The organism is Herminiimonas sp. NPDC097707 (assembly GCF_044761395.1).
Lineage (GTDB): Bacteria > Pseudomonadota > Gammaproteobacteria > Burkholderiales > Burkholderiaceae_D > Oxalicibacterium.
This window is the reverse complement of the sequence record NZ_JBIWCI010000001.1, coordinates 229,581-287,251: the sequence shown is the minus strand read 5'-3', so window position 1 is coordinate 287,251 and position 57,671 is coordinate 229,581. Positions and strand designations below refer to the sequence as shown.

Here is a 57,671-nt window from a genome sequence, read left to right as displayed (position 1 = left end):
GAAAACTTGAATCCCGAAAATTCATGCAGCGTACGTCCGTTGGCCAGCGTCATCGCCGGCACCACCGGAATTTCCAGTTCGACCAGCTTGGCGACAAACGCGTGCTCTTCCAATATCGCCGCATCGCTCCAGCGCGCCGGACGATAAAATTTTGTAACCAGCGGCGGGCCGTCTTCCATACCGATCTGGTAGACGCGATTTTCGTAACTGTTGAGCGCCAGCAGGCGGCCATCGCTATACAGACCGACGCTTTCCAGCGCATCAAGCACACAGTCTGGCGTGAGTGTGGAAAAAGACAAGAGTGTGGATTCATTCATCTGCACATTGTACGTGCCACAGCACTATTTCTCCGGCGAATGATGGTCGGCTTTCCATTTGGCAAATCGCATGGTTTCCGCAATCTGCTCGCCTGGTTCAAAACCGTACTGATACACTGTCGCCTCTGCACATCAACAAAGAAACTCATCATGCATCTCGACCAGCCCCTTTCCGATAAAGAATTCGACGAACTCGATAAATTCCTGCTTTCCGATCGCACTGCCGACGACTGCATGGCAATGGACTCCCTGCACGGCTACCTGACCGCGCTGGTAGTCGGTCCGGAAGAAGTGCCACTGGCCGAGTGGCTGCCACATGTATGGGGCGAAAACGCAGAAGCGGTGCCGAAGTTCAAGAACGACAAGGAATACGAACGCATTGTCGGCCTGATCGCGCGTTTCATGAACGAGATCGCCATTACGCTGGAAGTCGCACCCAAGGAATACGAGCCGCTGTTTTGCGAACACGAGTGGGAAGGCAAACCGGTACTGGATGGCGAAGCCTGGGCCTGGGGTTTCAATTTAGGCATGAGCCTGCGCGCCGAAGCGTGGGAACCTATCCACACCTCGAACATTGCACCATTGATGCGCCCTATCTATCTGCTGGGTGCGGAAGAAATCGAAGAAGAAGAATTGGTGCTGGTCGATAATCCGGTCAAATGCCACAAGCTGACGATCGAGATCGAAGCCGCGATTCCGGAAATCCACAAGTTCTGGCTGCCGCACCGCAAGTCGGCAGTGAAAACCGTACAACGAGAAGAACCGAAAATCGGTCGCAACGATGATTGCCCATGCGGCAGCGGGAAGAAATTCAAGAAATGCTGCGGCGCTGAACCAGCCGCAGAATAAGACGCCGGCACAGTCCGGATGCAAAAAAGGCATGTGATCATCACATGCCTTTTTTGTTTTCCAGCCTTGCCGCCATGACGGCAGCAAAGCTAGCCGCACATTATTCCTTGATGAAATGCTCACGGTAGTAACGCAGTTCTTCTATCGATTCAATGATATCGGCCAGCGCAGTGTGCTTCTGATGTTTCTTGAAACCGCTCGCCAACTCAGGCTTCCAGCGTTTGCACAATTCTTTTAATGTCGATACATCCAGATTGCGGTAATGGAAGAAGGCTTCCAGTTTCGGCATGCCGCGCGCCATGAAGCGTCTATCCTGGCAAATCGAATTGCCACACATCGGCGATTTGCCTTTAGGCACGTATTTTTTCAAAAACTCGATCAATTCCTCTTCCGCCTGCGCCTCGGTCACCGTCGATGCCTTGACGCGTTCGATCAAGCCGGAGCGGCCATGCGTGCCCTTGTTCCATGCATCCATCTTGTCCAGCGTTTCATCTGATTGATGGATGGCAAATACCGGCCCTTCGCCGATAATATTCAATTCCGCATCCGTTACCACTACGGCAACCTCGATGATGCAGTCATTGTCGCAATCGAGTCCGGTCATTTCCATATCCAGCCATACCAGATTGAATTCATTCGGACGCACCGGCACCGTGGATGGCGTTACCGATGGTGTTACTTCAGCAGCTTGTGACATAATTGTTTCCCTTGGACCAGCCTAATCCGCCATTTTCTCACAGGAAAAGAATGTCATCACTCGCGTTTACCGTTTTGTTTATCAGCTTCCTGCTTATTAGCCTGGTCGTTCGCTTCTGGCTTGCCTCGCGCCACATCCGCCACATCCTTGCCAATCGCGCCACGGTGCCTGCGCAATTTGCCGGCCAGATTTCACTGGAAGCACATCAAAAAGCGGCTGATTACTCGATTGCGAAAACCAAGTTTGCACTCTTTATCGTGTTGCTGAATGCTGCCGTCCTGATCGGCTTCACACTGATGGGCGGCTTGCAATGGCTGGCGAATGCTTCGTTTTCCGTCTTCGGCGACGGCTGGCGTTATCAATTGGCGCTGGTGCTGGCGTTCGCATTGATCTCCGGCCTGATTGAATTGCCCTTCGATTATTTCCGCCAGTTCGTACTGGAAGCCCGCTTCGGCTTCAATCGCATGTCGCCTGCGCTGTTCTTTGCCGATCTGTTTAAAAGCACTGTGCTGTCGCTTGCGCTCGGCCTCAGCCTGGTATGGATCACACTGATCCTGATGGAAAAATCCGGCGACCTGTGGTGGCTGTATGCATGGATAGTCTGGTGTTCTTTCCAGATGTTGATGCTGGTACTGGTACCGCTCTTCATTGCGCCTATGTTCAACAAGTTCAAACCACTGGAAGACGAGAATCTGCGTACCCGCATTGAAAATCTGATGCAGCGCATCGGCTTTGCATCCAGCGGCTTGTTTGTGATGGACGGTTCACGTCGCAGTGCGCACGGCAATGCGTATTTTTCCGGCTTCGGTGCGGCCAAGCGCATCGTCTTTTTCGATACCCTGCTGGAACGCCTGGCACCGCATGAAATTGAAGCCGTGCTGGCACATGAACTCGGCCACTTCAAACTCAAGCACATCGTCAAGCGTATCTGCGTAATGTTTGCTGCGTCGCTGGCCCTGCTGGCTCTGCTCGGCTACCTGAAAACGCAGACATGGTTCTTTACCGGCCTGGGTGTGGAACCGATGATGGGCGCCAGTAACGACGCAATGGCGCTGATCCTGTTTGCGCTGGTACTGCCGGTGTTCTCTTTCCTGTTTTCGCCGCTGACTTCGCTCAGCTCGCGCAAGCATGAATTTGAAGCCGATGCCTTTGCGGCACAACACACGAGCTCGCAGGATCTGGTATCGGCACTGGTCAAACTGTATGAAGACAATGCATCGACACTGACGCCCGACCCTCTGCATTCGGCATTTTACGATTCGCATCCACCGGCCAGCGTGCGTATCAACAAGCTGCTTTCCACTTGAACGGGCACACCATGAACAACGCTGCCGATTTGCGCCAACAGAAGTGCCAGCCCCAAACAAAGGCACTGACCGCCGAAGAAATCGCGCAGCGTTTGCAGGCAGTCGCCGCATGGCGGCTGCAGGATGGAAAAATATTCCGTGAATATACGTTCAAGAATTACTACGCGACGATGGCCTTCGTGAACGCCATCGTTTATGTGATTCACGCCGAAGATCATCATCCTGAATTGGTGATTACCTACAAGCACTGCACCGTCAAATACAACACGCATTCGGTCAATGAAGGCAAAGGCGGTTTGTCGGACAACGATTTCATCTGCGCGGCGAAACTGGACGCGATCTTTGAACACGGCATGCATTCCTGATGGCAGCACAGAAAATACAAGGCCGCGTGATTGCCGCCCACGGCCGTCACTATCTGGTGCAAACCGATACTGCAAAACTTCAATGCGTCACGCGCGGCAAGAAGAGTGATGTGGCTGTCGGCGATATCGTTGATCTGCAACTGACCTCCGCCAATCAGGGGGTGATCGAAGCCATCACCGAACGCAAGACCCTGCTGTATCGCTCGGACCAGTACAAATCCAAGCTGCTGGCTGCCAACGTCACGCAATTATTCATCGTGGTGGCGACCGAGCCGGGATTTTCCGATGATCTGGTATCGCGCTCGCTGGTCGCCGCAGAAGCTGCCGGCGTCAGCGTGCACATCATTCTGAATAAAATCGACGTCGTCGCTTCGCTGGAAAAAACCCGCAAGCGCGTGGCTTTCTATGGTGGACTCGGTTATCCGGTACATGAAGTGTCGGCCACCATGCAGCCGGAAGCAACCGTCGCTGCGCTGTTGCCTTTGCTGACCGGGCAATCGACCATCCTGATCGGTCAATCCGGCATGGGTAAATCGTCGATCATTAACCTGATCGTGCCGGATGCCGACATTGCGGTACGCGAAATCTCCGCCGCGCTCGATACCGGCAAGCACACCACCACCTTCACGCGACTGTATGCGATCGACGATCAAACGATGATTATCGATTCACCGGGCTTTCAGGAGTTCGGTCTTTATCATTTGACTGAAGGCATGCTGGAGCGCGCATTTCCGGAATTTGAACCATATCTGGGGAAATGCAAATTTTATAATTGCCATCATTCCAATGAGCCGGAATGCGCGATCCGTACTGCAGTCGCAGCAAGTGATATTTCTCCCATGCGGCATGCGCTGTACCTGCAGTTATTGCATGAATCATCACAAAAGCTGTACTAAAGAACGGGGCGCCAACCGCCTTAGCGCTGGCTTTTAGATGGAAATCCCTTATAATTGAAGCAGTTACAACAATCGGCGGCAGGCGCCAACCTAGCCGCCGTTTTCAATTATGGCAATCAAACACTTTCTGCAGTTTTCCGATTTGACGCTGGACGAGTTCGAGCATGTGATCGAACGCACGCGTGTCATTAAAAGCAAATTCAAGAATTACGAGCCCTACCATCCGCTGGCCGATCGGACACTGGTGATGGTGTTCGAAAAGAACTCCACCCGCACCCGTCTGTCGTTTGAAGCCGGCATGCACCAGCTCGGCGGCGCGGCAATTTATCTCAACACGCGCGACAGTCAGCTTGGTCGTGGCGAACCGGTAGAAGACGCGGCGCAAGTGATGTCCCGCATGTGCGACGTCATCATGATCCGTACGTTTGGCCAGGACATCATTGAGCGTTTCGCCGCCAATTCGCGCGTGCCGGTGATCAACGGCCTGACCAATGAACACCATCCTTGCCAGGTTCTGGCCGACGTCTTCACCTTCATTGAGCATCGCGGTTCGATCAAAGGCAAAACCGTTGCCTGGATAGGCGACGCCAACAACATGCTGTATTCGTGGTTACAGGCAGCACAGGTATTCGATTTCCATGTCAATGTTTCCACCCCCAAGGGTTACGAAATCGATCCGGCCTTGATCGCCGCCGACAATACGCATTACACGCTGTTTACCGCGCCATCCGATGCCTGTGTTGGCGCGCATCTGGTCACGACCGATGTCTGGACCAGCATGGGTTTCGAAGAGGAAAACGCAGCACGCCTGAAAGCATTCGACGGCTGGATCGTCGATGCAGCCAAAATGAAACGTGCACAATCTGATGCCTTGTTCATGCACTGCCTGCCAGCGCATCGCGGTGAAGAAGTTGCAGCCGAAGTCATCGATGGACCGCAATCGGTCGTCTGGGACGAAGCAGAAAATCGCCTGCACGCGCAAAAAGCGCTGCTCGAATACCTGGTCCTGGGCAAGCTCAGTTAATTAATAATTTCAGTTAGCTCAGCTAACTTATCCGCTCAGTTCAAACTGACCCACAATCACATTCCACGCAAGCGAAGCAAACACCATGTCGAATATTCTCCAATCCGTTCCAGTCAATCAAAAAGTAGGCATCGCCTTTTCCGGCGGCCTCGACACCAGCGCGGCCTTGCACTGGATGCGTCAAAAAGGCGCGATTCCTTATGCATACACTGCGAATCTGGGTCAGCCTGACGAAACCGACTACAACGCGATTCCGGAAAAAGCCAAGGCCTACGGTGCCGAACTGGCACGCCTGATCGATTGCCGCGAACAGTTGGTTGCTGAAGGTATCGCCGCGCTGCAAAGCGGCGCATTCCATATCTCGACCGCCGGCGTTACCTACTTCAACACGACGCCATTGGGTCGCGCAGTCACCGGCACCATGCTGGTCGCCGCGATGAAAGAAGACAACGTCGATATCTGGGGTGACGGCAGCACATTCAAGGGCAACGACATCGAGCGTTTTTATCGCTACGGCTTGCTGATGAATCCGGCGCTGCGCATTTACAAACCCTGGCTGGACGATGCCTTCATCAACGAACTCGGCGGCCGCAAGGAAATGTCGGAATTCCTGATCAAGTCCGGCTTCGACTACAAGATGTCCACCGAGAAAGCGTATTCGACCGATTCCAACATCCTCGGCGCTACGCATGAAGCGAAAGATCTGGAAGAGCTGAGCAGCGGCATGCAGATCGTCGAACCTATCATGGGCGTCGCATTCTGGCGCGACGACGTCGAAGTCAAACGCGAAACAGTCACCGTGCGTTTCGAAGAAGGCCGTCCAGTCGCATTGAATGGCGTCGTCTATACCGACCTGGTCGAACTGATGCTGGAAGCCAATCGCATCGGCGGCCGTCACGGCCTCGGCATGAGCGATCAAATCGAAAACCGCATCATCGAAGCGAAGAGCCGCGGCATCTACGAAGCCCCAGGTCTGGCGCTGTTGTTCATTGCTTACGAACGCCTGATCACCGGCATCCACAACGAAGACACGATCGAGCAATACCGCGAAAGCGGCCGTCGCCTGGGTCGTCTGTTGTACCAGGGCCGCTGGTTCGATCCACAAGCCATCATGTTGCGTGAAGCGGCACAACGCTGGGTTGCACGCGCGATCACTGGCGAAGTCACGATCGAACTGCGTCGCGGCAACGATTACTCCATCCTCAACACTGAGTCGGCCAACCTGACCTACGCGCCAGAACGCCTGTCGATGGAAAAAGTGGAAGATGCACCGTTCTCGCCAGCCGACCGTATTGGTCAATTAACGATGCGCAATCTGGACATCACAGACACACGTCACAAGCTGGCCATCTACAGCAGTGCCGGTCTGCTGACTGGCAACTCGTCTGTTGCGCTGCCAAATTTTGAAAAAGACAAGAAATAATTTCTTCAACATCAAACATACAGATCATGACTACTCAATTCGATAACGTTTCCGTCGTCAAAAAAGCCAACATCTACTTCGATGGCAAATGCGTGTCACACACAGTATTGTTCGCTGACGGCACCAAGAAAACCATAGGTATCATTTTTCCATCGACCTTGAAATTCAACACCGGCGCTGCAGAAATCATGGAACTGAATGCCGGCAAATGCCGCATTCGTCTGGCTGGCGCAACGGAATGGAATACCTATGAAGGCGGCCAGCAATTCGAAGTCCCGGCCAATTCGAGTTTCGATATCGAAACGGTAGACACACTGGACTACGTGTGCCATTTCATCTGACGCGTTTAACAGGACGTGCATGCCGTAAATAAAAAAGCCCGGATAGTCCGGGCTTTTTGTTAAGGGCAGGCCTTACTTAGATTCGCTCGCCGCTCTTCTACTTATAATAGACGCTGCGTTAAAAATCCGGCGCCAGCCGCCGATTTGAATTGATACAGCCAGCGCGATCCTGTCCACTCGCGACAGCCTCGCTGGACCTACTTCCCAAGAAAGAAATATATGATCCTTGGCATTGATGTGGGCGGCACCCATACCGATTCGGTATTGATGCACAACCGCAAAATCATCCGCAAATCCAAAGTATTGACCGACAAGAATGATATTTTGGCTTGCGTGATGCGCGCAACCCAAGCTGTCGCGAATGCAGACGATATCAAGCAGCTGAAACGCATCGTACTCAGCACGACGATTTCCACCAATGCCGTTGCGCAGAACCAGCTCGATCCGGTCGGTCTGATAGTCATGAACGGCCCTGGCGTTTCGCCCAAGGATCTGCCGCTCGCTGACCAGACACACTTGATCGCCGGCTATATGAATCATCGCGGCATCGAAGCAGAAGCGATAGAAGACGATCAGCTGGATGCATTGAAACAGCAATTCAGCGCCGACAAGATCGACAACCTGGCCGTGATCGGCAAGTTTTCCACCCGCAATCCTGTGCACGAACAGGAAGTCGGCGCCTGGTTTGCCGATCAGGCCACGCATATTTCACTCGGCCATCATCAATCCGGCGTGTTGAATTTCCCGCGTCGCATAGCCACCACTTATCTCAACGCCGCTATCTGGCGCCTGCACAGCCGCATGGTCGACCAACTGGCCAGCTATCTGCAGGAACTCGGCGTCGATGTGCCCTTGTTTATCCTGAAGGCCGATGGCGGCACCATAGGCGTACAGCAATCACGCAACTATCCGGTACAAACCATCCTGTCCGGACCGGCTGCCACCATCATGGGCGTGCTGCCTTTCGTCTCGTCGACACAGGACTCGGTATCGATAGACGTCGGCGGCACCACCACCGACATCGCACTGTTCGCCGATGGTGCTCCGCTGCTGGAACCGAAGGGCGTAGAGATCGAAGGACACAAGACTCTGATCCGCGGCCTGCTCACGCATTCGATGGCCCTCGGTGGCGACAGCCATGTTCAGGTAGTCAATGGCGCACTACAGATCGGCCCCGAACGCAAGGGATCGGCCATGGCCTTCGATGGTCAAGTACCCACCCCAACCGATGCCTTGATCACCCTTGGCCTGGCAGCCATCGGCGACAAGGCCAAGGCGCTGCAGGCTATGGAGAGCCTGGCGACCGCATTAAAGCAAACGCCGCAACAAGTTGCGCAGGCCATCGTCGACAGCATGTGCGCCAGCATAGCCGCCAAGGTCACGCAAATGATTGCCGAGGTCAACAGCAAGCCGGTCTACACCATCCATGAACTGCTGGAAGGCAAAGTGCTGAACCCGCAGCAATTGATCGCAGTCGGTGGCCCTGCTCCGTATATCGCAAAACAGGTAGGCGAACTGCTGGCATTGCCGGCGCTCGTGCCCGAGGACTCGGAAGTAATCAATGCCAGCGGTGCCGCAATGGCGCGCACCACCGTCGAGTTGAATCTGCTGGCCGATACCGAGTCGCAGCAACTGACTTTTGCCGAAGATGGACGCAAGATGAAGATCTCTGCGCGCGCCACGGTCGACGATGTTGTTGCGCTCGGCAAGGAAAGATTGCTGGAAATCGCCAAGACTGCCGGTGCACGGGATGAAGACCTGGAAGTCGAAGTCGCTGACTGCCAGTCCTTCAACGTCATCCATGGTTATGCGACCACAGGTAAAAATATCCGCGTCCGGCTGCAGATCAAACCCGGCCTGATCAAGCATGAGCAATAAGCAAGAACAACGAATATTAAGTACGAACAAGTGTGAGGAACACATCGTGAAGAAAAAAACAGGACTGGTATTTTTCCCGGCATTTGATTATGCGATTTCACCGACGCATCCGGAACGTGAAGAGCGACTGCTGTACACACAGGATCAGGTGTTCGAAGAGGGGCTGCTGGACTTCGACAATATCAAGGAATTCAAACCCGGCGTCGCTACGGCTGAAGATATTCAGCGTGTACATTTCTGCGTGCCCGGCATAGACGAAATCGTACATGCGTCGCATCTGATCGCCGTCGGCGGCTGTATTACCGCAGCAGACAAGGTGATGACCAAGGAAGTGGATAACGCGTTTGCACTGGTGCGTCCTTGCGGCCACCACTCATTCCGCGTCGTGCATGGCAGCCGTGGCTTTTGCACGCTGAACATGGAGGCGATCATGGTCGAGTACATCCGCCACAAGTATGGCGTGAAGAAAATCGCGATCGTCGATACCGATTGCCATCACGGTGATGGTTCGCAGGATATTTTCTGGCACGATCCGAACACGCTGTTTATCTCCATGCATCAGGATGGCCGCACCCTCTATCCGGGCTCCGGCTTTGCGGACGAGCTCGGCGGGCCGAATGCCTTTGGCACCACGATCAACTTGCCGATGCCGCCAGACACGTGCGAAGAAGGCTTCCTGTATGTGCTGGATGAAATCGTCATGCCTATCCTGGAGGAATTCAAACCGGATCTGATCATCAACTCGGCCGGACAGGATAATCATTACTCCGATCCGATCACGAACATGAAGTTTACCGCGCATGGCTATGCGGTACTCAATCAGAGACTGGCACCGGATCTGGCAGTACTGGAAGGCGGCTACTCGATCGAAACCGCACTGCCCTACATCAACACTGGCATCATCCTGGCAATGGCAGGCATGGATTTCAGCCACATCCGGGAACCGGACTACGATGCAGAAAGCCAGAAGCAGCCGGCCAACATTACTGCCTATCTGGAGAAGTTGAAGGATGCGACCTTCCATCACTGGAATAATCGGCACACGCTGCGCGAGCAGGTCTATCCGGAACAGGAGTTCCACAAGCGCAGCATGGATGTCTACTACGATACCGACGGCATCCGCGAAACGATCAATGAAACCGTACGTTCATGTCCGGATTGCGGCGGCACCGTGGTGATCGACTCACGCTGCGACGATACGCACAATCACATCCTGGCGGTGCAGATTCCGCGCTATGCCTGCGTCCCCTGCCGCAGCTATGGCGAAGAAGTGTTTAATAAAACGGAAATTGGGCGCGCAGTTGGGACTTATACGCAAGCCTTCCTGCAAGACAAGGACAAGGATCGCTATCTGTCCAAGTAGTGCGAATGTCCTGCCGCTCTCTGATGCCATACATGCATGCAGAGGACGGCAAGAGAAATCAAGATGTGGCTAACGTATGGTGTGATCTGACCGCACATTGAAAAGCCCGGCTGCGTCAATATAGCCGGGCTTTTTTACGTCCTGTGCCGCCAACTTAGCGACTGATAGCATTCAGCGTAGAACTGCCATACGGCGACAGCAGCCACGCCAGCGCACAACAATGCAGTACTACCGTAATCCAGTAAACTCGCTGGAACGATCGTTTGCTTGATTTATGTCGCAAGAATTTCTGTGCAATCCATCCACCGGGCCAGCCGCCCAGCAAATCCAGCAGATGCAGCGTATTTTCGCTAATCCGCCATTCGCCCTTGCGCGCGGCCGCCTTGTCGATTGCGTAAGCAGCAAAGGCCAGCAAGCTCAGTGTGATATATGTGCCCAGTACAGGCCACAACATTTTCGTATCCATTTTTATTTCCTGAGCATCAAAGAAAAATCGGTTCCGGCTCAAGCATCACATCAAAACGCTGGGCAACATCTTCCTGAATCGCGTTTGCCAGTTGCGCAATGTCTGCACCGCTCGCACCGCCGCGATTCACCAGTACCAGTGCCTGATTCTCATACACGCCGGCTGCACCGGCTGTCCTGCCCTTCCAGCCGCACTGATCGATCAGCCAGCCGGCAGCCAGTTTGACGCTGCCATCAGGCTGCGCGTAACTCACCAGTTGCGGATACTTTGTCAGCAAGGCATCGCGTTGCTCCACTGTTACCAAAGGATTCTTGAAGAAGCTGCCGGCATTGCCTATCACTGCTGGATCGGGCAATTTGCGGGTGCGAATCGCGATAACAGCATCGCTGATCTGCCTGGCAGTCGGCTCGCCTATCTTGCATGCAGCAAGCTCGTTCGCCACATCTGCATAACGTATCACTGCCTGCCATTTTTTCGGCAAGGCAAAGGTCACATCCAGCACCACGCCGCGGTCGCGCAAACGGTGTTTGAACACGCTGTCGCGATAGCCGAACATGCATGCAGCCTTGTTCAGCGTCGTGCGTTCACCCGTTGCAAAATCAAACAGCGTCAGCGCATGAAACCTGTCCTTGAGTTCGATACCGTAGGCGCCGATATTCTGTATCGGCGCAGCACCGACGCTGCCGGGAATCAGCGACAGGTTTTCCAATCCGCCCAAACCGTGCGCCAGCGTCCATAGCACGAACTGATGCCAGTTTTCGCCGGCAGCGGCACGCACATAGGTAGCATCTTCATCTTCGCCGACAATCTCGATTCCCTTGATTTCCATATGCAGCACCAGACCTGGGAAATCCCGTGTCAGCAAAATATTGCTGCCGCCGCCGAGTATCAGACGCGGCATGGTTGCCAGCGCGGCATCGCGTTGCACTGCTTCCAGTGCGCCGGCCGATGTCACCGGCAGATAGGCATGCGCGCGAGCCTCCACCCCGAAGGTATTATGGTTGCGCAGGGAAACATCGTACTGAAGCGGTAGAGAATGAGTCATAGGGGGCGATTATATCTCTGCTCTACGCCCGCAGACCTAGCCCCTCGGTTTTTTGTCCGCTAGAATGACGGACTAATCAGATACGCGATCTGAACGAACCATCTGGCGTTTCGCCGGCATCTGCCGCGAGCCAGGCAATAAAAAAGGAAATCATCATGCCATCTTTTGATACCGTCTCCGAAGCCAATATGGTTGAAGTCAAGAATGCCGTCGATCAGGCAGGTAAAGAAATCACGACTCGTTTTGACTTCAAAGGCAGCGATGCCCGCGTCGAGCAAAAAGAACGCGACCTGACCGTGTATGCAGATTCGGAATTTCAGCTGAATCAGGTTTTGGACGTACTGACCAACAAGCTGGTCAAACGCAATGTCGATGTACGCTTCCTCGATCGCGGCAAGATTGAAAAAATCGGCGGCGATAAAGTCAAGCAAGTCGTCAAGATCAAGAACGGCATAGAAACCGAAGCAGCCAAGAAAATCGTGCGCATCCTCAAGGACAGCAAGATGAAAGTACAAGCCAGCATCCAGGGTGATGCGGTGCGCGTCACTGGCGCCAAGCGCGATGACTTGCAAGATGCAATGGCCTTGTTGCGCAAGGAAGTCGCCGATCTGCCGCTGGAATTCAACAACTTCCGCGACTGATTACACATCTACATCCCGCTCCAGCAGTTGCGTCATGCCGACCCGGCATTTTGACGCGACTACTTCAGCCGGGCGGATTCATGTTGACGCTTTAGCGACAATTTTCCACGGCATCCCCACCTTCCTCCCAAACTGCGGGAATTTCGTGACAGAATCATTGCTTTCATAACATTGAACTCTGCCATGAAACTACCGCTGCTCGCATCCCTCCTTAGCTGCATCGCGCTGCAAGTGCAGGCGGCGGATATCAGCGTGATCGGTCTTTTCCCCGGCAAGGCGGTGCTGGTCATCGACGGCGGCTCACCCAAAACCTACACAGTCGGCAATACGGTCAGGCCCGGCATCAAGCTGGTAGACGTCAACCAGACCACCGCCACTTTCGATACCGATGGCAAAAAACAGCGTATCGATATAGGCGGACATGTGAACCGCATCGCCCCATCAGGTGCCAGCAGCGTGACCTTGCAGGCCGACGGTCGCGGTCACTTCATGGTGCAGGGGCAAATCAACGGCGGCACGATGCGCATGCTGGTCGATACCGGCGCATCGCTGATTGCCTTGCCCGCAGCGGATGCGCGTCGTCTGGGTATCGATTACAAGAAGGGGCAGACTGCCTACGTCAATACTGCAAACGGTGTCGTGACGGCCTATCAAGTGGTGCTGAACTCGGTCAAGATCGGTGATATCACGCTGAATCAGGTGGATGCGCTGGTGCAGGAAAACGGACTGACCTTTGCCTTGCTCGGCATGTCATTTTTGAACCGTACCGAAATGCGGCGTGAGGGCGAACAGATGGTTTTGACCAAACGCTATTAAAATCGAATGCAATAAAAAAGGGCGCTGAATTCAGCGCCCTTTTTTATTTTTTACTGCACTCGCTTATGCGTCCGGATCCTTGAGGCGGCGTTGTTTGACCGCTTCTGCCAAACCTTCCAGCACGCCCAGGCTTTCTTCCCAGCTGATGCAACCGTCCGTTACCGACTGACCATAAACCAGTTCCTTGCCCGGGATCAGATCCTGGCGACCGGCAACCAGATGCGACTCGATCATCACGCCGACAATGCGCGTATCGCCGCCGGCAATCTGCTGCCCGATATCGGCGCAAACAGGGATTTGATTTTCCGGTTTTTTCGAGCTGTTGGCGTGCGAAGTATCGATCATCAGACGCGATGCCAGACCGTTTGCCGCGATGTCCTTGCATGCCTGCTCTACGCTGACCGCATCATAGTTGGGCGTCTTGCCGCCGCGCAGAATGATGTGGCAATCTTCATTACCGCTGGTCGAGACGATAGCCGAATGACCGCCCTTGGTCACCGACAGGAAATGATGCGGCTGCGATGCGGCCTTGATCGCATCGACGGCAATCTTGACGTTGCCATCAGTGCCGTTCTTGAAACCGACCGGACAGGACAAACCGGAAGCCAGTTCGCGATGAATCTGTGATTCAGTCGTGCGTGCACCGATCGCGCCCCAGCTGATCAGGTCGGCAATGTATTGCGGGCTGATCACGTCGAGAAATTCGGTTCCTGCCGGCAGGCCGAGTTCATTGATGTTCAACAGCAATTCGCGCGCAATGTGCAAACCTTCATTAATGCGGAAGCTATTGTCCATGTACGGATCGTTGATCAAGCCTTTCCAGCCGACCGTAGTGCGCGGCTTTTCGAAATAGACGCGCATCACGATTTCCAGTTCACCGGCAAAACGCGCACGTTCTTTCACCAGACGATGTGCGTACTCCATCGCCGCTGTAGTGTCGTGTATCGAGCAAGGCCCGATGACCACCATCAGGCGATCATCCTGGCCGTGCAAGATGCGATGCAAGGCGATGCGCGCATCAGCAACAGTTGTCTCCGCTTTTTCGGAGATGCCAAGTTCGCGTATCAAATGCGATGGTGGCGTCAGTTCTTTCATTTCTTTAATCCGTAAGTCATCTGTACGCGGCATGTTTTTCTCCAGTCAAAATCTGTTTGCTAAAAATAAAAAACCGCCATCGCGGGCGGTTATTTAAAGAATTTCGGTTTAAGCTTTTTTACCTGCGCGCTTACCGCTTCTCCACCGCCGTTGGGCTGGAATAGCTAAAGTAAAAGTAAAATTGGAAGCGCAATGCGGTCATGTCTGTACTGAATTTCGTTTTATCTGTCAGCAATAGTGCAATAAATCACGTAATTTGGCAAGAAAAGCTTGATAAATCAGTTGGCACTCGGGCAAATCATGGCCGAATGCCAACAAACATCAAGCCGTGCCGCCTACCGTCACACCGTCGATACGCAAGGTAGGCTGACCGACGCCAACCGGCACGCTCTGGCCTTCCTTGCCGCACACGCCAACGCCACTGTCGAGGCACATGTCGTTGCCTATCATCGATACGCGATTCAAGACGTCGGGGCCGTTGCCGATCAGGGTTGCGCCCTTGACCGGGTAGGTCACCTTACCGTTTTCGATCATATAGGCTTCGCTGGCTGAAAACACGAACTTGCCGTTGGTGATATCGACCTGACCGCCACCGAAGTTCACTGCGTACAAACCATTCTTGACCGATGCCAGAATTTCCGCCGGGTCTTTGTCGCCACCCAGCATATAAGTATTCGTCATGCGCGGCATCGGCAGATGCGCGAACGATTCGCGCCGCGCATTGCCGGTTACCGGCATATTCATCAGGCGCGCATTCATCGTGTCCTGAATATAGCCTTTCAAGATACCGTCCTCGATCAGCGTTGTGCATTGGGTAGGATTGCCTTCGTCGTCGATATTCAACGAACCGCGGCGATCGGCGATGGTACCGTCATCCACCACTGTCACACCCTTGGCAGCCACGCGTTCGCCTATGCGGCCGGAGAATGCGCTCGAACCCTTGCGGTTGAAATCGCCTTCCAGTCCGTGCCCGATCGCTTCATGCAGCAACACGCCTGGCCAGCCAGGTCCGAGCACCACAGTCATCGGGCCGGCCGGTGCCGGACGTGCTTCCAGATTCACCAATGCGGAAGCGACTGCTTCGCTCGCGTATTTCTCCAGCAACTCATCGCTGAAATAAGCATAGCTGTAGCGACCACCACCGCCGCTCGAACCCATTTCGCGACGGCCATTCTGTTCTGCAATGACCGTGATCGAGACGCGCACCAAAGGACGAATATCGGCCGCCAGTACGCCGTCGCTACGCACTACCAGCACTACATCGTATTCGCCGGCCAGACCAGCCATTACCTGCACCACACGCGGATCTTTCGCGCGCGCAATGCGTTCTATTTTTTCCAGCAACTTTACTTTTTCAGTCGCATCCAGTGAAGTCAGCGGATCATTAGGCAAATACAAATCACGACCACCCACCTGCTGAATTGCTGAAGCGACTTTGATCTTGCCTGCGCCCTGCCGTGCAATCGTGCGCGTTGCAATCGCCGCTTCCATCAATGCACGTTCGGAAATTTCATCCGAATAGGAAAAGGCGGTTTTATCGCCCGATACGGCACGCACACCGACACCCTGATCGATGGAGAAACTACCGGTTTTGACTATGCCCTCTTCCAGGCTCCAGCCTTCGCTTTTCGTAAATTGAAAATACAAATCTGCATAATCGACGCGGTGCGTAAACATCGTGCCCAGGGTCTTGATCAGGATGGATTCGTCGAGGCCGAAAGGCGTCAGCAAGACATCGCGAGCGACGGCCAGGGTCTGGAGATTTGGTTCAAATGGAGTCATTGTTTATTTGCCATTCGCGCGTTGAAGCGCAAACAAAATTGATTCGGATAACGAATTGTAGAGCATCTGGCCGATCTGCCCCGTCAGCACTGCAACTTGTCTACAACTTGCGGTGTTTCAATGCAGGAAGATTTTCACGGATACCGGTTAAATGATGGGGTTCGATATCGCCGATTACAAGGCCTTCGCCCTCTGCCAGTACATCCTTGATTTCACCCCAGGGGTCGATCAGCATGCTGTGTCCCCATGTTGTGCGGCCATTCTGATGCCGCCCGCCCTGTGCGGCTGCCAGCACGTAGCACTGGTTTTCAATGGCGCGCGCGCGCAGCAGAATTTCCCAATGCGCCTTCCCGGTTGTATAGGTAAATGCAGCCGGCACCACGATCAGCATGCAATCACCCATCGCCCGATACAACTCGGGAAAGCGCAGGTCGTAGCAAACCGACAAACCCACCTTGCCGAATGGCGCGTCGAAAGTCGTGACCTCGGTGCCCTGCACTATCGTGCGCGCTTCGTCATACGACTCCGTGCCCTTGGTAAAGCTGAACAGATGAATCTTGTCGTAGCGTTTGACGCGTTCACCGGCCGGGTTGTAGACCATCGTGGTGTTCAGCACCTTGTCGGCTACCGATGCCGCCATCGGTAGTGTGCCGCCTATCAGCCACACCTGATGTTCACGCGCTGCCGCAGCCATGAAAGACTGGATCGGGCCTGCATTGATCTGTTCCGCCAGGCCGAGCTTGTCATTTTCATGCATGCCCATCGCCGCCCAATATTCAGGCAGCAGAATAAGGCTCGCGCCCTGGCGTGCGGCGCCTGCAATCAGGCGACGCGCAGTGGCGATATTTTCTTCAACCGAAGGTGTGGACACCATTTGAATGGCTGCTACGCGGGTCAGTGAATTTGTCATGATTCAACCCTCTATGCTGGATTCTTCAATGCCTGATTTCGGAGCCGGCTCCACCTTGCGATCGACCTTGTTCACATTCGGATCGCTCCATGGTCCGGTAATCGTATATTCATACGTAAACGCCCGCGCCAGCGGTTCGCGCAAGAACAGTTGCGCCAGGAAGGTACCCGCGCCGATGACCGGATTGATGGCCAGCGCATAGGCCACGGATGCAGCGCCTGCATTGATTTCCGGAATCACGACGGCGCGCAGATTCTGCGATTCTCTGGCGATATCGGCCGAGCCATCTATCAGCACGGTTGCGCTGACGCCACGCATCTTGAGATTATCAGTCGTCGCCACGCCATTTGAAATACGCGCACTGCCGTTGATGCCGTCAAATGCAAAACCTTCTGAAAATACATCGCGGAAATCCAGCGTCAGACGGCGTGGTATCGATTGCAGGCTGAGCACGCCGAGCAATTTGGCGGCACCCGGCTCAACTTTCAGGAACTGGCCGGAAGCGATATCCAGATTGATTTTTCCCGACAGGCTGGGCACATCAAACGAGAAAGGTAAACCTTTCCAGCTGATATCACCCTCCATCTTCCCTTTGCCGCCGCGCAGCACATCTGCAAAGCCGAAACGGTTGAGCAGATTGCCTGCGTTCGCAATATTCAGGTTGTAATCGAGATTGGAAACGTTGCTGCCATTTTTAGCCAGCCAGCTTCCCTTGGCTGTCAGGGTTGCGTCCGGATTCGCGAGCGACAGATTTCTGATGCGCCACTCGCGTCCTTCAGTTGCGCGCACATAATGCGCCAGCAGTTCAAGACGCCCGAGCTTCTTGCCGAATAATTCAAAATTCTCGGCAACCACATCCAGCGCCGGCATTTCTGTCGCACTGTCTACGCCTTCAAGCAAATTATTGACGTCTGCACCCGCTGTTTTGGGCACCACCAGCGAGGCCAGGCGTGCGGTGACCTTGCCCAAACCGCGGCCCGATGAAGATTCAATCCAGGTCAGGTAACCCGATGCCTGCGCCGAATCGATATTGGCCTGCCACACGTTGGTGTCATGCGATACGCCGACCACCACCTCGTCGAATTTTTTCCCCATCACAAACAGCTCATTGGCACGCGCGGCCAGTATGTTCGGTTCAACGTACTGCGCCATATTGAGCGCCTCCGATGGGTCTGCGATTTTTTTCTGCGTGTTCTTGTCAGCCGCAGTAATCGACGATGCGACACTGATCCATTCATCGATATTCAACGACCGCAGGCTAACGTTCACCATCAGGCCGCTATCCGGTTCCGGTGCCGGTGTATTGACGCCTATGCCGCCACGCACCACCCGCCACGCGGCAGCAGTGTCCGTCGCACTTTTTTCGCGCAGATAGCTGCCGACTATCGACGGGCCCAGTGCCAGCCTGATGCCATCGCGCATGATCGCAGCGTTTTCGGAAGGCAGACTGGCCTGTTCTATCCTGAGCGGCAAGGCATCCTTGGCGGCCTTGCGCAGAGGCGCCGGGAAAGCCAGGCCCAGGCCGCGCAGATTGGAGTCCACCACTATCTCGATGCGCTTGTTCTTGACGCTGATCGTAGTGCCGAAGCCTGTACTGCCGCTGATCCGGTCTATCAGTTTTTGCATCGCCGGCGCAGGATAGTTTTTGCGCAAACCGGCAGCCGACATGGTGCCGCCCGCCTTGATCAGGATAGTGCCGTCTTTTTGCGTGCCGCCCGCTACCGTCAACGGACCGCCAAGGAAATTCGCCTTGATGTTTTTCAGCGTCAAGCCTTTTTCATCGAATTCGAGTTCGCCGCTCGTCTGTGTAATCGGTGGAATGGCATTCTGCAAAATCACATTGTTATTGGCAAATTTCACTACGCCGCGCACCTTGGCTTCTATCAGCTGATGCAAAGGCAGCTTCAAATTAAGCGCGAGCGTGGCATTACCGCTGGCTTTCGTTTCATCGGTGAAATGGCCTATCCAGGTGGCGACCGGGCTGTCTACCGTGTATTGCACCATATCTTGCAAACTGCCGGCTGCACGGCCATCGATTTCCAGTACCGGCTCATCCGCCAGCAAGTCGGCAATTACCGCCCTCACGTTCGACACCTGCGCGCCGTGCGTACTGCCGCTTTCACCCTTGATTTCCATCCGCGTACGATCGAACAGGATGGTGCCTTTGACATTTTCCAGCAGCGGCCACAATGGCGCCTTGCCATCTCTGCCAAACATGTCCGGCGCATAATTCAAGCCGCCGTTATCGATCTTGCCGCCAAAAATAAATTCGCCTTTCGACTTTTCAGCGGCTTTTTGCGTATGGAAGGGAAACTGGTTCAAATCGCCTTTTAACCTGATATAGCCGTCATTCAGCGTGCCCGCAATCAGTGCGTTGCCGAGCCAGGTGCGGAAGTCCGCATTCATGCCCAGCGGCAGATAGTTACCAATCTTGTTCAATTCAAGGCCGGACAGACTACCCGTGAGATCGATAGTACCCAGTTGATGTCCCGTCGTTTTGTCCAGCGGCATCAGATGCGTGCCGGAGAAGGAAGCAATCAGTCCCTGTTTCGCCAAACTCATTTGGCGCACATCCAGCAACAATTGATTGTTTTTCTGGAAGGCCCATTTGGCCTCCATCTTCAATTCATCGAACGTGATCTCAGGTTCGGAAAAATAAGCCGGCAAGGCCAGGGTGAGTTGTTCCGATGCCAGTACGAAAGTGCCGCCCTGATTATTCGCATCGACATGGCCGGTCAAATTTTCAAAACCGGGAATCGCCGGCACTGCCGCTTGCGCAGCGGCCCTGGCGCTTGCTGCGCGGGCCGGACGCGCTGGCTGCGCCTTCAGCGCCAGTCCGGTGAAATCACCCTTGATCTTGTACGCTTCTATATTCGGGTAAGCACCTTGCAATTGCGCCGAAAAATTCTTCAGCTTTCCGCGCGGCGCAAAATCTTCCAGCAAGCGCAACTGCGTCGCCGGCAAAGGCAGGCGGCCGGCAAAATCGGCCCATGCCTGCAGATCAAGCGACGTGGCTTGTATTTCGATGCTCCCCGGCCTGCCATTTTTCGCAGCGATGTAATGTTCGCTCATCGTGGTCTCCGGCAACACCAGTCCATCATCGGTTTGCAGCGAGAAATCGCGCACCGAAATCGTGTGCCCGCGCATACCGAAAGTCGGCACGCCATCATGTACACTGCCTTCCAGCGACTCGCGTACTGAAATACGTCCATTCGCGTGCGCCAGCGACAAGGGCGGCATATCCTTGCGCAACTGGGCCGACACATTCGACAGACTCAGATCGGCTGTGAAATCGGCCACCCGTGCATGATCGAATGCCAGCCAGGCACGCATCGAACCACTGGCCTGCTGCAGATCGAAAGGGAAATCAAGATAGGTTTTCCAGGCTGCGAGATTCGTGTCGCGCAAGTCGGTATACAGCTCACCGGTCCAGCGCGTCGCATCGGAAATTTTTTGTGCAAAGAGCGGATGATCAAAAGCTGCGCGCACATCCAGCGGTGCAGCAATGGCAGCCGGCGGCGTCGCCTGCAAAGCAAATTTGTGGTGCCGCCCGTTGTTATGCAAGACCATATTGACATTGCCGAGCAATAGTTCAGGCGCCTGACGCAACTGGTCCTGCCAGCGCAAGCGTCCATCCCTGATCGTGATTTCGCGTTGCGACAGTATCCAGTCGGCAGCCTTGCCATCACCGCTTTTTTGCAAATCAACCAGCAGGCCGGCAACATAAAAATTGCCATTTGCATCGCGCTGGATATCCATATCCGGCTTGTCGATTTCCAGACTGTGCAGACGCAAGTCGGCGATCAGCACCGATAACCACGACACCGTGGCCGACACTGCCGGTAATTGCAAGGCCTTGTCGCCGTCCTTGTCGTAAACCACAACATTGCCTAGCGCCAAATGCGGGCGCAAACCATCCCAGGACGCGGCAATGGTTTCTATCGATACCGGCCGCCCTATCGCTTTGGTCGCGACTTTTTCCACATCGACGCGGTAGGCGGATATCTGCGGCAGAACGGCATAACGCAAGGTGAGGAACAGCGCGCAGAATATGAAATACGCCAGCACCAGCAATTTCAGCAGCCAGCCCAGCGCATGGTGACTGGCTTTATTGGCGGCGCGAAATGATAGTTGCAGCGTACGCCAGCATAGCCGCAGCCGATCGGCAGTCATAGTCTGGTTGGGAAGGCGTGGATCTGTCGGCATCAATCAAAAAGGTCGGTAAATCGACTTCGCGTAGAATAAAACAAGCTGACAGGCAAATCGGCTCGCACACTGTATAAAACAAATCTTACATCTCAAGAACTCTAGGATACTCTCTCACACCGTGACAAACCTGTCCTCTACCCCAATTACCGCTTCCCGTTTTTATACCCGATGGCTCAATGCAGATGCAAGCCGTGCGCAAAGGGTAGCCGAAGTCGGCAAATTATCGCTGAACTCGGTCATTTTCGGTGAACTCTTACAAAACGAAACAGATGCCGGCGCCAGTTTGCCAGCCGCCATGCGCCGCGTGCGCAATCTGGTCATTGCCACCCTGATCCAGCGCGATCTCGGCGGCCTGGCCGATCTGGCCGAGGTAGTCGATACGATGACGGCCTTTGGCGATTTCGCAGTACAAACGCATCTGGCGGCGGTGACGACCGAATTGATGACGATACACGGCACACCGATAGGTCACGAATCAGGCGAGCAGCAGGAAATGATCGTGCTGGGCATGGGCAAGCTGGGCGGCGGCGAGTTGAATGTATCGTCCGATATCGACCTGATCTTCGTCTATGCCGAAGATGGCGATACCGTCGCCACCGCGCCGGAACAACGGCTGCTGTCGAACCACGAATTTTTTACACGCGTCGGCAAGAAGCTGATTGCCGCGCTGTCGGAAATCACCGAAGACGGTTTCACCTTCCGCGTCGATATGGCCTTGCGTCCGAACGGTGCCTCCGGGCCGCTGGTCGCCAGCTTCAATATGGTCGAGGAATACCTGATCGTGCAGGGCCGCGAATGGGAACGCTATGCCTGGGTCAAGGCACGCGCACTGACCGGCAAACCATCCGATATCGATGCGCTGGAAAAAATCATCCGGCCTTTCGTCTATCGCCGCTATCTGGATTACGGCTCTATCGACGCCATCCGCAATATGCATGCGCAGATACGCGCCGAAGTCACGCGCCAGGAAACACGTCATCCGGATCGCAGCAACAACGTCAAGCTGGGCCGCGGCGGCATACGCGAAATTGAATTTCTGGCGCAGGTATTCCAATTGATACGCGGCGGCCGCGATGCCGCATTGCGCGACCGCTCAACGCGCATCACCCTGCGTACGCTCGCCGAAAAAGAGCTGTTCAAGCCGGAAGTGGTCGATCAACTGCTGCACGCCTATACCTTCCTGCGCAATCTCGAACATCGTCTGCAATATCTGGACGATGCGCAAACGCATACGCTGCCGCCGAATGCGGCCGATCAGTTGATCGTTGCCAAGATGATGGGCTATGAAGACGTACCAACCCTGCTGGCCGCGCTGGAAGAGCAACGCACACTGGTCGCCACGCAATTCGATGAAATTTTCAACGACAAGAAGAGTGAACATACATCGGACAATCAGCCGCAAGCAGAACTGAGCGCCGTGCTGACCGATACCGACAGCGAACAGGTAATCGAAAGCTATCTTCTCGAGCTGTCCTTTGATCATGCCGCCGATGCCGCCAAACGCCTGCTCGCCACCTGGCATTCGCCGCGCCTGCAATCCTTGCCGGAAGCCAGCCGCAACAAGCTGGTCGCACTGGTGAATGCTTCACTGCCCTTGATAGTCAAAGTAAGCGAGGCGCGCGCGACCACGCTGGGCCGTCTGCTGAATTTCCTGGAAACCATCGCGCGCCGCGCCGCCTATCTTGCCTTGCTGACGGAATATCCGCATGCACTGGAACGCGTGATCCGCATGATCGCCGCCAGCGACTGGGCAGCAAAATATCTGACGCGCCACCCACTGTTGCTGGATGAATTGCTGGACGACAGAACCTTGAAAGCCGCACCCGACTGGAACGCATTTGCACGCGACTGTCGTCAGCGCCTGGATGAAACACCGGGCGATACCGAACGGCAAATGGATGTGCTGCGCGAGATGCATCACGCGCAACTGATCCGTCTGCTGGCGCAGGATCTGGTGGGCGACCTCAGTGTAGAGCGTCTGGCCGATCATTTATCGGAACTGGCCGACAAGCTGGTTGAAGCGACGATACAAACGATCTGGAAAGGATTCCCGAATCGCCATCGCGAAGAACCGAAATTTTCCGTCATCGCCTACGGCAAGCTGGGCGGCAAGGAACTCGGTTACGCCTCCGACCTGGATGTCATTTTCCTGTATGACGACGACGATCAGGATGCACCGGCGTTGTACGCCAAGCTGGCACAGCGTTTCATTACCTGGATGACGACACATACGCCGGCCGGAATATTGTTCGATGTCGATATCGCCCTACGCCCTGACGGCGCCAGCGGCCTGCTGGTTTCCACCGTTTCGTCGTTCGAGAAATACCAGACCACTTCCGCCTGGCTGTGGGAACACCAGGCATTAACCAGAGCGCGCTTCTGCGCCGGTGACGCTGAAATCGGCGCACGCTTTGAAGCGATACGTGAAAAGGTTCTGCGCCAGACACGTGATCCGGTCGAATTGAAAAAGGAAGTGCTGGAAATGCGCAAGAAACTGCACGATGCGCATCCGAATCGCACCGAGCTGTTCGATCTCAAGCACGATACCGGTGGCATGATCGATATCGAATTCATGGTGCAATTCCTGGTACTGCGCGACGCCGTACACCATCCGCGTCTGACCGGCGATATCGGCAATATCGCGCTGCTGAAATTATGCGGAGAATTGGGCCTGATCGATACCACTTTATCCGGCACCGTGGCCGACGCCTATCGCACCTTCCGCAGGTTGCAGCACAACATCCGGCTGCAAGGCGCGGAACGGGCCAGGGTCGAACAGGAACGGGTAGCCACTGAAGTGGCGGCAGTCGTGACGCTGTGGACTACCCTGTTTTCCTGAACATCCGATATCAACAGGCACGCACAAGTTATCCCCACATTTTGTGCACAGTCCTGTGGATAAGCTGCGGACAAGCGACATACACCCTTGTTCCATAAGGGAAAAATCTTCCTGCACATATTGTGCAGGAAGCGCTGCAAATACCCGGTTTACGTCAACATATCCTTTCCCGCCCCCGCTAAAAATCTGCAAGGCAGATGGCCGGGATTGCTCTTGCCATTCTATTATTGGAATAAAAAATTCTGTCCGTAGAGCAAATGAAAAAATATTTTCGATGTCGCAATCGAACAAATATTTCTTGAATTTTAAAGAACTTCACGTGACACTAGATGTGCATGCATGCCCAAAGAGGCATCAGCGATAGACAAAACTTGCAGCCGGGACAAAAGGAGAAACATATGTCAATAACGGCCAGCAATCGCGCACCAGCGGATCTTAGCCATATCAAAGTCGATGAACAGGATGAACTGCGCTACTGGGCAGATCGATTTGAACGCACCCCACGAGAACTCGAAAATGCCGTCATCAGAGTGGGGGCAAAAACAAAAGACGTCGAACAATACTTGAAGCTGAAGTCTTATTCCAAACGGGAATGAATTTTCGAGCCGCGCAAGCGCCTCGCTTCATCACACACTCACCACTTTACAATCATGCCTTGATGCACCTGGCACCCACGGTGCTAGGTCATCTTGACTGCTCTGCCTATGAAGAGGATGGGGCCGGTCGGTCTGTCGGTCGGTGAACCGTTTTCCGGCTCCAAGGTAATTTCAAACAACTGGTTTGCCTGCAACGGCGGCAATTTCTCCAGCGTCAGTGTGAGAGATTTTCCCGGCTGGACCAAACCGAGCGAAACCGGTTTCGACCAGCCATCGCCTTTGGTCCAGAATTGCAGTGATTTTTGATTCGGCACAGCGACCGGGCGCAATGGCGTGAGTGTGATCTGACGATCCAGATTGGCCTGTACGATCCATCCCGGAGTACGCTCCTGCGGCTCCACCAGGACCACCATGAAAGTTGGCGTCTGCACAGCCGGACGCATCAGCATCACCGCGAGCAGAACTGCGGCAGCCGCAAAGCCGCTGGCCGCCAGACCGCGCCAGAAGCGCAAATCGTTCCACCAACTCCGTAAACCGTTCTGAACGCCATGCGCATTGCGTCGTACATCCTGCGCAATACGCGGCCACAATTGCGCTGACGGTTCCTGCTCTTCTGCAAGCGAGGTCAATGGCAACAGACGGCGTTCCCATTCGTCGACGGCATTACGCAATCCGGCTTCGTTTTGCAGGCGCTGCTCAACTTCCTTCCGCTGGGCAGCAGGCAAGGTACCGAGCACATATTCGCCAGCCAGCTCCTGCAATTCGTCAAATGATTCATTCATCCCATGCACTCCCGCAATGCGGCCAAACCACGTTTGACCCATGCCTTGACAGACCCCAGCGGCGCATTCAAACGTTGCGCAATTTCACTGTGACTGCAGCCATCCACATAGGCGCACAAGATGCTGTTGCGCTTTGCGCTATCGAGATGGGACAGGCAATCCTGCAACTGCCCCAGGCTGGCATTCAATTCAAATTGATCGACGCTCAATTCCTGAGTCTGGTGCTGCATGTTATCGATGGCGTCTTCGTCCGCATACACTTCGCGATCACGATCACGCAACATGTTCAATGCATGATGCCGCACGACGCTGTATATCCAGCCACGGCCCTCGCCACGCTTCGCATCAAAGCTGGCAGCCTTGTTCCAGATACTGACGAAGGCGTCATGTACGACATCTTCTGCCAGATGCCGTTGACGCACGATACGCAAGGCCACACCAAGCAGACGCTTGCTGTCCTGTATATAGATGCGCTGCAACGCATGCTCGTCGCCAAGGGCACAAGCATGCAGAGCGGCATCGTAATCGAAGGAATCGGAGTCAGCAGGCAAGATAGGCTGCCTTTAAGGAATTGGAATGAATAATGCCGATTTATTTCCAATTGATTATATAGGACGCAATCTGCCTGCCGACTTCTTGTGCAGGATTAATCCGAATCAAGCGGCTTTCCAGAAGATATAGTCGGCCCGATATTTGACGACTTCCTTGCTGCCTGCATTGCCTGCACTGCAAACCGAGGCTGGAGCGACACCACCTTTGGTCGCTACGCGCTGGATGTAAGTCACACCCGTCATTGCGCCGCTGCCCATTGCCGGATTGGCTTTGACCAGCTGGAATGGAATATTACCGGCACCGGCTGGAGCGACTGCAAGCTGTGTAGCCGTTACTTTTGAACCGTCATTGCTTGCCCAGGTTGCTGGTGGGCCGAAATATTTGCCTACTGCCTTGCCGCTTCGGTCAGACAACACGGCGTCAGGACCGACGAAAACCCATTCAAACTGACCGGCCATATCTTTTTTACCCCGGCATTCATAAGTGATATCGCCTGCACCCACAGTTTGCATCGCGACGCTATGACCGGCTGGCACCTGCACCGTCGGTGGCAATGCGTCTTGCGAATACATGGATGTGGTCATGGGTGTGGTGGAACATGCTGTCAACAAAACAGCAGCGGAAGCGAGCGCAACGGCAGAAATGGATGTGTGCATGATAGTTTCCTTGGTAGTTGAAAAGTAATCAGCCGGCATACCCGGACACCGGATATTGATGCGCTGATACTGGTACTACCCGCCAGATGCCGATTTGGATGCAGTCGATAGAAAATAAATTTTTGCTCCGGATGCAATCGGACTTTCCAGACGCAAAATGGGAAAGTGCCAACTTAAGGCGGGCACGCAGTATACTTTGTACTTTTACGGCTATCGCCTACCCTCGAAGGATGTCTCATGAGCACTTTACCTGCATGTTCCAAATGCAATTCCGAATATACCTACGAAGATAATGGCATGTACATCTGCCCGGAATGCGCACACGAATGGCCGGTTAACGAGGCTGCGGCAGAATCTGCCGAAGAAGGCAGCAAGGTTTACCGCGACTCGGCCGGCAACGTATTGCAGGATGGCGATACCGTCACGGTGATCAAGGATTTGAAATTGAAAGGATCTGGCGGCACCATCAAGGTCGGCACCAAGGTCAAGAATATCCGTCTGGTCGATAGCGACCACGACATCGACTGCAAGATCGACGGTTTCGGCGCCATGAGTCTGAAAACGGAATTCGTCAAAAAGGTATGACCGTGTACGGACGAATCAGACCTGCACCGCATCACGACGGTTTTCCTGCCGCGTAATTCCATGCTGCCCACATCGCCCCTCCCTATACGTACCGAGTGCCCTCCCGGCACTTGCGTATGCGAGCGCGAAAGTTTGTTGAGCGATCCAGCTGGCGATATGCGCATCCTGCTACTGACCAGGATGGAAGAAAAAAAACTGATCGCGCGCATAGAAAGCATTTCCAGTTATGCCGACTTGCAGCATATGGCAGAACGCATGCAGGCGCAGTTGGGCATCGTAGTGAAGATTGCTCCGGGTGCGCGCGAAGTGCGTACGGTACGCGGCTTGACGATAGAACTGCTGGAGCGTCCCGGCCTGTGCAAGAAAATCCGGCAAACGATTCCTGCTGCGATACGCAAATGCCTGGATAGGAATCCGGAAATTGTCTATGCGATTCTGGATGCACACGATTTGTTTGGCGATATGTAAAGCATCGCAGAAGCAGCGAAGCACAAAAGTAACTCTGCAATAGTTATCCACTTTTTTTGTGCACAGCCCTGTGGATAAGGCATATGGAATCTTGCTATGTCCTTGTTTAAAAAGAGAAATCATCCACTGCACAAATTGCGCATATTCACACCTTAAATCCATCCAAACCAGATTGATTCTACGGATGCGATGAATGGGCGGAGTCAAGCATCATCATGTCGACTCCGCAATGCAGTCCGCTTCAACTCAGCGGAGCAGCATCAGCTGCGGTGTTGCTGCCAGCGCCTTACCGCTTCTGCGCTCAAATAACGGCCAGCTTCATGCCGCAGACGCCTTCAATCATGCCTTCGAGCTGATCGCCCTTGTTGATCGCGCCGACACCAGCTGGCGTTCCCGTCATGATGAGATCACCCGGTTTGAGTTCAAAGAAAGTCGAAAGTATGGAAATCTGCTCTGCAACTTTCCAGATCATTTGATCCAGATCGCCCTTTTGTCTTACCTCGCCATTGACCTTGAACCAAATGCCACCTTTGTGCGGATGACCTACGTCAGCAACCGGAATCAATGCCGAACACGGCGCCGAATGTTCAAACGCCTTGCCCACCTCCCACGGACGACCCATTTTTTTTGCCACGCCCTGCAGATCGCGCCTGGTCATATCGAGCCCAACGCCATACCCGAAAATATGATCCAGCGCCTTTTCAACCGTGATGTTCTTGCCACCCTTGGCTAGGGCCACTACCAATTCAAATTCAAAATGCACATCCGATGTTTCCGGCGGATACGGGAAATCCTTATCGACAACAATGTTGTCCGGATTCTTCTGAAAGAAAAATGGTGCTTCCTTATCAGGATCGTGCCCCATCTCTATCGTGTGCGCTGCATAGTTACGGCCTATGCAATAAATACGATGCACAGGGAAAAGCTTGTCCGTTCCCCGCACAGGCAAGGCAGGAATGCTTTGCGGTTGTATAACGTACGCTTGATCTTCAGCTGCCAGTTTTTCGGCCCCCATTGCAAACCCCTTCAGAAAATATAAATTCTGTTTTAAAAAAATGCCTGCACTTCATCCGGCGAATGCAATTCCTCCATTCATTCAGGATGGCAAGCAGCGCTGCAAAAACAAGACGTAAAAAAGCCCCGGTGCCGAACTGCCCTATTACACAAGCAGTTCAAACCCGGGGCTTTGTCATGCAGCAAAAAAATGCATGAAACGATTGCTTACTTGGCTGTCATCAATGCCACGGTGGTGTCCAGCATGCGGTTCGAGAAACCCCATTCATTGTCGTACCACGACGAGACTTTTACCAAACGACCCGAGACCTTGGTCAGCGTCGCATCGAAATTGCTCGAGGCCGGATTGTGGTTGAAATCAACCGAAACCAGTGGTTCGGTTTGATAGGTCAAGATACCTTTCAAGGCACCTTCTGTCGCTGTCTTCATGATCGCGTTGACTTCTTCCACGGTCGTGTCACGTGCAGCGATGAAGGACAGATCGACGATGGACACATTGATGGTTGGAACGCGGATCGAATAACCATCCAGTCGGCCGTTCAGTTCCGGCAAGACCAGGCCAACTGCAGCAGCAGCTCCGGTTTTGGTCGGGATCATCGATTGCGTAGCCGAACGTGCACGACGCAAGTCTTCATGCATCACGTCGGTCAACACTTGATCGTTGGTGTAAGCGTGAACGGTTGTCATCAAGCCATTCACCAGGCCGATGGTGTCGTTCAATGGCTTAACCAGCGGTGCCAGGCAGTTGGTGGTGCACGATGCGTTCGAAATCACTGTGTCTGTTGCCTTCAGCACGCCGTGGTTGACGCCGAACACGATGGTCGCGTCCACATCCTTGCCGCCTGGTGCGGAAATGATGACTTTCTTGGCGCCGCCCTTCAAGTGAGCCGATGCTTTTTCCTTGGTCGTGAAGAAGCCTGTGCATTCCAGCACGACGTCTACATTCAACTCACCCCAGCCGATTTGCGCTGGATCGCGTTGTGCGAACACGCGTATCTTGTCGCCATTGACGATCATGTAATCGCCGTCAACTTCAACGGTGCCCGGGAATTTGCCATGCGTCGTGTCGTAACGGGTCAAATGCGCATTCGATTGAGCATTGCCCAGATCGTTGATCGCCACGATTTGAATATCATTTTTTTTGCCGCCTTCGTAGTGAGCACGAAGAATGTTGCGGCCGATGCGGCCGTAGCCGTTAATTGCGACGCGAATGGTCATCTTTTTCTCCAGAAAAATTCAACTACAAGGTATAAAAAATCATTCAGTGCATGCCTGCTGCAATGCAGCCATGTCACGCCAGCCGTATCCGGCTTCCATCAAATTCAGGCCATCCCATGTGAATGGCTGCTCGATCAAAAGTTCAGCACCGAGCTGTTCGTAAAACTGGCGCGCCGCCTGATTGTCGGCGATCACCCATACCAGCAAACCGCTGGCGCCCTGCTGCTGCAATGCGCCGGCAACCAGCGCCAGCAAACGACGCCCAACACCGCCACGTTGTGCAATCGGCTTCAGGTAGATCGCCGTCAGCTCTGCATTCAACGCAAACTTTTCCGGCATCAGCAACATGCCGGCCGCAAAGCCGACGATTTCATCGCCCGCTACCGCCACGAAAATCGCAATTGTCGACACATTGGCCTGCAGCACCTGCGACCACATGGTCGCACTCTCTTCCGCGCGCATGCCATCCAGATACGCATCCGGCATGACGCCACGATAAGTAGCGCGCCAGCTATCTACCCGCAAGGCGGCAAGCGCTGCGGCATCATCCGCCGTCGCCGGACGGAAAGTGATTTCGGTCACGCCTGCGCGCTTGTAACGACGTTTTTGGCAGCAGCAACGACGTTCTCGACCGTGAAGCCGAAATGCTTGAACAACACGCCGGCCGGTGCCGATTCGCCGAAGGTGTCGATACCGATGACGGCGCCTTCCAGGCCGACATACTTGTGCCAGAAGTCGGTCACACCAGCTTCAATTGCCACGCGCGGTACGCCTTTGGTCAGCACGGCAGCTTTGTAAGCGGCATCCTGACGATCGAATACGTCGGTCGATGGCATCGAGACGATACGCACTGCCATACCGTGTTGCGCCAGCTCATCGGCGGATTTGACAGCCAGTTCGATTTCCGAACCAGTGGCAATCAGAATGACTTGAGCGTTCTCTGCATCGCGCAATACGTAGCCGCCGCGTTTGATGTTGGCTATCTGTTCTGCGCTGCGTTCCTGGAACGGCAGGTTCTGACGCGAGAAGATCAGCGTCGTCGGGCCATTGTGACGTTTGACCGCCTGTTCCCACGCTACTGCCGATTCAACGGTATCGCACGGACGCCAGTTATCCAGATTCGGAATCAGGCGCAGGCTGGATACATGTTCCACCGATTGATGGGTAGGGCCGTCTTCGCCGAGGCCGATCGAATCGTGCGTGAATACAAAAATCGAACGCAGCTTCATCAGCGCCGCCATGCGCAAGGCATTACGGCTGTAATCGGAGAAAGTCAGGAAGGTGGCGCCGAATGGAATGTGGCCGCCATGCAGGGCGATGCCGTTCATGATCGCGCTCATGCCGAATTCGCGCACACCGTAGTTGATGTGATTGCCCCACTGGTCGGCGCGCACGGCGACGCATTCTTTCCAGTTGGTCAGGTTGGAGCCGGTCAGATCGGCCGAACCGCCAAGAAATTCGGGCAACACCGGCGCCAGGGCCTGAATCGCGTTCTGGCTGGCTTTACGCGTAGCGATGGTTTCTTTTTTCTCTACGCAAGTCGCGATATAAGCGGTCACGGTTTGTTCCAGATTCGCCGGCAACTCGCCACTCATGCGGCGTTTCAATTCGCTTGCCAGTTCCGGGTATTGCGCAGCGTAAGCTTGCTGCAATGTGTTCCATGCGGATTCTTGCGCTGCGCCTTTGGCTTTGGCATCCCATGCCGCGTACACATCGGCAGGAATTTCAAACGGCGGATATTCCCAACCGATGGCTGCGCGAGTAGCCGCGATTTCCTTGTCACCCAGCGCGGCGCCATGCACATTGTGCGTGCCGGCCATATTCGGCGAACCCTTACCGATCACGGTTTTGCAGCAGATCAGGGTTGGCTTGTCGGAAGCTTTCGCTTGCTTGATCGCTGCGTCCACTGCGTTGACATCGTGACCGTCGACAGCGCGCACCACATTCCAGCCGTAAGCTTCAAAACGCTTCGGCGTATCGTCCTGGAACCAGCCTTCAACATGGCCGTCGATCGAGATGCCGTTGTCGTCGTAAAACGCGATCAGCTTCGGCAGGCTCAGCGTGCCGGCCAGCGAACAGGCTTCGTGCGAAATGCCTTCCATCAGGCAGCCGTCGCCGAGGAAGACGTAAGTGTGATGATCGACAACGTTGAAATTCGGGCGATTGAATTCGGCGGCGAGCAGCTTTTCAGCCAGCGCCATGCCGACCGCATTGGTAATGCCCTGGCCCAAAGGACCTGTCGTGGTTTCTATGCCCGGCGTGATATCGACTTCCGGATGACCGGGCGTCTTTGAATGCATTTGACGGAAGTTGCGGATCTCGTCCATCGACAGGTCGTAACCGGTCAGATGCAGGAGCGCGTAATGCAGCATCGAACCGTGACCGTTCGACAAGACAAAGCGGTCGCGGTTGATCCATTTAGGATTGGCCGGATTGTGCGAATAGTGATTCGACCACAAAGCGACGGCAATATCTGCCATCCCCATTGGCGCGCCGGGGTGTCCGGAATTGGCCTTTTGTACTGCATCCATTGCCAGCGCACGGATTGCGTTGGCCATTTTGGTAGTCGGGAGCGTGAAAGTCATGTGATATATGGTGATGGCAAGTCGAATGAAATAGAATCAGATGCGGAATAAGATACAGACGCGCATGCGGACAAAAAAACACTTTGCTGCGAAGCCGCATATTTTACCAGAGTGGGGGCCTCAGGCTAAAATCGAATTCCTGCGTTTCCTTATTATAATTAATACCCACAGCGCCCGATACGCCGCAAACTCCTTGCCGAATCGACAACCAACGGATCTCCATGCCTCGTTTTTATTGTCCTCAAGCGCTAGTCATAGGCGCAGTTGTCACCTTGCCTGAACATGTCGCACATCATATTCAGGTGATACGCCTGAGCGCCGGCGACGCCATTACCCTGTTTAACGGCGAAGGCGGCGAATACACCGCCATCATCAGTACGGTTGAAAAAAAACGTGTCACGGCCGAAATCAAGATTTTCGAACCGCGCGAAGTCGAGCTTCCCTATGCCATCACGCTGGCGCAAGCCTTGCCGGAAGCATCGAAGATGGACTGGATCATCGAAAAAGCGGTCGAGCTGGGCGCACACGCGCTGCAACCGTTGGCCTCGCAACGCTGCGTGGTGCGCCTGTCGGCTGAACGCGCAGCAAAAAAGATGCAGCATTGGCAAGGCATCATCATCGCCGCCTCCGAACAAAGCGGGCGTAACAGGCTAACGACACTGGCCGAGCCGGCCGATTTCAATCAGTGGGCGACGCAACAGAATTTGCATGTGCGCATCATGCTCAGTCCGCGCGCCGAGCAACCCTTATCCGACTGGGCACGCCATCATCCGCCACAATCGGTCGCACTGATGATAGGACCGGAAGGCGGATTTACCGAAAAAGAAGAAACTCTGGCGATTGCCAACGGGGCATTGATGTTGTCCATGGGGCCGCGTGTATTGCGGACGGAAACGGCTGGCATGGCTGCGATCGCGGCTTTGAATGCGGTTTGGGGTGCGATGTAAACAAAAGATTAAAAACTAATATCAAACGGGGAGAGAAAATGAAAAAGTTATTGCTAACGCTGATTTTTGTGCTCACAGGATGTGCAAGTACAGAATTCAAACCTTTTGAAGCCAAGAACAATAGTTTTGAGGGTGCGGGCGGCACTAAATTGGTCGTTGAAGGAATTGATGTTTGGGAAAATGGTGAGCCACCCAGAAAGTACAAAATTATTGGAATAATTGAAGATGAACGTGCAGGCGGAGTTATCCCAAAATCAATGTTGGTCAGCGACATAGCTAAAAAAGCAAAGGATTCCGGTGGTGATGCCATCATAAAGATGGAGTCAAATTCACACATCACCGGCTTCATATCGAATGCATATGCATCCGGCAACGTCTATGGCAATAACGTAAATGCATCCAGCTTTGGCGCAACTTCAGCAGTACGTCGTATCAATAGTCGATTTGCCGTAATCAAATATATACAGTAGGTTCACGATTACGTCGGACAATCACCACTAGCTTGAATGGGGGAAACCGCCGAAAGCATTTATAATTCAAGGTTTTGCGACGGTTTTACTTACTCAATCAATGAAGGTATTTCGCGGACTTCCCAATGCTGCATCGCGCGCACCATGCGCGCTGGCGATCGGCAACTTCGACGGTGTGCATCGCGGCCATCAGGCCCTGCTGGCACGCCTGCGCGCAGTCGCGTCGAAAATGGGGCTGGAATCGGCGGTCATGACTTTCGAGCCGCATCCGCGCGAGTTCTTTGCAGCACGCGCCGGCGACCCGTCCAAGGCACCGACGCGGATTGCCAGCTTGCGCGACAAACTGCAATCGCTGGCGAAAGCGGGCGTCGATCGCGTGATCGTTGAACATTTCAACGATCACTTTGCATCCTTGTCGCCGCAAGAATTTGTCGAAAAAATTCTGGTGCAGGGCTTGCACGTCAAATGGCTGATCGTTGGCGAAGATTTTTGCTACGGCTTTAAACGTGCCGGCAATGTCGCCACGCTGATCGAAGCCGGCAAGCAATATGGTTTTCACGTCGAATCGCTACCTACCGTCACCAGCAGCGGCACACGTATTTCCTCATCGGCCATACGCAGCGCCCTGTCGCAAGGCGATTTTGCGGAAGCTGAAATTTTACTCGGACATCCATACGCGATGTCCGGCCATGTGATCCACGGTAAAAAGCTGGGCCGCACGATAGGCTTTCCAACCCTGAACCTGCGGGTCGGCCACAAGCATCCTGCGCTGTCCGGCATTTATATAGTGCAGGTGCATGGCTTGGCAGATGAAGCACTGCCGGGCGTGGCCAGCATAGGCGTGCGTCCGACCGTGGACGATAGCGGCCGCGTACTGCTGGAGACGCATCTGTTCGACTACGCGCAACAATGCTACGGCAGATTGATACGTGTCGAATTTTTGAAAAAATTGCGCGATGAAGAAAAGTACGTCGACTTGACTACATTGACTGAGGCGATCGAACGCGACGCCGTGCAGGCACGTACTTACTTCAAACAGATAGCCGACTCGGCGACATCCGCCACTGACCGAATTTGACAACCGAACGCCGCATTTTGAAATGCAGATTATCAAGACCGTTCGTTTGATCCACTGAATACTTTATAAAAGCAGACCATGTCCGACAATCAAAACAAACCCGGCAAGCCGAACAAGCCAGAAGCCAAACCAGCCAGCAAATATCCAGTCAACATGACCGATACGCCCTTCCCCATGCGCGGCGATCTCGCCAAGCGCGAGCCGCAATGGGTCAAGCAATGGCAGGACAAAAAAATCTACGAAAAAATCCGTGAAGCAGCCAAAGGCCGGCCGAAGTTCATCCTGCATGACGGCCCACCGTATGCCAACGGCGATATTCACTTGGGTCACGCGGTCAACAAGATCCTGAAAGACATCGTCGTCAAATCGCAGACGCTGGCCGGCTTCGATGCGCCGTATGTACCGGGCTGGGATTGTCACGGCATGCCGATCGAAATCCAGATCGAAAAACTGTATGGCAAGAATCTGCCAACCGCTGACGTCTTGACCAAGGCCCGCGCTTACGCGACCGAACAAGTCGAACGCCAGAAGAAAGATTTCATCCGCCTCGGCGTGCTGGGCGAATGGGACAATCCTTACCTGACCATGGCTTATGGCAACGAAGCCGACGAGTTGCGTGCACTCGGCACCTTGCTGGAAAAAGGTTATGTCTATCGCGGTCTGAAACCGGTCAACTGGTGCTTCGATTGCGGCTCTGCATTGGCAGAAGCGGAAGTCGAATATCAGGACAAGCGCGATCCGGCCATCGATGTCGGCTTCCCGTTTGCGGAACCGGCCAAAGTTGCTACAGCATTCGGCCTGCCCGCATTGCCGACCGAAAATGGTTTTGTCGTGATCTGGACCACCACACCGTGGACCATTCCATCGAACCAGGCTTTGAACGTGCATCCGGAATTGCAATACGCATTGGTAGAAACATCGCGTGATGACAAGCCATTGTTATTGATACTCGCAGCCGATCTGGTCGAGGCTAGTCTGGAACGCTACAAACTGGAAGGCAAAGTCATTGCGACCTGCGCTGGCGCCGCGCTGGAAGGGATACGCTTCAAGCATCCACTCGCATCGCAAGATGCCGGCTACGATCGCACTTCGCCGGTGTATCTGGCCGAATACGTCGCCGCCGATAGCGGTACCGGCATCGTTCACTCTGCGCCTGCCTACGGTATCGAAGATTTTATTTCATGCAAAGCACATGGCTTGAAGGATGACGCGATCATCACGCCTGTGATGGGCGACGGCAAGTTCGCATCGACCTTGCCGCTGTTCGGCGGTCTGACCATCTGGGAAGCATCGAAACCTATCTGCAGCGCACTGACTGCAGCCGGCGCATTGTTCGCCCTGAAGATGTCCGACCACAGCTATATGCATTGCTGGCGTCATAAAACACCGATCATTTATCGCGCAACCTCGCAATGGTTTGCCGGCATGGATGTGACACCGAAAGACGGCGGCCCTACCTTGCGCGAAACCGCATTGAAAGGTATTGCCGAAACCAAGTTTTTCCCGGACTGGGGTCAAGCGCGTCTGCACGGCATGATCGCGAATCGCCCTGACTGGACGCTATCGCGTCAACGTCAATGGGGCGTGCCGATGGCCTTCATCGTGCACAAGGAAACCGGCGCATTGCATCCGCGCACACCGGAGTTGCTGGAACAGATCGCCAAGCTGATCGAAAAGAGCGGCATCGATGCGTGGCTGACTTTGGATCTGAAAGATCTGCTCGGCGACGAAGCCGCAATGTATCAAAAGAACAAGGACACGCTGGACGTCTGGTTCGATTCCGGCACGACGCATCAAACCGTATTAGGTGGACCACAAGGACAGGGCTCGCACGGACAACAACTGGGCTTCCCTGCCGACCTGTATCTGGAAGGTTCGGATCAGCATCGCGGCTGGTTCCATTCTTCGCTGTTGACTTCGTCGATGCTGAACGGCCGTCCGCCATACAAGGCATTGTTGACGCATGGCTTTACCGTCGATGGCGAAGGCAAGAAGATGTCCAAGTCGCTCGGCAATACGCTGGCGCCGCAAAAGATTTCCGATACTTTGGGCGCAGACATTTTGCGTCTGTGGATTGCTTCCACCGATTACACCGGCGAGTTGTCGATATCTGACGAAATCCTGAAACGCGTAACGGAAAGCTATAGACGCATCCGCAATACCTTACGCTTCCTGATGTCGAACACAACCGACTTCAACGCAGCCACAGATCTGGTGCCGGTTGCCGACATGCTGGAGATCGATCGCTATGCGATTGCGCAAATGAATGCGCTGCAAGCCGAGATCGTTGCGCATTACAACGTGTATGAATTCCATCCGATCACATCCAAACTGCAGATGTACTGCTCGGAAGATCTGGGCGGCTTCTATCTCGACATTTTGAAAGATCGCCTGTACACCAGCGGCGTCACCTCGCATGCGCGCCGTTCGGCACAAAGCGCAATCTGGTATCTGACGCAATCATTGTTGCGCTTGATGGCACCGGTTTTGTCCTTCACAGCAGAAGAAGCTTGGGTGATTTTTGCCGGCGACAAAGCGGGCGACACCATCTTCACGCAAACGCATTACGAATTGCCGAAAGTTGCAGACGGCGAAGCACTGCTGGCGAAGTACACGGTATTGCGCGATGTGCGTAACAACGTCACCAAGCAACTGGAAGAAGTACGCGTCGCCGGCGGGATCGGTTCATCATTGCAGGCAGAAGTCGCACTGAAGGTCAGCGGCGACAAGTTTGCCGCGCTGGAAAGCCTGGAAGACGATTTGAAATTCGTCCTGATCACTTCGCAAGCCAGCGTCGAAAAAGTCGCCAGTGCAGAAGAAGAATCTGTCGTCGTGACACCATCGACCTATCAAAAATGTGAACGCTGCTGGCACTATCGCGCCGACGTGGGGTCACATGCGGAGCACGAAGGCCTGTGCGGTCGCTGCGTCGCCAACCTGTTCGGCAAAGGCGAAGCACGCCGCTTTGCATAACGATAGTCTGAACTGATAGCGAAAGAACTGATGAGCAACGTTTCTACAAATACCGGTATCGCCCGCTGGCTGGGTATCGCTGTGATTCTGATCATTCTCGATCAGATTACCAAGATCGCGATTACCAGCACCTTCGTGTATGGCGAGGCTATGCCGGTTACGCCGTTCTTCAATCTGGTGCTGGTCTATAACAAGGGCGCTGCCTTCAGCTTCCTAGCATCGGAAACCGGCTGGCAGCGACATTTTTTCACCGTGATCGGTATCGGCGCATCAGCCTTCATCATCTATCTGCTGAAAAAGAATCAGGGCCAGCGTTTGTTGAGCTGGGCGCTGGCATTGATACTCGGCGGCGCAATCGGCAATGTGATCGACCGCGTTCTGTACGGCCACGTGATCGACTTTCTGGATGTCTATATCGGCAACTGGCACTGGCCGGCATTCAATATTGCCGACAGCGCGATTTGCATAGGTGCAGTGCTGTTCGTCTATGATGAACTGAAGCGCGGCAAAAAACCGGTTTCAGGCACTTGAACTGTTAAACTAGCCCGCGACATCTTTCAGGAGTCCTCATGGATCTTGCTGGTAAAAAAATCATACTGGGATTGACCGGCGGCGTCGCCTGCTACAAGGCAGCGGAATTGACGCGCGCCCTGAGCAAAGCCGGCGCCACAGTACAGATCGTGATGACAGATGCAGCCACGCACTTCATCACGCCGGTCACCATGCAGGCATTGTCCGGCAATCCGGTCGTGACCGATCAATGGGATGCGCGTGTTGCCAACAACATGCCGCACATCGATCTGACCCGCGACGCCGATGCCATCGTGATCGCACCCTGCTCCGCCGATTTCATTTTCAAGCTTGCGCATGGCGCTTGCAACGATCTGCTGTCCACCTTGTGCGTGGCACGGCCCGAGACCTTGCCGCTGATGATCGCTCCGGCCATGAATGTAGAGATGTGGCAAAACCCGGCCACCAAACGCAACGTCGCACAAGTGAGAGCAGACCGCATTGCCGTGTTCGGCCCGGATGCCGGCGAACAAGCTTGCGGTGAAACCGGTATGGGCCGCATGCTGGAGCCGGAACAGCTGCTGGAAGAAATCATCGCCAGCTTCCAGCCGAATCTGCTGGTCGGCAAAAGCGTGATGGTGACCGCCGGCCCGACCTTCGAGCCTATCGATCCGGTGCGCGGCATTACCAATCTTTCATCCGGCAAAATGGGCTATGCGATTGCACGCGCCGCACGCGAAGCCGGTGCCGACGTCACGCTGGTTTCCGGCCCGACTGCATTGGCTGCGCCTTACGGCGTGCATCGCATCAATGTGCAAACTGCTGCACAAATGCACGATGCCGTGATGTCGCGCATCAGTTCGCAGCATGTATTCATTGCCGTGGCGGCAGTCGCCGACTGGCGCGTCAAGAATCAGAGCGCACAGAAATTGAAGAAAGACGCAACCGGCAATGCGCCGGCACTGGAATTCGAGCAAAACACTGATATTCTGGCCACCGTCGCCGCACTGGAGAAACGTCCGTATTGTGTAGGCTTTGCCGCAGAGTCGGAAAATCTGCAGGAGTACGGCGAAGCCAAACGCAAGAAAAAGAATATTCCGCTGCTGGTCGGCAATATCGGCCATCAAACTTTTGGCCAGGACCAGAACGAACTGATGCTGTTCGACGATCAGGGCCATACGCTGTTCCCATTGGCCAACAAGCAAAAACTGGCGCGCCAGCTGATAGGCGAAATCGCCCGCCGTCTGTAACAAGACCGCATATTTGTCGCTGACAGCGTCTGCCATCCATTTCATTCCACCATCGTTCACATGAAAACAATAGACGTAAAAATTCTCGATTCACGCATGCAGGAACAAATGCCGGCTTACGCCACATCCGGTAGCGCCGGACTCGATCTGCGCGCCTGCATCGATGCGCCGCTCACCATCAAACCGGGCGAAACACACTTGATTCCGACCGGGCTGGCGATACACATCGACAATCCGGCGTATGCTGCCGTCATCCTGCCACGCAGCGGCATGGGTCACAAACATGGCATCGTGCTGGGGAACTTGGTCGGCTTGATCGACTCCGATTACCAGGGCCAGTTGATGGTTTCTACATGGAACCGCGGGCAAACCGAATTTGTCCTCAATCCCATGGAACGTCTGGCGCAACTGGTCATCGTTCCGGTGCTGCAGGTCGGTTTCAATATCGTGGATGAATTCGACAGCAGCGAGCGCGGTGCCGGCGGCTTCGGCAGTACCGGCAAACACTAAATTCTCAGGAGAATGATTGATGTCAGGCCTGCTACAAGCTTTACGGTTCCCGCTCCAGCGCGCTCCTTCTTTCAAGACAGTGTTGTTTCCTGTCGCCTTATTGCTGGCCGGTTGCAGCACGGTGTCGCTCGAAACTCCCGCACCGCGCGTCGGTACCACTACCAGCGAATCGTCGCCCTTGCAAACCTTGCGCGCAATCACCAGCCAGCAGGATCGCCTCTATCGCGTTGCCGCACCGCTGCTGGTCAGCAATACGCCTTTGTGCAAAGGCCATGCGCGCAACCTGATCGGCTTCAGCGCCAAGAACAAGTATTCGTTTTCTGAAGATTATGTCGACGCTGCGCAATCGCTGGGTTTCGACGAACGCCTGCAAGTCATGGGGGTGTTGAATAACAGCGGCGCTGCACGTGCCGGCATCAAGCGCGGCGATATCCTGATGACGGTGGAAAGCAATGCGATTCCGCAAGGCCCGAACGCCGAGCGTCAGGCAGCGGCCATGCTCGGCCCGCTGGTCAGCAAACGTTCTTCCGTCAAGCTGGGCTTGCTCCGCAACGGCAGCAATACAAGCGCCACCGTGCCCTTGACGCTGGCTTGCGGCTTCGGCATCGAACTCGGCAATGTCGACAATGTGAATGCCTACGCAGACGGCCGGCGCGTGCTGCTTACGCGCGGCATGTTGAACTTCGTCAGGAACGATACCGAACTGGCCTATGTGCTGGCGAAAGAACTCGCGCATAACGCGCTCGGCCATCCGACTCGGCAAAGAATGAATGCCACCGCAGGCGGCATCATCGACAATCTGATTCGCATCGCACCGGACACGAGTACGCTGGGCGGTTCCGGCGGCATACTTGCAACACCGCAGGAGCTCGATGCCGCTGCCGATACGCTGGCGCTCTATATGCTGGTACGCGCCGGCTACAACATCGATGGCGCCGCCGCTTTCTGGCAGCGACTGGCCACCCAGTATCCGGCGACCGTGTTGAACGCCTACACTGCGATCCATCCGGCTACTTCCTACCGTCTTGCTGCCATCGAAAAAACCAGTGCGGAAATCAAGGGCAAGCTGGCAGCGAAAAGATCGCTGCTGCCTTAATTAACCTGCCGCATCCGCTTGCCTGGCTTTTACTTGCAGACAGGCGTAAAAAAATGCCGTTCAGTTTCAGACTGAACGGCATTTTTACTTCAAGCCCGGAAGACTAGTTCCGCACAATCACACCGCAAGCCAGACGCTTGCCGGAATTGCCGGTAGGCTGGGTTTTATAATCATCCGGATCGGCATGCACGATCAAGCCTTTGCCGATGATGCTGTTGGCAGCATCCCTATCCAGCGTGATCTCGCCCTTGGTAACGACCAAAGTCAGCGATGCCCTGCCGTTGGCATCCGCAGTCAGATTGCCAAAGTCGCCGCCATGATGATCGGCACTCGTCGGTGCGCCATGGTGTTTCGCACCAGGATTAAAATGCCCGCCGGCGCTCATGCCATCCGGCGCACTGCAATCACCTTTTTCATGAATATGAAATCCGTGCATGCCGGGCGTCAAACCCTCTATGCTGGCGCGTACAGTCACGCGATCACCGTGTTGCTGAAAGTGCACGAAGCCGCTAGTCCTGTTTCCCTGTGTCGGCTTCAGCCTGGCTTCAGCGCTCGGGCCTGAAGCGGGATAGCCGGCGCAACCGGCAACGAGAACGATGGCGCTCAATAACGCAGATGCTGTGACGGTTTTCATGTTGGTGACCTCATATTTAAATAAATATCTGGTAAATAGATGCAACGCCAAAATCTGTTGCCATTGAACAATGCCATGCGCACGACTCACATCGGCAAGTTTTTCTCCCCGGGACGCAAAAGTACCTGCCCTCAGGTATTTCTTGCTCAAGAGTTCTGTTGCACCAGGACATGGTGCTACTGAGACATTGTTTCCTGATCGAAGTTCTATCCGGCATCTGCCGGAAAAATGCGGGCGCCAGCCTAAGCGGTCGCAAAAACAAAAATGCCGCTCAGTGAAACACTGAACGGCATGGAAAGTATCCATCCATATTTGACATTAGCCAGCCGGTTTCAGCGCCCTGTCGATATCGGCACGCGTCAATTCCGGTGCAAACTGTTGAATGAAGCTGTAGGTATATTGCCGCAGATAAGCGCCGCGGCGTACTGCCAGACGCGTCACATTCTGCGCAAAAAGATGCGAGCCATCGATGACCGCCAAGCCGTGGCTGCCGTTGTGCTGCACCGCCATCGAGGCAACGATTCCCACGCCCAGACCCAGCGACACATATTGCTGAATCACGTCCGAGTCCATCGCAGTCAACACGATGTCGGGGGCGATATCGGCACTTTTAAATGCATCATCGATATGTCCGCGACCGGTAAAACCAAGATCGTAGGTAATCAATGGATATTTCGCCAGCGCTTCCAGCGTGACCGGCGTATGCGACAACAAGGCATGCCCTTGCGGCACCACAATCGCATGGTGCCAGCGATAGCAGGGGAAAGAAACCAGATCTTCAAACTGGCTCAAACCCTCGGTGGCAATCCCGATGTCCGCCTTGCCCGACAACACCCATTCGGCAATATGTTCCGGCGAACTCTGTTGCAAGGCGATGCGTACTTTCGGGAACTCGGCGCGGAATGCCTGCACGACTTCCGGCAGCATGTAACGCGCCTGCGTATGCGTGGTGGCCACCGCCAGCGTGCCGATTTCCTGTCCTGCATATTCCTGGCTGGCGCGCTGCAGGTTTTCCGCTTCCAGCAACAGCCGATCGATGATGTGCAAAATACCGCGACCGGGATCGGTCAGGCCGGTCAGGCGCTTGCCGTTGCGCTCGAAAATATCGACGCCCAACTCTTCCTCCAGCTCGCGTATTTGACGACTCACGCCGGGCTGCGACGTAAACAGCACGTTCGCCACCTCGGTCAGGTTAAAGCCGCAACGCGCGGTTTCGCGTATCGATCGTAATTGCTGAAAATTCATATCGCAAGACCTTTACCTAAATTGCACCGCCATCACAACATGCTGGTCGCGTACTCCTGCAGCGGCGGCGCAGCGGTACGTGTCAGATCGAATCGTCGACAAATACCTGCAGACGTTTGGGACGCACCACCAGCGTTTCGCCTTCCTTCAGCTTCAACAGGCCAAAGCGTTCATTTGAAATCACTGCTTCGATCAACTCGCCGTTATCGTCGCGTTCCAGTTCGAGTTGCGCCAGCGGGCCGATGGCATGCGCGCGCCGCAACTGCACCACGATGCCTTCCGCACCGGAGGTGTAGCGATCGACTTCCAGATCGTGCGGACGCACATAGCCGATGCCCTGGGCATCCTGCGTTTTGACATGTTCCGGCGCATCGAACGCAATGCCCGACGATTGCAGCACGCCTTCATGCACGCGACCGCGGAACAGATTCACGTTGCCGAGGAAACCATAGACAAATGGCGAAGCCGGATTGTTGTAGACATCCTTGGGCGCACCGATCTGTTCGACATGACCCTTGTTCATCAGCACGATTTGATCCGCGACTTCCAGCGCCTCTTCCTGATCGTGCGTGACGAAAATACTGGTGACATGCAGTTCGTCATGCAGACGACGCAACCAGCGGCGCAATTCCTTGCGTACTTTTGCATCCAGCGCACCGAACGGTTCATCCAGCAACAGCACGCGCGGCTCGACTGCCAATGCGCGTGCCAGTGCAATCCGTTGACGCTGACCGCCGGACAATTGCGGCGGATAGCGATCGGCCAGCCAGTCGAGCTGTACGAGTTCGAGCAGCTTGGTAACCTTTTCCTTGATCACCGATTCGGAAGGACGCGTTGCTGCAGGACGCACACGCAAACCAAAGGCGATGTTTTCAAACACCGTCATGTGCTTGAACAAGGCGTAATGCTGGAACACAAAGCCGACCTGACGCTCGCGCACATGGCGCGCCGATGCATCTTCGCCATCCAGCAACACCTGACCGTGATCCGGCTGCTCCAGGCCCGCAATAATGCGCAACAAGGTCGTCTTGCCGCAGCCGGAAGGCCCGAGCAATGCCGTCAATTCACCGGCTGGAAATTCCAGCGATACATCGTTAAGGGCGACAAAATTGCCGAATTTCTTGTTGATGTTTTTAACTTCGATACTCATGATCCCTGCTCCTGAAACTGTTCGTGTGTGTCCCGCAAACGCCATTCGATAAATGATTTGAGCGCAAGTGTAACCAGTGCCAGCAATGCCAGCAACGAGGCAACCGCGAATGCTGCGGAAAACTGGTATTCGTTATACAGAATCTCAACCTGTAGCGGAATGGTATTCGTTTGTCCGCGTATGTGCCCGGAAACCACCGATACTGCGCCAAATTCGCCCATTGCGCGGGCATTGCACAGAATGACGCCGTACAGCAAACCCCATTTGATATTCGGCAACGTTATATGCCAGAAGGTTTTCCAGCCCGAGGCACCCAGCACCAGCGCCGCCTCTTCCTCCTCACTACCCTGCGATTGCATCAGCGGGATCAATTCGCGCGCCACGAATGGAAAAGTGACGAAGATGGTAGCCAGCACAATACCCGGCACCGCAAACAGTATCTTGATGTTGTGTTCCTGCAGCCAGCCGCCAAACCAGCCTTGCGCACCGAACAGCAACACGTAAATCAGACCGGAAATCACCGGCGAAACTGAAAATGGCAAGTCGATCAAGGTCAGCAAAAAACTTTTGCCGCGGAAATCGAATTTGGCGATACACCACGAAGCCGCCACACCGAAAATCAGATTCAAGGGCACGGCAATCGCGGCGGTGATCAGCGTCAGCTTGATCGCAGACAGCGCATCTTCTTCCAGGATCGCCGCGATGTAGGCATCCCAGCCTTTTTTCAATGCCTCGGCAAACACTGCCATCAGCGGCACAAACAGAAACAGCGCAAGGAAAAGCAGTGCCGTACCTATCAGCAGACTGCGCACCCAGACCGGCTCCAGCGTTGCGGCTGGGACATGCTGCGCGCGCGGTACCCTGGCGGAAAATGCGTTATCGGAAGCAAGAGCGATGGCCGTCATATCAAACTTTCTCCGCCTGCCCGCGTTTGCGCGTCCAGGCCTGCAATACATTAATCGTCAGCAGCATCAGGAACGAAGCCAGCAGCATCACCACTGCAATCGCGGTAGCACCGGCGTAATCGTATTGCTCCAGCTTGGTCACGATAAAGAGCGGCGTGATTTCAGACACCATGGGCATATTGCCGGCAATGAAAATAACGGAACCGTATTCACCGGTTGCACGTGCAAAGGCCAGCGCAAAACCGGTCAGCAAGGCCGGCAGCACCGTAGGGAAAATAACCTTGGTGAATGTTTGCCAATGGCTGGCGCCCAGACTGGCCGCCGCTTCTTCCAGCTCGCGCTCGGCGTCTTCCAGCACCGGCTGTATGGTGCGCACGACGAAAGGCAAGCCGATGAAAGTCAGCGCGACAATCACACCCAGCGGCGTAAACGCGACCTTGATACCGACCATTTCCAGATAGCGACCGAGCCAACCGTTGGGCGCATACAGTGCCGTCAGAGCAATACCCGCCACTGCGGTCGGCAGCGCAAAAGGCAGATCAACCAGTGCATCGATAATTTTCTTGCCGGGGAAGGTATATCGCACCAACACCCACGCCACGATGCCACCAAAAAAAGCATTAAAAGTCGCCGCCAGCAGCGAAGCGCCGAAGGTCAGCTTGTATGAGGCTATCACGCGATCGGAAGTCACCGCCGCCACAAACGCCTCCCAGCTCATCGTGAAAGTCTTCAAAAAGACCGCCGACAAGGGGATCAAAACAATCAGACTCAGATAGAAAATCGTGAAGCCAAGCGACAAATGGAAACCGGGAAGGACCCGGAATACCCTTTGTTTTCCGACAGGAACAGCAGCGGTGATGACAACGGACATAAGTTCTCTTATTACGAATATGACTAACAGGACGCAATAATCACACTTAGTCGTTATAAGTAGAACGAATCTTTTTGCATTTTGTTAGAAGAAAAACGTATATAGAATTTCTCTCCGTAAAGTGACACGGAAGTTGAGATTCTTGCCGTAGAAGGTGAGATTTTTGCCGCAATAGTTGAGATTATGGATTTAGTTGCAGAATTTCGCTCTACTCCCCAACCACTTCAAATGCGGCGATAGCAGATTGATTATTTTATAAATAAATTCGTCTCTTTTACTTTTCCTCATTATTTGTCACTTGAGACCAGAAGCTCTTCCACTTGCTCCAAGAACGCGGCGAGTTCGCCTTGCTTACCGACGCCAGACCGCCATTCACCCATCGGCCTAACTATCGTAAGCTTGCGGGCCCCACGCGACAGCTCATCAACCTCGCAGTTGGTCATGCCGCGCCCCCGCAAGTAGTACTGCCCCCATTGAGTAAAGGCCATGATCCACATCGAGATCACCAGAGCATCATCCCACCGTGTCCAGTCGGAGGTGCTGGCGAGAGGTTGTTGTACGATCCGCTGCTGCCTTTTCAGGATCGCCTGCATCGACTTCAGCCCGGCATGCTGTCGCTCAGGGGTGCTGTAGGCGAAGAGGAACGCTGCGATATTGGTCATCTGACCCTCGCGCGTTCGGTCAAACATCAGCGGCTGGCGTTCTAGTTCACCGAACAACTCCTCAAGCCAGATATCGCAGGCATCGTCGGTGTTTGCACGGTCATTCCGCAACAAGGGAAAAATCACATCCTGGAATAGCCACGGTTCAGTCCAAGCTAGCTGTCGCATATGTCCACGCATCGAGTTGACCAGATGCCTCAACTCGTCCAAGGGAATCGTCGCCGGCAGCACTTCGTGCAGTGCCACTACTAAGCCGTTGTAGATATCGACCTTCTTCGGATTCCCCGCAGCGTGATGAGCCATCCAACCCAAGACGCGCACTCTCTCTTGATAGGCGAAGGCGGCCACCAACTGCAGCACAGTGGCGAGCCCTCCCGGCTTTTCCAGTTCCGACTCAATCGCATTCAGTCCCATCCATTGCAGCAAACCATTGCTGCTGCGAACAAGTCGGTCCCGTTGCATCTCACTGATGTCGAACTGCATCGACAGCGAAATGTCGCTGACGATCTGGCTCAACAGGGACAGCCGCACCACATCTTGGCCTTGGGGCTCCATTGGCACGCTGGCCATCTGGGCTTCGGTGATCGCCAGCAGAGCGTCTGGGGCATACCACCATAGAAACTTAATGGTGAAGTACTCCGGCCAAGTCAGGGCTGTGTATTTTGTCGCATGGAATAAGTGATGGAGTCGATAAGAGCTGTGTAACAGGGTTTCGACGGGGTCCCGAAAGAACCGAACGTCCATCACGGCCAGCTCCTTGTCCACCCCTTCATGCGTGCGACTGAACGAAGCCTCGAGGAACCGCACCAGGAATTCCAGAAAGCCCTGCTCAGATTCGAGTTCGCGAAAGCGGCGGTTCTCGGTGCGTGAATGTGCGAGCACTTCGCCTAGCACCTCCCAAGTCTCCGTGAAGTCCGAGAAGTCGCCTGCCCGATGGCTCAGGAAATTGCACAGGTTTGCCGTCTCAGGCAGCGCAAGCGAGTCATCCTTGAGTAGGCCCAGCGCCGCCATCCGCTCCTTCAATGGACATCCACTCAAGCCTTGTAGCGACGGTTCACCGGCCCATACGCTCAGCACCTCGCCTGCTGAAGTTTTTTCGAGGAAGCGCAGTGGCTCGTAACGTCGCGGCTCCGTCGGCGAAGCCGTGGAGTCGAAGAGAAGTCGTATGGAGAGATTTTCAGTCTCACCTTCTGACTGTGCGGCCTGTGCCTCCTGCACCAACCCGGACTTATACTGCTCAACCTTGAGCAGGACATCAGTAGGAATCGGAGTGATTAGCAATGGTTGTTTTTGTGCGGCCGCCTGAAACGAGTTGGACAAGTTGAACCCCGCGACCGGTAACTTGTCCGCTCCCATGATCAGAATATAGCGATCATGAAGGCAGCCCTCCTTCAGGCCGTAGATGCGCAGTTTGATGTGTTTCAGTTGATGGCGGTTTTGCTCGCAGTTCGCCACTAGATTGTCAATCCCGCTCGGGGTGTGCTTGTCAGACTCCTCCGTCGCGGCTTCGCTTTTCTTCGATGGCTTCTTGGGTAGGGACCTAAAGACTATGTAGTCGGCCTTCGGCGCCGCACAGAGCAACACCAGGCCCAATCCAGCGGTCTCGAAATAGGGATCGAAAATGACCAGCTGGTGCTGCGAGTATTTCGTCAGCAGCGCCCTGAACCACTCCACGAATTGCAGCCGCCCCTCACCGTCTCCCTCACCCCAGCGCAAAAAAAACTGTCCCTCCGACTTCGGTGGATGGAGCCTCGCAAAAAGAGAGGTGAGATCGCGGCTGGCCGGAACCCAAGGGTCTGCCTCACGCCCACCAACGTAATTAGTGAACCCCAGATTGCCACGACTAATCGTCAGGGCTGCCCTCACCCGCGCCGACATGGACGGCCGAGTGGCTTTTTCGAGCCAATCGAACTTGACCGCGCTACCGCCGTGGCCCACCATATGCCCCTGAATATGGACCTCCCGAATGTACCCGATCCGCCACCTGCAACACAGCGTGCCCTCGCGGAAATGGTCGTCATGAAAGCCGAAAATTTCCAGTTCAGTGCTGTCGGTCCTAGCGTGCAGTTGGCCGCTCAACTCGAACTTACACTCGAACACGCCTTCCGTATCTCGTTCTGCTGTGGCGACGCCCGAGTAGGCAATTTGTCCGTCGTTCTCGATGTTCAGCCGGAATTGGAAGCCGCTGAAATGCGACACTTGCATTGGATTGAATCGGACAACTAGACCGCGAGGAGCATCGACCCAGCTCGTGCTCAACAAGTGCCGATCCAGATCATCCAGAGCAGGAAAGACAAGTAGCTCAAGATCGCCGAACCGGGTAATGTCGGCACCACCGAAGTCCAGGCCTGTATCCGCGTTGAGATGCTTGACCACGAATGCTGTCAAGGCGACATCGTAGTCCTGACCCAAGCGGAACAGAGCCCCCTTGTCGGCCTGGATAATCGCAGCGCTGAAAGCTCCTGCTCCGCCATGTGGGCTAGAGGTTGATCGCTGGTCATACGCGTCGCGGTTAAGCAGGTAGCTTACAGGGCGGTAGACTAAGTCATCGGCGACGAGCGCGGTTGCTCCGAACCGCACTTTCAACTGCTCTGAGAGCCGGAGCTTCAGTTCTTCGCTGATTGTTGAGACGGTTCGGCCAATGCTCAATTGCCGTAGAAGGTCCGCACAATGGACGCTATTGACGTACAGATTGAGCCGGGTAACCTGCGCCTGAACCTGTCCGAAGATGTGGAAATTATCGCTGTCACTGGAGGACCAACAGTCGCTCGAATGACTGTAGGGGAGTAGGCGACCGTAGACAATGCGATTTTCAATCGATTGTTCGGATTTAATCTGCAGAATCCATAGCTGCAACGCACAGTGGTGAGCACCTTCCGAGAACAGTCGCGCCAGCCGACTGTCGTTGAGCAGAGCATCTAGTGTAGGAGCCATGGATTCTTCATGAAGATTTTTCCGAATTGTAATATTGGCGCCGGCGCTGGGATGAGGCCACTTCTTTGCGGATATGCCATCAACGAGCGCCAAGCCGTCCAGCTCCAAGCACGCAGCAGGCAAGGCCCGCGCACCGATCAATGTTCACTTGATTGTGGGCAGCGACTTAAAGGTGAGTTGATGCCAATAGCATACTACCCGCTTCGCAAGCGGGCATTTCATCGGATCATACGCGCCCGCAATCAAGTAATTACTTTGACTCATAAATGAGAGGCTGATTTAATGCAAATACTCAATTAAGGTCAAATTCAAAATAATTGACGTGATCTCAACCGTTCAAAGCAGATCTAAAAGTTTCATATTTCTTCTTCCAATTTGAAATTGTTGACTCTGTCACGCCCATATTTTTGGCGATATCAGCCTGACTATTTCCCGCTTGGGCCAAAACAATTGCCTCCTCGAGGCGTTTAGACATAGCCTTCCCAGAACCTCTTGTAACTGAAAGTACTTCCGCTTCTAAAGATAACCAAACTTCAAATGAGCGAATATGAAATTGCAACATCGACTCGTTAAACCGATAAGGATTCAATCTATCCCTTATGCATTCAATTAACTCCAGATATGTCATTTTTAACACTGACGCACCACCGAGTTTTGCTAGGGCATGTGGATATTGCTGCAGAAGATGATGAATTTCATCTAAATCGCCAGTGGTCAAAGGTGACTCATTCGCTATGAGTATCTTAATCAACGCTCGCATATGACTTGGCTCAGACAAGATAGAACGTCTGTTATCCCTTAGCTGAATACCTCGTTGATCCGCCAGTCGCCTCGCTTGTTGCCCCACCCTGTACTTCATGTACTGTTTGGAAGCGGTCCTATCTGAATCATTTCGATTGCCCTGACTATGATCATGGCAATATTTACCCCCTATTTCAGGAGCAATTTGTGCCGGACAAAAGGCACATTGGCGCTCATCTTTAATCTTCTTCAATACCCATCCAATTAAAGCGAGCCCAATCACGATATCTGGCAATGAGGATGCACAACGCTTATGCTCTCTTATCAATGAGAAGGCTCTCTGAGCCACTTTTGACAAATTCCGCAGATTAAATGGTGCCGCTTGTGGACGCGATTTCTCAACGCGATCAATCAAGGATCTATACGTATCGTCCGGGTAAAAAGACACCTCCGTAAGAATCTCAGGGCAGTGCTTCGAAATATTCAAGACGAGACTTTTATTTAGCCTCTTCCATATGCGTACGGTGTCAAAACCTAGCGTTTCCGTACTTACCCCTAGTATTTGTGGCAGAGGTGAGAGAAATAACTCGTAACGCTCCCCATCCATCTGTGTTGGCCTACCCTCACTCTCTTCCTCATCATCGTCCTCATCAACTGATGCCCCCGCAGCCATAGCTGCTTCATGAGCTACAAATAGCCCATCTAAAACATAAACCAGATCATTTCGCGTCGACTTCATTTTTGCTGTTTTTTCGTTTTCTTGCCAAATTATCCTTCAGGCATGAAAGTAAACGCAAATACCTGTAAACCTTCGCGGAAAGGCGAAAACATGAACGAACTGATGGGCTCAAAACAACTTGCCAAATATTTAGGTGTCTCAATGCGAACACTCGACACACTAGACAAGAAGGGAGAACTACCATCTGGGTTTCGTGTTGGCCATTTACGTAGATGGCGACTAGAAGATGTCGAAAACTGGGTAAATATGCGACTAGAGAAATGCCCAGTCGCTACTCAACACTAAATCGTCATCACTGCAGACATTGTGTTTACAAACTATTGGTACTGGTGCTCCAGCAGAAAGGGGAGGCTATGAAAATCTTTTAGAAAAATGAGGGGCTGAAAAGCAAACGGCCCGGGTGTAGGAACCCGAGCCGTTTTAAAGAACATGTATTAGAAACACTGTTCTTATTCTATTCGCCTCCCCCCCAAAGTCAAGCCATACAACAGACATTTTTATGCCTGTTTGGATAACTGCATCTTGTTGCTTTGGCTTGCACACCTTCTAAGCGATCTCAGTCTGTATGTCTCTACATACGGAATGGACAAACACGTTTAAAAATTGGAGCAAGAATGAGAAATATCATATTCGAACAGATCGAAACCGCTCGACACAGCACCCCCGGCCTGGACGGCATTATTCATGGGACTCGCAAGATAAAACAGGGCAAGCATGGTTCACGTGCCTCGCTCATTTACAGCGCAAAGAACCAAGCACTTATTCCTGTCGAGTCCTGGTTGGAACGCGACTTTTGCTATGAACTAGAGCGCAATCCCAAAGTGCTGCTCTACCGAACACAAGCCATTTCCGTCCCATACCGTGACTCAACCCTTCATCCCGATTTTTTAATCTTCGATCGCGGCGAAGATTTCTACATCAGAGAGATAAAACACTCGGCCTTAACTAACGCTAGTAGGACTGTCCGTAAAACTAACTACCTCATGACGCTCTTCGGAAAACTTGAGTTGGAATACGGTGTAGTAACTGAACAAGACATGTGGAAGCCAATTGAAAAATCCAATTGGGCCATGCTTTATAACCGTGGTGGACGATTGGGCATCGCCCAAGATCTACTAGATTGGGTCGTACCCCTAGCACAAAACCTTCCTCATCAAACTCGCACTTTGTCTGCGCTTCGATTGGCTATACAACAAAGTAAGCTGCCCGCGTATCTGCTTGAAGCCTCTCTCTTCAACGGCACACTGCAATGCCGAATGGATCGCCCAATTAATCAGAACACAATAATTGAGGTGGCCCAATGAACGGCCTCATCCCTCACAAACTTACAGTTGGGACACGCATAGCCATCAAGAACCAAGCATTCGAAGTTAGCTTTGTCGATGCAGTCAATGTTCGCTACGCTTCTTGTGTCGGAGGCAGAATTCACACTATGCCGACGACAACGTTCTGGGAGTGCGTAGACACCGGGGTTATCGGCTTTTTGGATAAATCGGAGAATCTACCTTCACTCGACAATGAATATGGGATTCCCTATTTAAGCGATATCGAACAAGAGCAAATGCTCTTGCGATTTAAGTTCGTACAAGAAGCTATGCGCTGCACTCAGCACATTCAAAGTAAGGAGAATCTTGAGCGAACTATTTCCAAAGTATGTTTGTCGGGCGAAATTGCTATTCGCCCTGGCAAAAGCACACTTGCTCGCTGGATTAAACACTTTATTTCCTCAGGATGCGAAATCACGTCTTTAGTCCCCCGGCATGCAGATAAGGGATCTCGCCAAAACCGCTTATCCATCGATATCGAACATCTTGTTGGCATAGCCATTCGTGATGATTTTCTGACTGCTGAACGCCCGACCGTGCAGCAAGTACATGCCAATGTGATTGGCCGCGCCTTGGAGAACGGGATTGATACAACCAAAGATAAGCTCCTCAGTGCTCGCACCATGCACCGTCGTGTCAAGGCACTGGACCCATATATCCAGGCACTGAAACGTCACGGCAAGCGCTATGCCGATCTTCGGTTCCGCGCTGCCGGAACATCCATGGAAACGTCTCGACTCATGGAAATAGTCATGATGGACGGGCATAGGATGGACATCATCGTAGTCGATCCAGAAACAGGGGAAGTACTGGGGCGTCCTTACTTGGTATGTCTATTCGATGTGCATACCCGTGCTGTAGTCGGTTGGCACATTAGCCTGATTCCATTTTGTGCCACAACGGCATTGGCGGCCATCAAAGACATGTGTAGCCGAGATCCCCTAAGTGGGCCTGGTGGTGTTCCTGAAATCATCATTACCGACAATGGGCCAGATTTGATCAGCTATGCGCTACGCCAGCTGTTAGCCAGAATAGGCATCCATATTCAGTCGTCCAAAACCTACTGTCCCGATGATAAGGCCTTTATTGAGCGCTTCTTCCGAACGTTATGTATGCAGCTCATTCACATGATAAAAGGAACCACGTTTTCCTCACCGACGGATCGTGGTGACTACGATTCTTCTGCGAATGCTGTCGTTACATTGGAGAACCTATGTGCGCTGTTTAAACAGTGGCTTGACGATAACTATCATAAGTCGATCCATTCAGTGACAAATCGTGCACCAGCACTGGCTTGGCGAGACAAGCAGGCGGAGATGCCTATCCTTTCTTATGCAAGGGAAGATCTAGATGCGATCGCACGCATTTCATATATGCGCAAGATCAACAACGGTCGCGTCATTGTAGACAACTTGGCGTATAAATCTGATGCCCTAGCCACACTGGAGATGCGCGATCAACGCAATGTGACTGTGAAGGTGGATGAAATGAATCTCGGCTATGTCTATGTATCACCAGTTTCCAATCCTAAACAATTGATCCGCGCAGATTGCGTTCGCATTAATTATTCCAACAACTTAACCAAGTATGAACACGACCAAGTCCAGAAGAGTCTTGCGGATATGGCCCAAAAAGATCGTGATGAGCTGGGTGCCTATGCATATGAAATTGCTAGATGGCGGTTGTGGAACAGCATCCACAACCTTTCCAACTCCAAGAGCAGCCGACAACTCAAGCTGCTCACGGAAGGTCTTGGCTCTAAGGCAGCAGCTCGAAAAAAAGTTTCTTCTATGCGTCTATCGACCAAAGATACAGAAATTGCCGACTCTTCTATTACGTATACCCAAGCCCCTGACCCAATGGTGAACAGCCATAGCGCATCGCAGAACAAGTCAGAAAACTCACACGAAGCTGAGTTTGAAGTAGGTGAACTTTAAAAGGATATAAGTATGCATACCAATCAAACTAACATGCAAAATGAACCGACAAGCACATATGCCAGAGCCATACGTGAGGCTATAGCGAAGCTTGATAACACCATAGTCTATTACCCGGCCATGAAGAATGCGATCGACGGCTTGAATGAGTGCATTTCCTGGTCTGAATTCAACAAAGAACCTGTCGGAGCAGTCCTCGTCGGGACTGGAGGTATGGGAAAAACAACTATATGTAATTTAATTGTCAAAAACTTTCCTCCTCAAATAGTGGAGAATAATTTGGCAAACGTTCTAACCATTCCAGCGTTCTACTCTTCCATACCTTCGCCATCAACGATTAAATCGCTGGCTGTCAATCTACTGGAAAGTCTAGGTGACCCATTTCCCAAAAAAGGCAGTGCCAACGTATTAACGACAAGGCTATATACGCTCTTAAAGCAATGCCAGACAAAGATCATTCTTCTCGATGAATTTCATCACCTGTTACTAGAAGGTAGCGCCACGGAAAAACGTACGCACAAAATCTGCAACTGGCTTAAATCGTTAATCAATAATACGGGCGTTATGGTGTGCCTTATTGGGACACCTTCCTGCGAGGCTCTCGTAAATTTTGATAGTCAAATGTCCCGGCGATTCATGCATCGCTATCGACTAAATTTATTAGATGCAGGCACAACAATTAAGCCGGGCCCACTTGGTGGATTTTTGCGCGCGCTCAGTAAAAAGTACGTCAAGCATTTAATGCTAGATGGCATGCCTGATTTCAACAATCATCATCACGTAGAACAGATGCTAGCCGCGACGTCGGGCAATCCGTCATTCGTTGTCGCCTTAATGAAGAAAGCAACGGCCAATGCCATGATTGCGTCCCGTAACATTGTTGTTATTGAAGATTTTGCCGATGCCTTCGACACAGAGATATCTGCACCTGTAGCCGAGTTTGAAGAAAATCCATTCAGGATGACAGAGCGCCAATTGGCACTTAAATTGGGATACAAAGCATTGAAAGGGAAAAAATCATGCTGATCGCCACACCTATTCCACAAGCAGATGAGTCACCCTCCAGTGTTCTAATGCGCGCCGCAGCGTTGAATGGCTTAGGGAAAGTACGGGAACTGGTGAAATTCAAAAACAAGCAAGGGGACGAACCATTACGAGCAGGAATAACTTCTGCATGGCGTTCACCCGAACTCTATGCGGCATATATGGCTGAATTGGGAATTACCTTACCCCACAGTGCCGGCGCTTATCGGCAACTTAAGACCATTGAATGCACGCGAGTTTATTTCAATGATCATGTGTACTTACCATCTCTGATGTACCGCCCGGAGGGGTCTGCATTTTGTCCACAGTGTCTGGCTGAAAAACCATACCTGCGTCGGATTTGGTCTTTAAAAATTCTCGATGTCTGTCCTACTCACCGCTGCGATCTGATTGTGTTCTGCCCCGTTTGCGATCAGGCACCGAACTGGGATCGACAAAGTCCAGAAATATGTCATTGCAAATTTGATTTACGCACATGCCAACCGAGCTATAAAAACAAAACCAATCCTGATGAGGTAGTAAAAGCGATTCAGGAAAAATGTCAGATTTCACTAAACCTTATGGTGAAGGGAGCTTTTCAGAAAGAGAGTCGGAGGCAGCGTGAAAATCGCGCAGCCTCGATACATAGATATTAAATCAATCACGCAGTTTTTTAATCGATAACACTACGCCTACTTACTGCGTAAGTAGGCGTTTTAACATCATTATTGCGTAATGGATAATGGCACCCCAAAAGTCGACACTTAATTACAAGACGCGTATATTTTAATTACTAAGTCACCGTCGCTAAGGCGTAACTGATACATAGGTGGAATATGAATCACATTGATACGGAAATTCAGCACATCACAAAGCCAAATGACAACATATTCTTAGACTTAGGTTTTTCTCCAGAAGAAGCTAAACGCTATCAAGCTGAATCACAAAAACAAATCGATGAAGCTCTTACTTTAAAACAGCAACTTATTGATAAGAAAGATATTTAACGCTCGACTGTGTCCACTAACAGCATAATTTGAATCCAAATTTAACTACGTTTAGAATGTAGTTAAATTTTCTCTTAAGAATTCTGCGTTGAATTGATAGTTGACCATTTCTTTGTGATCTTTGGAGTAGTTACTCAGGTTTCAAACTACGAAGAGTCGCAATTAACTTGTCGATATCGGTTGCCGGATTGACACTGGACGTTGCTTCGCAATGACTACGCAACTTCTCAGCATTGCCAACCGCTTCATTGAGTCTACCTTTCAATCCTGTATAGATACCTTTTAGACCTTTTCCATATTGTTTAAATCCATCCTTGGCTTTTAAGGCCTGCACCACTTGATCGCCCACAGATTTTTTCCCGGCCGCATGAAACGGTTGATCCGTATAGCCAAAGTGGAGTAATAACCAAAATTCAAAACAAGGCGTGGACGTAATTGCCTCCAGCGGCTTTCCACCTGCACTTAAATCCTTGGTTTGCTGAACAGCCGCAGAAAAAGTGGTATGTTTGTCTCGGTCAAAGATGCAGTAAACCTTATCATAAGCATCTCCTCCCTCAGCATCTTCGTTGTATAGGTGCAATGCGTGCGCCACTACTCTATCAGGCGAAACACCATCATTCGGTGCAACGCGAACTACTTGCTGTCGAATACCCCAGTCGTCAAGCAATTCGCGAAAATAATGGGGCTCTGTTTTGGTACCCTCACAAACAATAAGATAGCGCTTATTCTGCGCTCGTATGTGCTGTTTTCGCTTCAGCTCTGCGCTCTCGCGTGCCTTACGTTTACGAAAAAGATCTTCAGACCCCATAGAAGTCCAAGTCTTTCAAAAATGGGATTCCGCCGTAACGTCCATTAAGATAACCACGCTCCACCGCTTCGGTATCACGTGGGCTAAAGTCAGAAAGTGGATAGAGTTTAGTGGCCCCTTTGGAATCCTTTTCCATG

The 57,671-nt window shown here is 53.4% G+C and carries 53 protein-coding genes (2 of these 53 cut by a window edge); 29 read left to right on the top strand and 24 right to left on the bottom strand.

The window, feature by feature from the left end; all coding sequences use genetic code 11:
* Window positions 1–317, bottom strand: the 5' end (the start) of a protein-coding gene (locus ACIQW9_RS01385; RefSeq protein ID WP_402332008.1) for a serine/threonine protein kinase. 676 nt of this gene lie to the left of the window's left edge; the window shows 317 of its 993 coding nt (coding positions 1–317); it begins with the start codon at window positions 315–317; its stop codon lies beyond the left edge, outside the window.
* 150 nt (window positions 318–467) lie between these two features.
* On the opposite strand from ACIQW9_RS01385, the gene ACIQW9_RS01380 reads away from it, so the two are divergent.
* On the top strand, window positions 468–1,166 hold the full coding sequence (locus ACIQW9_RS01380; RefSeq protein WP_402332006.1) for a UPF0149 family protein: 699 nt from the start codon (window positions 468–470) through the stop codon (window positions 1,164–1,166).
* A 100-nt stretch (window positions 1,167–1,266) separates the two neighbouring features.
* Here ACIQW9_RS01380 and orn read toward each other — a convergent pair whose 3' ends face one another.
* Window positions 1,267–1,863 (bottom strand): oligoribonuclease, encoded by a 597-nt coding sequence (orn, locus tag ACIQW9_RS01375; protein ID WP_402332003.1) that lies wholly within the window; start codon window positions 1,861–1,863, stop codon window positions 1,267–1,269.
* Window positions 1,864–1,913: 50 nt separating this feature from the next.
* Between orn and ACIQW9_RS01370 the strand changes: the two genes are divergently transcribed.
* The 8 genes from ACIQW9_RS01370 to ACIQW9_RS01335 all read left to right on the top strand — a co-directional run bounded on the left by ACIQW9_RS01370 (window position 1,914) and on the right by ACIQW9_RS01335 (window position 10,460).
* Complete coding sequence (locus tag ACIQW9_RS01370) at window positions 1,914–3,170, top strand: M48 family metallopeptidase (protein WP_402332001.1); 1,257 nt, start codon at window positions 1,914–1,916, stop codon at window positions 3,168–3,170.
* Between the two features lie 11 nt (window positions 3,171–3,181).
* Window positions 3,182–3,535, top strand: a complete 354-nt coding sequence (locus ACIQW9_RS01365; RefSeq protein ID WP_402331998.1) for a 4a-hydroxytetrahydrobiopterin dehydratase — start codon at window positions 3,182–3,184, stop codon at window positions 3,533–3,535.
* Complete coding sequence (rsgA, locus tag ACIQW9_RS01360; RefSeq protein WP_402331995.1) at window positions 3,535–4,431, top strand: ribosome small subunit-dependent GTPase A; 897 nt, start codon at window positions 3,535–3,537, stop codon at window positions 4,429–4,431. The genes ACIQW9_RS01365 and rsgA overlap by 1 nt, the downstream gene beginning before the upstream one ends.
* Before the next feature lie 109 nt (window positions 4,432–4,540).
* Window positions 4,541–5,455 (top strand): ornithine carbamoyltransferase, encoded by a 915-nt coding sequence (gene argF / locus ACIQW9_RS01355; protein WP_402331992.1) that lies wholly within the window; start codon window positions 4,541–4,543, stop codon window positions 5,453–5,455.
* 85 nt (window positions 5,456–5,540) lie between these two features.
* Window positions 5,541–6,878: an argininosuccinate synthase gene (argG, locus tag ACIQW9_RS01350; RefSeq protein ID WP_402331989.1), complete on the top strand. Its 1,338-nt coding sequence runs from the start codon at window positions 5,541–5,543 to the stop codon at window positions 6,876–6,878.
* A 26-nt stretch (window positions 6,879–6,904) separates the two neighbouring features.
* The gene (locus ACIQW9_RS01345; protein WP_011870397.1) at window positions 6,905–7,219 is read left to right on the top strand and encodes a pyrimidine/purine nucleoside phosphorylase; all 315 of its coding nucleotides are present in this window, start codon (window positions 6,905–6,907) and stop codon (window positions 7,217–7,219) included.
* 219 nt (window positions 7,220–7,438) lie between these two features.
* Window positions 7,439–9,097 carry a hydantoinase/oxoprolinase family protein gene (locus ACIQW9_RS01340; RefSeq protein WP_402331986.1) on the top strand — a complete coding sequence of 553 codons (1,659 nt, stop codon included), beginning with the start codon at window positions 7,439–7,441 and terminating at the stop codon, window positions 9,095–9,097.
* A gap of 46 nt (window positions 9,098–9,143) precedes the next feature.
* Window positions 9,144–10,460, top strand: coding sequence for a histone deacetylase (locus ACIQW9_RS01335; protein ID WP_402331983.1), 1,317 nt, complete (start codon window positions 9,144–9,146; stop codon window positions 10,458–10,460).
* 154 nt (window positions 10,461–10,614) lie between these two features.
* Here ACIQW9_RS01335 and ACIQW9_RS01330 read toward each other — a convergent pair whose 3' ends face one another.
* Window positions 10,615–10,926: a DUF1294 domain-containing protein gene (locus ACIQW9_RS01330; protein WP_402331980.1), complete on the bottom strand. Its 312-nt coding sequence runs from the start codon at window positions 10,924–10,926 to the stop codon at window positions 10,615–10,617.
* A 16-nt stretch (window positions 10,927–10,942) separates the two neighbouring features.
* Window positions 10,943–11,971, bottom strand: coding sequence for a UDP-N-acetylmuramate dehydrogenase (gene murB / locus ACIQW9_RS01325; protein ID WP_402331977.1), 1,029 nt, complete (start codon window positions 11,969–11,971; stop codon window positions 10,943–10,945).
* A 155-nt stretch (window positions 11,972–12,126) separates the two neighbouring features.
* On the opposite strand from murB, the gene ACIQW9_RS01320 reads away from it, so the two are divergent.
* The gene (locus ACIQW9_RS01320) at window positions 12,127–12,612 is read left to right on the top strand and encodes a YajQ family cyclic di-GMP-binding protein (RefSeq protein WP_011870392.1); all 486 of its coding nucleotides are present in this window, start codon (window positions 12,127–12,129) and stop codon (window positions 12,610–12,612) included.
* Between the two features lie 183 nt (window positions 12,613–12,795).
* Window positions 12,796–13,428, top strand: coding sequence for a TIGR02281 family clan AA aspartic protease (locus ACIQW9_RS01315; RefSeq protein WP_402331974.1), 633 nt, complete (start codon window positions 12,796–12,798; stop codon window positions 13,426–13,428).
* Window positions 13,429–13,491: 63 nt separating this feature from the next.
* Here the strand turns inward: ACIQW9_RS01315 and aroG are convergent, their stop codons facing one another.
* The 4 genes from aroG to ACIQW9_RS01295 all read right to left on the bottom strand — a co-directional run bounded on the left by aroG (window position 13,492) and on the right by ACIQW9_RS01295 (window position 21,388).
* Window positions 13,492–14,556 carry a 3-deoxy-7-phosphoheptulonate synthase AroG gene (aroG, locus tag ACIQW9_RS01310; RefSeq protein WP_402331971.1) on the bottom strand — a complete coding sequence of 355 codons (1,065 nt, stop codon included), beginning with the start codon at window positions 14,554–14,556 and terminating at the stop codon, window positions 13,492–13,494.
* Between the two features lie 288 nt (window positions 14,557–14,844).
* Complete coding sequence (tldD, locus tag ACIQW9_RS01305; protein ID WP_402331968.1) at window positions 14,845–16,305, bottom strand: metalloprotease TldD; 1,461 nt, start codon at window positions 16,303–16,305, stop codon at window positions 14,845–14,847.
* Between the two features lie 100 nt (window positions 16,306–16,405).
* A complete protein-coding gene (locus ACIQW9_RS01300) occupies window positions 16,406–17,215 on the bottom strand; it encodes a carbon-nitrogen hydrolase family protein (RefSeq protein ID WP_402331965.1) in 810 nt (269 codons plus the stop codon).
* 3 nt (window positions 17,216–17,218) lie between these two features.
* Window positions 17,219–21,388 carry a YhdP family protein gene (locus tag ACIQW9_RS01295; protein ID WP_402331962.1) on the bottom strand — a complete coding sequence of 1,390 codons (4,170 nt, stop codon included), beginning with the start codon at window positions 21,386–21,388 and terminating at the stop codon, window positions 17,219–17,221.
* A 154-nt stretch (window positions 21,389–21,542) separates the two neighbouring features.
* Between ACIQW9_RS01295 and glnE the strand changes: the two genes are divergently transcribed.
* Entirely contained in the window at window positions 21,543–24,263 is a 2,721-nt protein-coding gene (gene glnE / locus ACIQW9_RS01290; RefSeq protein WP_402331960.1) for a bifunctional [glutamate--ammonia ligase]-adenylyl-L-tyrosine phosphorylase/[glutamate--ammonia-ligase] adenylyltransferase, read from the top strand.
* A 398-nt stretch (window positions 24,264–24,661) separates the two neighbouring features.
* Complete coding sequence (locus ACIQW9_RS01285) at window positions 24,662–24,859, top strand: DUF3606 domain-containing protein (RefSeq protein ID WP_402331958.1); 198 nt, start codon at window positions 24,662–24,664, stop codon at window positions 24,857–24,859.
* 83 nt (window positions 24,860–24,942) lie between these two features.
* On the opposite strand, the gene ACIQW9_RS01280 is transcribed toward ACIQW9_RS01285, so the two are convergent.
* The 3 genes from ACIQW9_RS01280 to ACIQW9_RS01270 form a co-directional block, all read right to left on the bottom strand.
* A complete protein-coding gene (locus ACIQW9_RS01280) occupies window positions 24,943–25,641 on the bottom strand; it encodes an anti-sigma factor domain-containing protein (RefSeq protein ID WP_402331955.1) in 699 nt (232 codons plus the stop codon).
* Window positions 25,638–26,192: a sigma-70 family RNA polymerase sigma factor gene (locus ACIQW9_RS01275; protein ID WP_402331952.1), complete on the bottom strand. Its 555-nt coding sequence runs from the start codon at window positions 26,190–26,192 to the stop codon at window positions 25,638–25,640. The genes ACIQW9_RS01280 and ACIQW9_RS01275 overlap by 4 nt, the downstream gene beginning before the upstream one ends.
* A 105-nt stretch (window positions 26,193–26,297) precedes the next feature.
* Window positions 26,298–26,849, bottom strand: a complete 552-nt coding sequence (locus ACIQW9_RS01270) for a DUF3455 domain-containing protein (RefSeq protein ID WP_402331949.1) — start codon at window positions 26,847–26,849, stop codon at window positions 26,298–26,300.
* 237 nt (window positions 26,850–27,086) lie between these two features.
* Here ACIQW9_RS01270 and ACIQW9_RS01265 point away from each other — a divergent pair, with 237 nt between their 5' ends.
* Both ACIQW9_RS01265 and ACIQW9_RS01260 read left to right on the top strand, forming a co-directional pair.
* Entirely contained in the window at window positions 27,087–27,434 is a 348-nt protein-coding gene (locus ACIQW9_RS01265) for a zinc ribbon domain-containing protein YjdM (protein WP_402331946.1), read from the top strand.
* Between the two features lie 60 nt (window positions 27,435–27,494).
* Window positions 27,495–27,902, top strand: a complete 408-nt coding sequence (locus ACIQW9_RS01260) for a hypothetical protein (protein ID WP_402331943.1) — start codon at window positions 27,495–27,497, stop codon at window positions 27,900–27,902.
* 301 nt (window positions 27,903–28,203) lie between these two features.
* On the opposite strand, the gene ACIQW9_RS01255 is transcribed toward ACIQW9_RS01260, so the two are convergent.
* The 4 genes from ACIQW9_RS01255 to tkt form a co-directional block, all read right to left on the bottom strand.
* Window positions 28,204–28,917, bottom strand: coding sequence for a fumarylacetoacetate hydrolase family protein (locus ACIQW9_RS01255; protein WP_402331940.1), 714 nt, complete (start codon window positions 28,915–28,917; stop codon window positions 28,204–28,206).
* Between the two features lie 206 nt (window positions 28,918–29,123).
* A complete protein-coding gene (gene gap / locus ACIQW9_RS01250; protein ID WP_402331938.1) occupies window positions 29,124–30,134 on the bottom strand; it encodes a type I glyceraldehyde-3-phosphate dehydrogenase in 1,011 nt (336 codons plus the stop codon).
* 39 nt (window positions 30,135–30,173) lie between these two features.
* A complete protein-coding gene (locus ACIQW9_RS01245) occupies window positions 30,174–30,716 on the bottom strand; it encodes a GNAT family N-acetyltransferase (RefSeq protein ID WP_402331935.1) in 543 nt (180 codons plus the stop codon).
* Entirely contained in the window at window positions 30,713–32,719 is a 2,007-nt protein-coding gene (gene tkt / locus ACIQW9_RS01240) for a transketolase (RefSeq protein ID WP_402331932.1), read from the bottom strand. Before tkt ends, ACIQW9_RS01245 begins: the two co-directional genes overlap by 4 nt.
* A 221-nt stretch (window positions 32,720–32,940) precedes the next feature.
* Here tkt and ACIQW9_RS01235 point away from each other — a divergent pair, with 221 nt between their 5' ends.
* The 8 genes from ACIQW9_RS01235 to ACIQW9_RS01200 all read left to right on the top strand — a co-directional run bounded on the left by ACIQW9_RS01235 (window position 32,941) and on the right by ACIQW9_RS01200 (window position 41,553).
* Window positions 32,941–33,666, top strand: a complete 726-nt coding sequence (locus tag ACIQW9_RS01235) for a 16S rRNA (uracil(1498)-N(3))-methyltransferase (protein ID WP_402331929.1) — start codon at window positions 32,941–32,943, stop codon at window positions 33,664–33,666.
* Between the two features lie 38 nt (window positions 33,667–33,704).
* Window positions 33,705–34,136, top strand: a complete 432-nt coding sequence (locus ACIQW9_RS01230; protein WP_402331926.1) for a hypothetical protein — start codon at window positions 33,705–33,707, stop codon at window positions 34,134–34,136.
* A 100-nt stretch (window positions 34,137–34,236) separates the two neighbouring features.
* Window positions 34,237–35,214 carry a bifunctional riboflavin kinase/FAD synthetase gene (locus ACIQW9_RS01225; protein WP_402331923.1) on the top strand — a complete coding sequence of 326 codons (978 nt, stop codon included), beginning with the start codon at window positions 34,237–34,239 and terminating at the stop codon, window positions 35,212–35,214.
* A 78-nt stretch (window positions 35,215–35,292) separates the two neighbouring features.
* The gene (ileS, locus tag ACIQW9_RS01220) at window positions 35,293–38,187 is read left to right on the top strand and encodes an isoleucine--tRNA ligase (RefSeq protein WP_402331920.1); all 2,895 of its coding nucleotides are present in this window, start codon (window positions 35,293–35,295) and stop codon (window positions 38,185–38,187) included.
* Between the two features lie 30 nt (window positions 38,188–38,217).
* Window positions 38,218–38,718, top strand: coding sequence for a signal peptidase II (lspA, locus tag ACIQW9_RS01215; protein WP_402331917.1), 501 nt, complete (start codon window positions 38,218–38,220; stop codon window positions 38,716–38,718).
* Window positions 38,719–38,756: 38 nt separating this feature from the next.
* On the top strand, window positions 38,757–39,947 hold the full coding sequence (coaBC, locus tag ACIQW9_RS01210) for a bifunctional phosphopantothenoylcysteine decarboxylase/phosphopantothenate--cysteine ligase CoaBC (protein WP_402331914.1): 1,191 nt from the start codon (window positions 38,757–38,759) through the stop codon (window positions 39,945–39,947).
* 60 nt (window positions 39,948–40,007) lie between these two features.
* Complete coding sequence (gene dut, locus ACIQW9_RS01205) at window positions 40,008–40,457, top strand: dUTP diphosphatase (RefSeq protein WP_402331912.1); 450 nt, start codon at window positions 40,008–40,010, stop codon at window positions 40,455–40,457.
* 19 nt (window positions 40,458–40,476) lie between these two features.
* Window positions 40,477–41,553, top strand: coding sequence for a M48 family metalloprotease (locus ACIQW9_RS01200; RefSeq protein ID WP_402331909.1), 1,077 nt, complete (start codon window positions 40,477–40,479; stop codon window positions 41,551–41,553).
* Window positions 41,554–41,656: 103 nt separating this feature from the next.
* On the opposite strand, the gene ACIQW9_RS01195 is transcribed toward ACIQW9_RS01200, so the two are convergent.
* From ACIQW9_RS01195 to ACIQW9_RS01165, 7 genes are all read right to left on the bottom strand, one after another.
* Complete coding sequence (locus tag ACIQW9_RS01195; RefSeq protein ID WP_402331906.1) at window positions 41,657–42,187, bottom strand: superoxide dismutase family protein; 531 nt, start codon at window positions 42,185–42,187, stop codon at window positions 41,657–41,659.
* A 318-nt stretch (window positions 42,188–42,505) separates the two neighbouring features.
* Window positions 42,506–43,432, bottom strand: a complete 927-nt coding sequence (locus ACIQW9_RS01190) for a CysB family HTH-type transcriptional regulator (RefSeq protein WP_402331904.1) — start codon at window positions 43,430–43,432, stop codon at window positions 42,506–42,508.
* 82 nt (window positions 43,433–43,514) lie between these two features.
* A complete protein-coding gene (locus tag ACIQW9_RS01185) occupies window positions 43,515–44,582 on the bottom strand; it encodes a sulfate/molybdate ABC transporter ATP-binding protein (RefSeq protein ID WP_402331901.1) in 1,068 nt (355 codons plus the stop codon).
* Window positions 44,579–45,487, bottom strand: coding sequence for a sulfate ABC transporter permease subunit CysW (gene cysW / locus ACIQW9_RS01180; RefSeq protein ID WP_402331898.1), 909 nt, complete (start codon window positions 45,485–45,487; stop codon window positions 44,579–44,581). The genes ACIQW9_RS01185 and cysW overlap by 4 nt, the downstream gene beginning before the upstream one ends.
* Before the next feature lies 1 nt (window position 45,488).
* Window positions 45,489–46,358 (bottom strand): sulfate ABC transporter permease subunit CysT, encoded by an 870-nt coding sequence (cysT, locus tag ACIQW9_RS01175; protein WP_402331895.1) that lies wholly within the window; start codon window positions 46,356–46,358, stop codon window positions 45,489–45,491.
* 287 nt (window positions 46,359–46,645) lie between these two features.
* Window positions 46,646–50,047: a VPA1262 family protein gene (locus ACIQW9_RS01170; protein WP_402331892.1), complete on the bottom strand. Its 3,402-nt coding sequence runs from the start codon at window positions 50,045–50,047 to the stop codon at window positions 46,646–46,648.
* Between the two features lie 235 nt (window positions 50,048–50,282).
* Window positions 50,283–51,434 (bottom strand): helix-turn-helix domain-containing protein, encoded by a 1,152-nt coding sequence (locus ACIQW9_RS01165; protein WP_402331889.1) that lies wholly within the window; start codon window positions 51,432–51,434, stop codon window positions 50,283–50,285.
* Window positions 51,435–51,476: 42 nt separating this feature from the next.
* Between ACIQW9_RS01165 and ACIQW9_RS01160 the strand changes: the two genes are divergently transcribed.
* From ACIQW9_RS01160 to ACIQW9_RS01135, 6 genes are all read left to right on the top strand, one after another.
* Complete coding sequence (locus tag ACIQW9_RS01160) at window positions 51,477–51,719, top strand: helix-turn-helix transcriptional regulator (protein ID WP_402331886.1); 243 nt, start codon at window positions 51,477–51,479, stop codon at window positions 51,717–51,719.
* 329 nt (window positions 51,720–52,048) lie between these two features.
* Window positions 52,049–52,738 carry a hypothetical protein gene (locus ACIQW9_RS01155; protein ID WP_402331883.1) on the top strand — a complete coding sequence of 230 codons (690 nt, stop codon included), beginning with the start codon at window positions 52,049–52,051 and terminating at the stop codon, window positions 52,736–52,738.
* On the top strand, window positions 52,735–54,696 hold the full coding sequence (locus tag ACIQW9_RS01150) for a hypothetical protein (RefSeq protein ID WP_402331880.1): 1,962 nt from the start codon (window positions 52,735–52,737) through the stop codon (window positions 54,694–54,696). Before ACIQW9_RS01155 ends, ACIQW9_RS01150 begins: the two co-directional genes overlap by 4 nt.
* A gap of 12 nt (window positions 54,697–54,708) precedes the next feature.
* Window positions 54,709–55,722 carry a TniB family NTP-binding protein gene (locus tag ACIQW9_RS01145; RefSeq protein ID WP_402331877.1) on the top strand — a complete coding sequence of 338 codons (1,014 nt, stop codon included), beginning with the start codon at window positions 54,709–54,711 and terminating at the stop codon, window positions 55,720–55,722.
* Window positions 55,716–56,375 carry a TniQ family protein gene (locus tag ACIQW9_RS01140; protein WP_402331874.1) on the top strand — a complete coding sequence of 220 codons (660 nt, stop codon included), beginning with the start codon at window positions 55,716–55,718 and terminating at the stop codon, window positions 56,373–56,375. Before ACIQW9_RS01145 ends, ACIQW9_RS01140 begins: the two co-directional genes overlap by 7 nt.
* A 180-nt stretch (window positions 56,376–56,555) precedes the next feature.
* Window positions 56,556–56,726 (top strand): hypothetical protein, encoded by a 171-nt coding sequence (locus tag ACIQW9_RS01135; protein ID WP_402331871.1) that lies wholly within the window; start codon window positions 56,556–56,558, stop codon window positions 56,724–56,726.
* Between the two features lie 130 nt (window positions 56,727–56,856).
* Here the strand turns inward: ACIQW9_RS01135 and ACIQW9_RS01130 are convergent, their stop codons facing one another.
* Together ACIQW9_RS01130 and ACIQW9_RS01125 are read right to left on the bottom strand one after the other, a co-directional pair.
* Window positions 56,857–57,534, bottom strand: a complete 678-nt coding sequence (locus ACIQW9_RS01130) for an RloB family protein (protein ID WP_402331868.1) — start codon at window positions 57,532–57,534, stop codon at window positions 56,857–56,859.
* A protein-coding gene (locus tag ACIQW9_RS01125) for an ATP/GTP-binding protein (protein WP_402331865.1) crosses the window boundary here: on the bottom strand, window positions 57,524–57,671 show its 3' end. The gene runs 1,133 nt beyond the window's last position; 148 of the gene's 1,281 nt are visible here — the last part of the coding sequence; its start codon lies off the right edge, out of view; the stop codon is at window positions 57,524–57,526. Before ACIQW9_RS01125 ends, ACIQW9_RS01130 begins: the two co-directional genes overlap by 11 nt.

Coding starts and splice junctions, on each gene's coding strand:
- ACIQW9_RS01380 (WP_402332006.1), top strand. CDS start 468: ATGCATCTCGACCAGCCCCTTTCCGATAAAGAATTCGACGAACTCGAT.
- orn (WP_402332003.1), bottom strand. CDS start 1,863: ATGTCACAAGCTGCTGAAGTAACACCATCGGTAACGCCATCCACGGTG.
- ACIQW9_RS01370 (WP_402332001.1), top strand. CDS start 1,914: ATGTCATCACTCGCGTTTACCGTTTTGTTTATCAGCTTCCTGCTTATT.
- ACIQW9_RS01365 (WP_402331998.1), top strand. CDS start 3,182: ATGAACAACGCTGCCGATTTGCGCCAACAGAAGTGCCAGCCCCAAACA.
- rsgA (WP_402331995.1), top strand. CDS start 3,535: ATGGCAGCACAGAAAATACAAGGCCGCGTGATTGCCGCCCACGGCCGT.
- argF (WP_402331992.1), top strand. CDS start 4,541: ATGGCAATCAAACACTTTCTGCAGTTTTCCGATTTGACGCTGGACGAG.
- argG (WP_402331989.1), top strand. CDS start 5,541: ATGTCGAATATTCTCCAATCCGTTCCAGTCAATCAAAAAGTAGGCATC.
- ACIQW9_RS01345 (WP_011870397.1), top strand. CDS start 6,905: ATGACTACTCAATTCGATAACGTTTCCGTCGTCAAAAAAGCCAACATC.
- ACIQW9_RS01340 (WP_402331986.1), top strand. CDS start 7,439: ATGATCCTTGGCATTGATGTGGGCGGCACCCATACCGATTCGGTATTG.
- ACIQW9_RS01330 (WP_402331980.1), bottom strand. CDS start 10,926: ATGGATACGAAAATGTTGTGGCCTGTACTGGGCACATATATCACACTG.
- murB (WP_402331977.1), bottom strand. CDS start 11,971: ATGACTCATTCTCTACCGCTTCAGTACGATGTTTCCCTGCGCAACCAT.
- ACIQW9_RS01320 (WP_011870392.1), top strand. CDS start 12,127: ATGCCATCTTTTGATACCGTCTCCGAAGCCAATATGGTTGAAGTCAAG.
- ACIQW9_RS01315 (WP_402331974.1), top strand. CDS start 12,796: ATGAAACTACCGCTGCTCGCATCCCTCCTTAGCTGCATCGCGCTGCAA.
- aroG (WP_402331971.1), bottom strand. CDS start 14,556: ATGCCGCGTACAGATGACTTACGGATTAAAGAAATGAAAGAACTGACG.
- tldD (WP_402331968.1), bottom strand. CDS start 16,305: ATGACTCCATTTGAACCAAATCTCCAGACCCTGGCCGTCGCTCGCGAT.
- ACIQW9_RS01300 (WP_402331965.1), bottom strand. CDS start 17,215: ATGACAAATTCACTGACCCGCGTAGCAGCCATTCAAATGGTGTCCACA.
- ACIQW9_RS01295 (WP_402331962.1), bottom strand. CDS start 21,388: ATGACTGCCGATCGGCTGCGGCTATGCTGGCGTACGCTGCAACTATCA.
- ACIQW9_RS01285 (WP_402331958.1), top strand. CDS start 24,662: ATGTCAATAACGGCCAGCAATCGCGCACCAGCGGATCTTAGCCATATC.
- ACIQW9_RS01280 (WP_402331955.1), bottom strand. CDS start 25,641: ATGAATGAATCATTTGACGAATTGCAGGAGCTGGCTGGCGAATATGTG.
- ACIQW9_RS01270 (WP_402331949.1), bottom strand. CDS start 26,849: ATGCACACATCCATTTCTGCCGTTGCGCTCGCTTCCGCTGCTGTTTTG.
- ACIQW9_RS01265 (WP_402331946.1), top strand. CDS start 27,087: ATGAGCACTTTACCTGCATGTTCCAAATGCAATTCCGAATATACCTAC.
- ACIQW9_RS01260 (WP_402331943.1), top strand. CDS start 27,495: ATGCTGCCCACATCGCCCCTCCCTATACGTACCGAGTGCCCTCCCGGC.
- ACIQW9_RS01255 (WP_402331940.1), bottom strand. CDS start 28,917: ATGGGGGCCGAAAAACTGGCAGCTGAAGATCAAGCGTACGTTATACAA.
- gap (WP_402331938.1), bottom strand. CDS start 30,134: ATGACCATTCGCGTCGCAATTAACGGCTACGGCCGCATCGGCCGCAAC.
- tkt (WP_402331932.1), bottom strand. CDS start 32,719: ATGACTTTCACGCTCCCGACTACCAAAATGGCCAACGCAATCCGTGCG.
- ACIQW9_RS01235 (WP_402331929.1), top strand. CDS start 32,941: ATGCCTCGTTTTTATTGTCCTCAAGCGCTAGTCATAGGCGCAGTTGTC.
- ACIQW9_RS01230 (WP_402331926.1), top strand. CDS start 33,705: ATGAAAAAGTTATTGCTAACGCTGATTTTTGTGCTCACAGGATGTGCA.
- ACIQW9_RS01225 (WP_402331923.1), top strand. CDS start 34,237: ATGAAGGTATTTCGCGGACTTCCCAATGCTGCATCGCGCGCACCATGC.
- ileS (WP_402331920.1), top strand. CDS start 35,293: ATGTCCGACAATCAAAACAAACCCGGCAAGCCGAACAAGCCAGAAGCC.
- lspA (WP_402331917.1), top strand. CDS start 38,218: ATGAGCAACGTTTCTACAAATACCGGTATCGCCCGCTGGCTGGGTATC.
- coaBC (WP_402331914.1), top strand. CDS start 38,757: ATGGATCTTGCTGGTAAAAAAATCATACTGGGATTGACCGGCGGCGTC.
- dut (WP_402331912.1), top strand. CDS start 40,008: ATGAAAACAATAGACGTAAAAATTCTCGATTCACGCATGCAGGAACAA.
- ACIQW9_RS01200 (WP_402331909.1), top strand. CDS start 40,477: ATGTCAGGCCTGCTACAAGCTTTACGGTTCCCGCTCCAGCGCGCTCCT.
- ACIQW9_RS01195 (WP_402331906.1), bottom strand. CDS start 42,187: ATGAAAACCGTCACAGCATCTGCGTTATTGAGCGCCATCGTTCTCGTT.
- ACIQW9_RS01190 (WP_402331904.1), bottom strand. CDS start 43,432: ATGAATTTTCAGCAATTACGATCGATACGCGAAACCGCGCGTTGCGGC.
- ACIQW9_RS01185 (WP_402331901.1), bottom strand. CDS start 44,582: ATGAGTATCGAAGTTAAAAACATCAACAAGAAATTCGGCAATTTTGTC.
- cysW (WP_402331898.1), bottom strand. CDS start 45,487: ATGACGGCCATCGCTCTTGCTTCCGATAACGCATTTTCCGCCAGGGTA.
- cysT (WP_402331895.1), bottom strand. CDS start 46,358: ATGTCCGTTGTCATCACCGCTGCTGTTCCTGTCGGAAAACAAAGGGTA.
- ACIQW9_RS01165 (WP_402331889.1), bottom strand. CDS start 51,434: ATGAAGTCGACGCGAAATGATCTGGTTTATGTTTTAGATGGGCTATTT.
- ACIQW9_RS01160 (WP_402331886.1), top strand. CDS start 51,477: ATGAAAGTAAACGCAAATACCTGTAAACCTTCGCGGAAAGGCGAAAAC.
- ACIQW9_RS01155 (WP_402331883.1), top strand. CDS start 52,049: ATGAGAAATATCATATTCGAACAGATCGAAACCGCTCGACACAGCACC.
- ACIQW9_RS01150 (WP_402331880.1), top strand. CDS start 52,735: ATGAACGGCCTCATCCCTCACAAACTTACAGTTGGGACACGCATAGCC.
- ACIQW9_RS01145 (WP_402331877.1), top strand. CDS start 54,709: ATGCATACCAATCAAACTAACATGCAAAATGAACCGACAAGCACATAT.
- ACIQW9_RS01140 (WP_402331874.1), top strand. CDS start 55,716: ATGCTGATCGCCACACCTATTCCACAAGCAGATGAGTCACCCTCCAGT.
- ACIQW9_RS01135 (WP_402331871.1), top strand. CDS start 56,556: ATGAATCACATTGATACGGAAATTCAGCACATCACAAAGCCAAATGAC.
- ACIQW9_RS01130 (WP_402331868.1), bottom strand. CDS start 57,534: ATGGGGTCTGAAGATCTTTTTCGTAAACGTAAGGCACGCGAGAGCGCA.